This window comes from Sporosalibacterium faouarense (assembly GCF_016765695.1).
Classification (GTDB): Bacteria; Bacillota; Clostridia; order Tissierellales; family VENL01; genus Sporosalibacterium; species Sporosalibacterium faouarense.
Genome location: NZ_JAETGO010000089.1, coordinates 1 through 57,671 on the forward strand (window position 1 = coordinate 1; position 57,671 = coordinate 57,671).

51 protein-coding genes, 1 pseudogene, 1 riboswitch and 1 other annotated feature (1 of these 54 running past the window's edge) are annotated in these 57,671 nt (G+C 29.8%); of the genes and pseudogenes, 46 read left to right on the forward strand and 6 right to left on the reverse strand.

The genetic code is table 11. From position 1 onward, the window contains the following. Positions 1 to 98 precede the first annotated feature (98 nt). From JMO20_RS16520 to JMO20_RS16555, 9 genes and pseudogenes are all read left to right on the forward strand, one after another. The gene (locus JMO20_RS16520) at positions 99 to 860 is read left to right on the forward strand and encodes an MBL fold metallo-hydrolase (RefSeq protein ID WP_202710814.1); all 762 of its coding nucleotides are present in this window, start codon (positions 99 to 101) and stop codon (positions 858 to 860) included. After that, on the forward strand, positions 851 to 997 hold the full coding sequence (locus tag JMO20_RS16525; protein ID WP_202710815.1) for a hypothetical protein: 147 nt from the start codon (positions 851 to 853) through the stop codon (positions 995 to 997). Before JMO20_RS16520 ends, JMO20_RS16525 begins: the two co-directional genes overlap by 10 nt. A gap of 22 nt (positions 998 to 1,019) precedes the next feature. Further along, positions 1,020 to 1,469 carry a transposase gene (locus JMO20_RS16530; protein WP_202710816.1) on the forward strand — a complete coding sequence of 150 codons (450 nt, stop codon included), beginning with the start codon at positions 1,020 to 1,022 and terminating at the stop codon, positions 1,467 to 1,469. Between the two features lie 147 nt (positions 1,470 to 1,616). Then, positions 1,617 to 2,504 (forward strand): MerR family transcriptional regulator, encoded by an 888-nt coding sequence (locus JMO20_RS16535; RefSeq protein WP_202710817.1) that lies wholly within the window; start codon positions 1,617 to 1,619, stop codon positions 2,502 to 2,504. 224 nt (positions 2,505 to 2,728) lie between these two features. After that, positions 2,729 to 3,373 (forward strand): hypothetical protein, encoded by a 645-nt coding sequence (locus tag JMO20_RS16540; RefSeq protein ID WP_202710818.1) that lies wholly within the window; start codon positions 2,729 to 2,731, stop codon positions 3,371 to 3,373. 38 nt (positions 3,374 to 3,411) lie between these two features. Next, positions 3,412 to 3,867 carry a peptide deformylase gene (def, locus tag JMO20_RS16545; protein WP_202710819.1) on the forward strand — a complete coding sequence of 152 codons (456 nt, stop codon included), beginning with the start codon at positions 3,412 to 3,414 and terminating at the stop codon, positions 3,865 to 3,867. A 243-nt stretch (positions 3,868 to 4,110) separates the two neighbouring features. Beyond that, positions 4,111 to 4,260, forward strand: a pseudogene (locus tag JMO20_RS20815) (cation transporter); the annotation flags it as partial. A gap of 84 nt (positions 4,261 to 4,344) precedes the next feature. After that, positions 4,345 to 6,492 carry a heavy metal translocating P-type ATPase gene (locus JMO20_RS16550; RefSeq protein ID WP_481133363.1) on the forward strand — a complete coding sequence of 716 codons (2,148 nt, stop codon included), beginning with the start codon at positions 4,345 to 4,347 and terminating at the stop codon, positions 6,490 to 6,492. A gap of 517 nt (positions 6,493 to 7,009) precedes the next feature. Beyond that, complete coding sequence (locus tag JMO20_RS16555) at positions 7,010 to 8,572, forward strand: hypothetical protein (protein ID WP_202710821.1); 1,563 nt, start codon at positions 7,010 to 7,012, stop codon at positions 8,570 to 8,572. A 35-nt stretch (positions 8,573 to 8,607) separates the two neighbouring features. Here JMO20_RS16555 and JMO20_RS16560 read toward each other — a convergent pair whose 3' ends face one another. Further along, entirely contained in the window at positions 8,608 to 9,165 is a 558-nt protein-coding gene (locus JMO20_RS16560) for a CBO0543 family protein (protein WP_202710822.1), read from the reverse strand. 160 nt (positions 9,166 to 9,325) lie between these two features. Then, the gene (locus tag JMO20_RS16565; protein ID WP_202710823.1) at positions 9,326 to 10,915 is read right to left on the reverse strand and encodes an ATP-binding cassette domain-containing protein; all 1,590 of its coding nucleotides are present in this window, start codon (positions 10,913 to 10,915) and stop codon (positions 9,326 to 9,328) included. A gap of 239 nt (positions 10,916 to 11,154) precedes the next feature. Here JMO20_RS16565 and JMO20_RS16570 point away from each other — a divergent pair, with 239 nt between their 5' ends. The 10 genes from JMO20_RS16570 to JMO20_RS16615 all read left to right on the forward strand — a co-directional run bounded on the left by JMO20_RS16570 (position 11,155) and on the right by JMO20_RS16615 (position 21,752). Further along, a complete protein-coding gene (locus tag JMO20_RS16570; RefSeq protein WP_202710824.1) occupies positions 11,155 to 11,985 on the forward strand; it encodes a VanW family protein in 831 nt (276 codons plus the stop codon). Between the two features lie 244 nt (positions 11,986 to 12,229). Continuing rightward, positions 12,230 to 12,757, forward strand: a complete 528-nt coding sequence (locus JMO20_RS16575) for a sigma-70 family RNA polymerase sigma factor (RefSeq protein WP_202710825.1) — start codon at positions 12,230 to 12,232, stop codon at positions 12,755 to 12,757. Further along, positions 12,744 to 14,054: a DUF4179 domain-containing protein gene (locus JMO20_RS16580; RefSeq protein WP_202710826.1), complete on the forward strand. Its 1,311-nt coding sequence runs from the start codon at positions 12,744 to 12,746 to the stop codon at positions 14,052 to 14,054. The genes JMO20_RS16575 and JMO20_RS16580 overlap by 14 nt, the downstream gene beginning before the upstream one ends. Positions 14,055 to 14,214: 160 nt before the next feature. Then, a complete protein-coding gene (locus tag JMO20_RS16585; RefSeq protein WP_202710827.1) occupies positions 14,215 to 15,129 on the forward strand; it encodes an ABC transporter ATP-binding protein in 915 nt (304 codons plus the stop codon). Further along, the gene (locus tag JMO20_RS16590; RefSeq protein WP_202710828.1) at positions 15,130 to 15,873 is read left to right on the forward strand and encodes an ABC transporter permease; all 744 of its coding nucleotides are present in this window, start codon (positions 15,130 to 15,132) and stop codon (positions 15,871 to 15,873) included. A 284-nt stretch (positions 15,874 to 16,157) separates the two neighbouring features. Further along, entirely contained in the window at positions 16,158 to 16,601 is a 444-nt protein-coding gene (locus JMO20_RS16595) for a hypothetical protein (RefSeq protein WP_202710829.1), read from the forward strand. A 175-nt stretch (positions 16,602 to 16,776) separates the two neighbouring features. Next, positions 16,777 to 17,397, forward strand: a complete 621-nt coding sequence (locus tag JMO20_RS16600) for a cyclase family protein (RefSeq protein WP_202710830.1) — start codon at positions 16,777 to 16,779, stop codon at positions 17,395 to 17,397. A gap of 78 nt (positions 17,398 to 17,475) precedes the next feature. Further along, positions 17,476 to 17,696, forward strand: a binding site (T-box leader). Between the two features lie 188 nt (positions 17,697 to 17,884). Beyond that, complete coding sequence (gene aspS, locus JMO20_RS16605) at positions 17,885 to 19,174, forward strand: aspartate--tRNA(Asn) ligase (protein ID WP_202710831.1); 1,290 nt, start codon at positions 17,885 to 17,887, stop codon at positions 19,172 to 19,174. A gap of 228 nt (positions 19,175 to 19,402) precedes the next feature. Further along, positions 19,403 to 20,458 carry an ArsR/SmtB family transcription factor gene (locus JMO20_RS16610; RefSeq protein ID WP_202710832.1) on the forward strand — a complete coding sequence of 352 codons (1,056 nt, stop codon included), beginning with the start codon at positions 19,403 to 19,405 and terminating at the stop codon, positions 20,456 to 20,458. A 64-nt stretch (positions 20,459 to 20,522) separates the two neighbouring features. Further along, a complete protein-coding gene (locus JMO20_RS16615; RefSeq protein ID WP_202710833.1) occupies positions 20,523 to 21,752 on the forward strand; it encodes an MFS transporter in 1,230 nt (409 codons plus the stop codon). A gap of 73 nt (positions 21,753 to 21,825) precedes the next feature. Here the strand turns inward: JMO20_RS16615 and JMO20_RS16620 are convergent, their stop codons facing one another. From JMO20_RS16620 to pflB, 3 genes are all read right to left on the reverse strand, one after another. Continuing rightward, the gene (locus JMO20_RS16620) at positions 21,826 to 22,269 is read right to left on the reverse strand and encodes a hypothetical protein (protein WP_202710834.1); all 444 of its coding nucleotides are present in this window, start codon (positions 22,267 to 22,269) and stop codon (positions 21,826 to 21,828) included. A 116-nt stretch (positions 22,270 to 22,385) separates the two neighbouring features. After that, positions 22,386 to 23,117 carry a pyruvate formate-lyase-activating protein gene (gene pflA / locus JMO20_RS16625; protein ID WP_202710835.1) on the reverse strand — a complete coding sequence of 244 codons (732 nt, stop codon included), beginning with the start codon at positions 23,115 to 23,117 and terminating at the stop codon, positions 22,386 to 22,388. A 31-nt stretch (positions 23,118 to 23,148) separates the two neighbouring features. Beyond that, positions 23,149 to 25,380, reverse strand: a complete 2,232-nt coding sequence (gene pflB / locus JMO20_RS16630; protein ID WP_202710836.1) for a formate C-acetyltransferase — start codon at positions 25,378 to 25,380, stop codon at positions 23,149 to 23,151. Positions 25,381 to 25,778: 398 nt separating this feature from the next. Further along, positions 25,779 to 25,894: riboswitch (FMN riboswitch) on the forward strand. A gap of 152 nt (positions 25,895 to 26,046) precedes the next feature. Here pflB and ribD point away from each other — a divergent pair. From ribD to JMO20_RS16685, 11 genes are all read left to right on the forward strand, one after another. Next, complete coding sequence (ribD, locus tag JMO20_RS16635) at positions 26,047 to 27,165, forward strand: bifunctional diaminohydroxyphosphoribosylaminopyrimidine deaminase/5-amino-6-(5-phosphoribosylamino)uracil reductase RibD (protein WP_202710837.1); 1,119 nt, start codon at positions 26,047 to 26,049, stop codon at positions 27,163 to 27,165. Next, positions 27,150 to 27,800, forward strand: coding sequence for a riboflavin synthase (gene ribE / locus JMO20_RS16640; RefSeq protein WP_202710838.1), 651 nt, complete (start codon positions 27,150 to 27,152; stop codon positions 27,798 to 27,800). Before ribD ends, ribE begins: the two co-directional genes overlap by 16 nt. A gap of 16 nt (positions 27,801 to 27,816) precedes the next feature. After that, entirely contained in the window at positions 27,817 to 29,028 is a 1,212-nt protein-coding gene (locus tag JMO20_RS16645) for a bifunctional 3,4-dihydroxy-2-butanone-4-phosphate synthase/GTP cyclohydrolase II (RefSeq protein ID WP_481133362.1), read from the forward strand. Further along, positions 29,029 to 29,490, forward strand: coding sequence for a 6,7-dimethyl-8-ribityllumazine synthase (gene ribH / locus JMO20_RS16650; RefSeq protein ID WP_202710840.1), 462 nt, complete (start codon positions 29,029 to 29,031; stop codon positions 29,488 to 29,490). 397 nt (positions 29,491 to 29,887) lie between these two features. Continuing rightward, positions 29,888 to 31,714 (forward strand): PAS domain-containing sensor histidine kinase, encoded by a 1,827-nt coding sequence (locus tag JMO20_RS16655; RefSeq protein WP_202710841.1) that lies wholly within the window; start codon positions 29,888 to 29,890, stop codon positions 31,712 to 31,714. Positions 31,715 to 31,885: 171 nt separating this feature from the next. Beyond that, positions 31,886 to 32,902: a nucleoid-associated protein gene (locus JMO20_RS16660; RefSeq protein ID WP_202710842.1), complete on the forward strand. Its 1,017-nt coding sequence runs from the start codon at positions 31,886 to 31,888 to the stop codon at positions 32,900 to 32,902. Positions 32,903 to 33,170: 268 nt separating this feature from the next. Further along, entirely contained in the window at positions 33,171 to 35,156 is a 1,986-nt protein-coding gene (locus JMO20_RS16665; RefSeq protein WP_202710843.1) for a toprim domain-containing protein, read from the forward strand. A 33-nt stretch (positions 35,157 to 35,189) separates the two neighbouring features. Next, positions 35,190 to 37,379, forward strand: coding sequence for a DNA gyrase subunit A (locus tag JMO20_RS16670; protein ID WP_279380165.1), 2,190 nt, complete (start codon positions 35,190 to 35,192; stop codon positions 37,377 to 37,379). Between the two features lie 178 nt (positions 37,380 to 37,557). Further along, positions 37,558 to 38,871 (forward strand): hemolysin family protein, encoded by a 1,314-nt coding sequence (locus tag JMO20_RS16675; protein ID WP_279380166.1) that lies wholly within the window; start codon positions 37,558 to 37,560, stop codon positions 38,869 to 38,871. Between the two features lie 195 nt (positions 38,872 to 39,066). Beyond that, positions 39,067 to 40,347 (forward strand): FAD-dependent oxidoreductase, encoded by a 1,281-nt coding sequence (locus JMO20_RS16680; RefSeq protein ID WP_243414813.1) that lies wholly within the window; start codon positions 39,067 to 39,069, stop codon positions 40,345 to 40,347. A 77-nt stretch (positions 40,348 to 40,424) separates the two neighbouring features. Then, a complete protein-coding gene (locus tag JMO20_RS16685) occupies positions 40,425 to 40,844 on the forward strand; it encodes a hemerythrin domain-containing protein (protein WP_202710846.1) in 420 nt (139 codons plus the stop codon). Between the two features lie 99 nt (positions 40,845 to 40,943). On the opposite strand, the gene JMO20_RS16690 is transcribed toward JMO20_RS16685, so the two are convergent. Continuing rightward, positions 40,944 to 41,219, reverse strand: coding sequence for a hypothetical protein (locus JMO20_RS16690; RefSeq protein WP_202710847.1), 276 nt, complete (start codon positions 41,217 to 41,219; stop codon positions 40,944 to 40,946). 232 nt (positions 41,220 to 41,451) lie between these two features. Here JMO20_RS16690 and JMO20_RS16695 point away from each other — a divergent pair, with 232 nt between their 5' ends. From JMO20_RS16695 to JMO20_RS16770, 16 genes are all read left to right on the forward strand, one after another. After that, positions 41,452 to 41,964 carry a GNAT family N-acetyltransferase gene (locus tag JMO20_RS16695; protein ID WP_202710848.1) on the forward strand — a complete coding sequence of 171 codons (513 nt, stop codon included), beginning with the start codon at positions 41,452 to 41,454 and terminating at the stop codon, positions 41,962 to 41,964. 103 nt (positions 41,965 to 42,067) lie between these two features. Beyond that, positions 42,068 to 42,436, forward strand: a complete 369-nt coding sequence (locus JMO20_RS16700) for a MazG nucleotide pyrophosphohydrolase domain-containing protein (protein WP_243414814.1) — start codon at positions 42,068 to 42,070, stop codon at positions 42,434 to 42,436. A gap of 216 nt (positions 42,437 to 42,652) precedes the next feature. Next, positions 42,653 to 43,939, forward strand: coding sequence for a helix-turn-helix domain-containing protein (locus tag JMO20_RS16705; RefSeq protein ID WP_202710849.1), 1,287 nt, complete (start codon positions 42,653 to 42,655; stop codon positions 43,937 to 43,939). Positions 43,940 to 44,075: 136 nt separating this feature from the next. Continuing rightward, complete coding sequence (locus JMO20_RS16710) at positions 44,076 to 45,416, forward strand: CCA tRNA nucleotidyltransferase (protein ID WP_207753538.1); 1,341 nt, start codon at positions 44,076 to 44,078, stop codon at positions 45,414 to 45,416. A gap of 126 nt (positions 45,417 to 45,542) precedes the next feature. Next, positions 45,543 to 46,073: a YqeG family HAD IIIA-type phosphatase gene (locus JMO20_RS16715; RefSeq protein ID WP_341534053.1), complete on the forward strand. Its 531-nt coding sequence runs from the start codon at positions 45,543 to 45,545 to the stop codon at positions 46,071 to 46,073. 165 nt (positions 46,074 to 46,238) lie between these two features. Continuing rightward, positions 46,239 to 47,921, forward strand: a complete 1,683-nt coding sequence (gene gspE, locus JMO20_RS16720; protein ID WP_202710851.1) for a type II secretion system ATPase GspE — start codon at positions 46,239 to 46,241, stop codon at positions 47,919 to 47,921. 9 nt (positions 47,922 to 47,930) lie between these two features. Beyond that, complete coding sequence (locus JMO20_RS16725) at positions 47,931 to 48,989, forward strand: type IV pilus twitching motility protein PilT (protein WP_207753539.1); 1,059 nt, start codon at positions 47,931 to 47,933, stop codon at positions 48,987 to 48,989. A 33-nt stretch (positions 48,990 to 49,022) separates the two neighbouring features. After that, positions 49,023 to 50,234: a type II secretion system F family protein gene (locus JMO20_RS16730; RefSeq protein ID WP_202710852.1), complete on the forward strand. Its 1,212-nt coding sequence runs from the start codon at positions 49,023 to 49,025 to the stop codon at positions 50,232 to 50,234. Positions 50,235 to 50,352: 118 nt separating this feature from the next. After that, positions 50,353 to 50,739 (forward strand): type II secretion system protein, encoded by a 387-nt coding sequence (locus JMO20_RS20485; protein ID WP_207753540.1) that lies wholly within the window; start codon positions 50,353 to 50,355, stop codon positions 50,737 to 50,739. A 24-nt stretch (positions 50,740 to 50,763) separates the two neighbouring features. Then, positions 50,764 to 51,513, forward strand: a complete 750-nt coding sequence (locus JMO20_RS16740) for a prepilin peptidase (protein ID WP_243414816.1) — start codon at positions 50,764 to 50,766, stop codon at positions 51,511 to 51,513. A 19-nt stretch (positions 51,514 to 51,532) separates the two neighbouring features. Next, complete coding sequence (gene pilM, locus JMO20_RS16745) at positions 51,533 to 52,597, forward strand: type IV pilus assembly protein PilM (RefSeq protein WP_202710853.1); 1,065 nt, start codon at positions 51,533 to 51,535, stop codon at positions 52,595 to 52,597. 4 nt (positions 52,598 to 52,601) lie between these two features. Further along, positions 52,602 to 53,159 carry a PilN domain-containing protein gene (locus JMO20_RS16750; protein WP_202710854.1) on the forward strand — a complete coding sequence of 186 codons (558 nt, stop codon included), beginning with the start codon at positions 52,602 to 52,604 and terminating at the stop codon, positions 53,157 to 53,159. Next, a complete protein-coding gene (locus JMO20_RS16755; RefSeq protein WP_202710855.1) occupies positions 53,160 to 54,404 on the forward strand; it encodes a hypothetical protein in 1,245 nt (414 codons plus the stop codon). A gap of 14 nt (positions 54,405 to 54,418) precedes the next feature. After that, the gene (locus JMO20_RS16760) at positions 54,419 to 55,246 is read left to right on the forward strand and encodes a prepilin-type N-terminal cleavage/methylation domain-containing protein (protein ID WP_202710856.1); all 828 of its coding nucleotides are present in this window, start codon (positions 54,419 to 54,421) and stop codon (positions 55,244 to 55,246) included. Between the two features lie 11 nt (positions 55,247 to 55,257). Beyond that, a complete protein-coding gene (locus tag JMO20_RS16765; RefSeq protein WP_202710857.1) occupies positions 55,258 to 57,462 on the forward strand; it encodes a hypothetical protein in 2,205 nt (734 codons plus the stop codon). Between the two features lie 9 nt (positions 57,463 to 57,471). Continuing rightward, positions 57,472 to 57,671: the beginning of a PilW family protein gene (locus JMO20_RS16770; protein ID WP_202710858.1), read on the forward strand. 364 nt of this gene lie beyond the right edge of the window; 200 of the gene's 564 nt are visible here — the first part of the coding sequence; it begins with the start codon at positions 57,472 to 57,474; its stop codon lies off the right edge, out of view.

Below are 57,671 nucleotides of genomic sequence, written 5' to 3' on the forward strand. Positions count from 1 at the left end.
TTCTTAGATAAGACTAAGAAGCCACCGCTTCTAAGCCGATAGGTGAAAGTGGTGGAGGTTCACATATTTATATTAGGACAAATCAAGGAGGAAGACATATGAACGATTGGTTTACAATAGAACAAATTGACGAACAAACTTATATTATCAGCGAATATCGCCATTGGGAGGAGACACATTGTTATCTTTTAAATGGGAATAAATACAGTTTGCTGATTGATACCGGACTTGGAATCTGTAATATTCATGATGAAGTCATCAAGCTGACTGACAATCCTATTATCGCTGTAGCAACACACATTCATTGGGATCATATTGGAGGACATGAATTCTTTCCTGACTTTTACGCTCATCAGTATGAGTTGAATTGGCTTAATGGAGAATTCCCTCTAACAATGAAGCAGATTAAGGATATGGTGGTTGATCGTTGTGACCTTCCAAAGGGTTATGACGTAAATGAATACAAGTTTTTTCAGGGAAATCCAACAAGGATCCTGAAGGATAATGATATGATAGATATAGGTGGTCGCTGCATTAGAGTTCAGCATACACCTGGTCATTCACCAGGACATATGTGTTTCTGGGAAAAGGATTGTGGTTATCTTTTTACCGGAGATTTAGTTTATAAAGACACGTTATTTGCTTATTATCCATCCACCGATCCAGAAGCATACCTCAACTCTCTTGAACGGATATCGGCACTACCGGTGAAGCGTGTGTTTCCAGCACATCATTCTCTGGATATTGGCCCTGAGATTTTGAAGAGAATGCGTGATGCTTTTCGGCAGTTGCAAAGTGATGGTAAATTGCACCATGGTAGTGGAACATTTGACTATGGTGATTGGGCTGTTTGGTTATAATCGAAAATACTGAAGTAAAATACTCATTTTCGTTTAGACTTCATGAAAGAGTTATTATTGCACTTTGGTGGGAATCAGATGTCTTTGCTAACTTAGGAAATGAAACAACCTATTTGAGCAAGGATAAAGCAAGATAGACTTTCTAAGGAATGGTATATTTTGATTATCTACAAGACAGAAGAGATGGAAGAGAATAACCATCTTAATACAATGGCAATAGACTTAGGTTTAGATAATTTAGCTACCTTAACATTCAAAGATAACTCCGAAAGCTATATCATAAATGGTAAAACTCTTAAGTCTAAAAATGCTTATTTCAACAGAGAAATAGCTAGGTTATCAAGTGTCAGAATGAAACAAGTAGGTAGTGACAAATTCAAGAATACCAAGCAGATTAAGAGATTAAGACTAAAGAGAAGAAACTATATTAAAGATTATCTACATAAAGCCAGTAAAATAATAATTGACTTAGCAATAAAACATAAGGTATCTACTATCGTCATTGGTGATATAAAGATAGTCTTAATCAATGAAAGCTATACAAGTGGTTGCTCTGCCATAGACTTAGAAGAATTAAATAAATCTAACTTAGAAGGCATGGCGATATAGTGGATGTTCTTCATAAGTTATATTTAAGACAAAATATTATATATAATGGTTGTAGTACTGTAAGTAAGATTATTAAAGTTGAATATATAAAATAGGTATTGACTATCACCTTAGGTTATGGCTTATTATTATATTGAGGTGAAAAATATGTTAATTAAAGAAGTATGCGAGAGTTGTAAACTCACAAAAAAAGCAATTGAATACTATGAAAAGCAGGGATTAGTAAAACCCAAAATTCTTCCAAATGGATACAGGGATTACGATGAGAGAGATGTTGCCATATTGAAAGAAATATCTGTCTTAAGAAAGCTAGATATTAGCATACATGATATACAAAACATTTTAAATAATACAGATAAAACAGCGGCTTTATCAAAATGTATGTATCTTTTAGACTTAAAAATAGAAAAAGAAAAAGTTCAGAGAAGTTATATGAAGCATTTAATAAATGATTATGACATCGAAGGAGTATTTGATTCTCTACAAGAAAGCACAGATAAATTTTTTACAATAAGAGAAAAATTAGTTCAAGCATTTCCAGGAGCCTATGGAATATATCTAAGTATTCACTTTGGACAATTTTTAAATGGGAAAATAGATGATTCCAAAAAGGAAGATGCTTACAGAAAAATTATCGATTTTCTTGATGGAGTTAATAGCTTAAATTTTTCATCAGAGCTAGAAGAGTATCTTGAAAGTGTTTTTACTATGATGGAGAAAGCAGACATAGAAAAGATGAATACTACCCTTATAAATGCAATATCAGACGTAGATAACTATATGGATAATAATAAGGAAATTATAGAAGAATACTTGAAGTTTAGAACTTCAACAGAATACAAAGAAACACTAGCTTACAAAATTCAAAAGTTGCTCTTAGATTTTCAGGAGAGTAGTGGCTATTATGATGTGTTCTTAACTAACTTAAAAATTATAAGTCCATCATATCAAGAATACATCAAAAGATTTGAGAAAGCAAATCAGGCTTTTATTAAAAAATATCCGAATTCAGAAAACTTATATAAACATGATTAAGATTCAATAAACATGAGTTACACAGTAATATAAAAAACTAATGAAAATGAAGTGTAAACAATGATAAAAAAATTAATAAGCTTGAGGAAGCAATTGATTTTGCGTGGGAATTGAGTCAGAATGATTTGAATGCTAGTTATCATAGGAATGTATACTTTAGTTAATAATTATTAACTAAAGATTCTTATACTATATATAAATTTATCAGAGAGGGGGTAATTAATATGAGAGAGCGACTCAAAAGGCCTTCAGGTGGAAGACTTTATCAACGACCTGACAAAGTAGAGATATGTAGAAGTTGTGGAGCGCCTATTGGTAGAAATTATAAAGAATGTAAATCTTGTTATAATGCAATTGAAAACATATGGTTATCAGATTGGAATGAGTTAATTCAAAAAGAGAATATTAGTCAGGGGAGTGAAGAGGAAAAACTTCTTGCACATATAGTTTTTGAACAACAGGATAGATATTCTTGGACTCTTGTAGATATAGCAATGACGATGATACATTGTGATACTTGTGGAGGAGAAATTGGAGGTGGAGAATTAGAGTGTCTTGATTGCAAATTTGCTTTTGAAAACCTTTGGGGATATGATGTTGAAGCAATGAATCAAGGTATTATGACAGAAAATGAACATGCATTGAGAGTAGGACGTCGGGTGTTAAGACATTCTCACAGGCAAAAAAAGAATATTGTAAAGTCTTGGAAGTTTTCAATGCCTATTGTATTAGCTAACGAACTTCCTTCAAATAGACAAGCAGGGTTCTTTAAGAAAATAATTGATGAAAATAAATTTGATTTATCTTCTAAAGTTTATCAAAACTTTGAAGAAGCTTATATAGATGTTATAAATAATATAAAAGAATAAATTGATTTTTTGATATAATTTTGAACGGAGGTTTTCATATGGCATTAAGAAATATAAGATTTTTAGGTGATGATATTTTAAGGAAAAAAAGTAGAGAAATAGAAAAGTTTGATAATAGGATTTTGACTCTACTTAAAGATATGGCAGACACATTGCATAGTACAGATAATGGAGCAGCAATAGCAGCTCCACAAATTGGTATTTTAAAAAGAGCTGTTGTGATAGATATGGGTGAAGGAATAATATATCTAGTTAATCCAGAAATTATTGAAACTAAAGGTATACAGGAAGTTATAGAGGGATGTTTAAGCATACCTAACCGATACGGAAAGTTAGTAAGACCTTCATGGGTCAAAGTAAAGGCGCTAAATGAAAAAGGTGAAGAATTTGTAATAGAAGGTGAAGGTGATTTAGCAAAGTGTTTATGTCATGAGATAGATCATTTGGATGGTATACTATTTATAGACAAGGTAACAGAATTCTTAGAAGAATAGTAAAAAGAGATATTAATAAAATAATGAGATAAATCCAAACATCACTTATTTAAGTGGTGTTTTAATATTACTAAAAAACAAATGATTAAAAAGCGTTAATAATTAATATATTCATTGACAAAGATAGATAGGAAACGTATAATAATATTAAACATATGAATATATGTTCATACATAAAATCAAAATATATTTCATGACAAAGACTTGATTTAATTATAAAAAAGGCGTAAGGAGGTTCTAACTATGGAAGGAAATAGAAGAGAGCTAGTCTTAGAAGGATTAGATTGTGCCAATTGTGCAAATAAAATTGAAGATAGAGTCAATAAGTTAGATTATGTTAAGGAAGCATCTCTAAACTTTGTATCTAAAACTTTAAGTATAGAAATAAATGATATAGAGAATTCCGAAGATGTTATTTCAAGTGTAAGAGGCATTGTAAATAAACTAGAACCACATGTTCAAGTAATAGAAAAAACTATGAATAAAAATAGTGAAAAGTCCCTTATATTAATGGGATTAGTGTGTAGTAGTTGTGCCAACAAAATAGAAGAAAAGATTAAAAGTATGAAGGGCGTTAAAAATGCATTTATAAATTTTTCAACAGGGAAATTAACTTTAGAAGTATATGATAAAGGGGATCTTGATAAGATAATTAACCAAGCAAAGAAAATTGTTAAACAAATTGAACCTGATGTAGATGTTATAGAAGAAGATAATAAAGAAACTAAGGATAAAAGTAATACTAAAGTATCTAGAAAAGACAAGTTAGAATTAGTTAGGATTGGAATTGGTGCTATAATCTTTGCAATAGCAATAGCTTTTAATTTTCATGAGGTAGCAGAGTTTACTCTTTTCTTCATAAGTTATGTATTAATAGGTGGAGAGGTACTATTAAAAGCAATTAAAAATATATTAAGAGGAGAAGTATTTGATGAAAACTTCTTAATGAGTATTGCCACTATTGGAGCATTTTCCATTGGAGAATATCCTGAAGGTGTTGCTGTTATGTTATTCTATCAAATCGGAGAATTTTTCCAAAATTTAGCGGTAAATCGTTCTAGAAAGTCAATTAAAGATCTAATGGATATTAGACCAGACTATGCAAATATTAAGAAAGATAATGGTATAGTACAAGTAGCACCTGAAAGTGTATCGGCAGGAGATATAATAATAGTTAAACCAGGAGAAAAGGTGCCTTTAGACGGTAAAGTAATAGAAGGTAGCTCAATGCTAGATACCTCAGCATTAACTGGAGAATCGGTACCTAGAGATGTTAGTGTAGGAGATGAAATAATTGGTGGATTTATAAACAAAAATGGAGTTTTAACAGTAGAAGTAACTAAACCATTTAAGGAATCAACAGTATCTAAAATTCTTAATCTAGTGGAAAATGCAAGTAGCAGAAAAGCTCCAACTGAACAGTTTATAACCAAATTCTCTAAATACTATACACCTTTTGTAGTATTCTCAGCACTAGCTTTAGCCATAATCCCACCATTGGTAATACAAGGAGCATTGTTCTCTGATTGGGTTTATAGAGCGTTGATATTTCTTGTAGTATCTTGCCCTTGTGCTTTAGTAGTATCAATACCTTTAGGATTCTTTGGAGGGATAGGTGGAGCATCAAGAAAAGGTATCTTAATCAAAGGTGGAAACTATTTAGAGGCATTAAATAATGTTGATATAATAATCTTTGATAAAACAGGAACATTAACTAAAGGAGTCTTTGATGTAACTGATGTTATAAGTGCAAATGATAATATTACTAAAGATGAGATATTAGAATATGCTGCTATAGCTGAGAGTTATTCTAATCATCCAATTGCATTATCAATAAAAAAAGCTTACGGTAAACAGATTGATAATGATATTATAGAAAGTTATGACGAGATATCAGGTCATGGTTTGAAGGTTAAGCTAAAAGATAAAGAAATTCTAGCAGGAAATTTTAAATTGATGGATAAAGAAAATATTGAATTTGAAAGTATTGATACTCTAGGAACAATTATTTATTTAGCAATTAACAATGAGTATTCTGGATATATAGTTATATCTGATGAAATTAAAGAAGATTCAAGAGAGGCAGTCCAGAGTCTGAAAGATTTGGGTGTTAGCAGGACTGTTATGTTGACTGGTGACAATAAACAAGTTGGAGAAAAAATTGGTTATGAGCTTGGATTAGATGAGGTGCATGCAGAATTGCTACCAGATCAAAAAGTAGAAAAATTAGAGGAATTAGATAAAACTAAAAGCAATAAAGGGAAATTGATTTTTGTAGGTGATGGAATTAATGATGCTCCAGTATTAGCTAGAGCAGATATAGGAGTGGCAATGGGTGGACTTGGTTCAGATGCTGCAATAGAAGCTGCTGATGTAGTTTTAATGACAGATGAACCATCTAAATTGATTGACGCTATAAGAATATCCAAGAAAACTAGAAAAATAGTCTTACAAAATATCATTTTCGCTTTAGGTATTAAAGGAATTGTTTTAATTCTTGGGGCAATAGGTGTGGCGTCTATGTGGAGTGCAGTATTTGCTGATGTAGGTGTAGCGTTAATTGCAATTCTCAATGCATTAAGAGTATTGAATACTAAGAGGATTAGAAAAAGAAATAAAAAATAACAGTTCATTTGAAATAGAAAGTATTTTGATTTGCATAAAAGATGATAACTATCTATAATATTAGAATAAGTAAACATATTAAGGACCTGCTTAGAGTTAAAGCAGGTTCTTAATATTTAAGCTATGCTTATGCGAATTATGTTTATGATTTTACGTACTATAAAATTAATATCATTGTATTAATAATTAAATAAATATGGATAAATGTAGTAGCCAATGATACCCCATACTAATAAGAATAGTATAATCTCATCCTCTCGACATCTTTCATATCCGAAGCCCATGATTTCACCTCACTTTACTTTTGGTGGAACATTCCACTTATTTTAGTATATTCAAGATTTAAAAATGTGTGAATGAGTAAATTTATTATTGTTAACAGATGAGGTGCGTAAATTATTAAGAAGGATTATTAGAAAGAATGTCTAAATATTATAGTTAAAACAAGGTTAACTAATGAATTATATTTTAAAATTATATTATATTATGTTATATAAATTTATTCGGGGGAATGGCAATGAAATTGATAGATAATATTGAAGAGATACTATTAATTGGTGGTAATAATATTGATAAGAAAGAGTTTAGAAATATTCAAAAGAAAATTTGTAAGGATAAGGACATTAAAAAACTAATATCTAGAGGAAAAGAACCATTTATCATCAGTTTATTAGTGTTTATATTAGGATTTTACTTAGGAGTATTAGAACTATTAGATAATATTAAAGTAATATCAAATGTTGTACAGAACTTTTCGTTCAATCTATTTATAGCTATATCAACAATATACACAACTATACAAATCTCAGGATGGATTAAGACTGTTACTAAAAATACATTTAATCTTCCAAAGTATTTAAAGTATATATTTTCATCAAAGTCTCCAAAGAATCCATTGGAAATATGGAATCCTATAAATGCAAATCTATCTGATGCACAGATTATTATACCGGCAGAAAGAATGTTCAATGATAAGGTGTCCTTTATCTATACGGGAATCCCTTATTATCAGATAAAAATGATTGATAGTATAACAATTGGGTGGGACCATAACTTTATTAGTTTTGCTAAAGAAAAGTATAGATATTTTAAGTTTTTCACTAAATTTGCAGTACAAACCTTAGTAGGAAATGCAGATGAAAAATATTATGATAGAGGCAATAGGAAATTAAAGGTAAGTAGCTTCGTATTTGGAATACACTTTTTAAGTCGCTATTTGAAGGAATCTATAAACTGGAATGGATTTGGTAATAAGATAATGTTAAATATTGATAACAAAATAGAGAATAAAGAAAAGAAAGAATTCTCTAGACTATTTATTGAAATGTGTACTTCACCTGATATTTTTGAATGGAAAAATAATTCCTCTAAAAATCCAATGCTAACAATTTTTGATATTAATTTCGTAAGTGAAGATAATAAAAGGTATTATTTTAAAACTAGAATTACTAATTTACTTAAGAAAAGAATCAGAATTCCAGTAAAGAGATTTATTGCAGTTCCATTAAACAGTATAGGCATTTTGCCAGAAATGTATCAGGAAGGGTTGTCAAAAAAAATAAGTATACTTTTAGGTGGAGGAGAACAAAACCTAGCTCTCCTATATTTAATTAATAATTATCGTTGGACAAATAAATCTAATTTTAACATAGGAATTGCAGAAAATGTGTTCGATGATTATCACAATACAAAATTTCAATTGGGGACAGAAGAATTAGTGTATGGCATCACGAATGAAATTAAGGGAAGAGGATTAGAAGGTAAAAATCAGGGCAAAGCAGAAATATTTTCTTTTGTAACTGATGAACTTAGGGTAGTAAGTATATATGGGTATAGTGCAGCAATGACAAAAATATCAGCTTTAAAATTCTTGAAGTACATAAAGGAATGTCAGGAAGAAAACATACCTTGGAAACGGAAAGAGGTGTGTAATCATTTATTGTATGAAGTAGTAGCAGATGGAGATTTTTATGAATCAAAGGTTTTGAAAGAGTTTAATAAAGAGGATATGATGAATTCTAAAATGACTAACTTTGATAATATATCATCACTTAATATAAAAATTTCTAATAGCAATTAAATATTAAAGGGTAGAATGTAATGAAACACCTTTATTCATTTTCTATGTTTAAAGGTGTTTTCTTTTTTAATAAAAAATTCAGTAATCAATCTGCAAACAATGGCAATAGCTATATAGATTGGAAAAGAATAGATAAATCTCCACCCATGAAGTTCGTAAAAACCTATCCATATAAGTAAAGGTTCAGCTATAAAAGAAAAAATAGCTGATAGTAGAACATTAGCAAAGATAAAGCTAGACCACTTTGAGTATTTTTGATATATAAGCATATAAGCTACTGGTAAAATAGAGTAATCAGTGTCAATTAATATATAATCCATTGGAATTATCAAAAATGGATATTCCCATAAGACTAAGGTTTCTCCTATTATATCAAATAAAACTGCAAAACCGCTGGCAAAAAAACCATAAACCATAATATTTATTAATTTAGATTTATTTACTAACTTCCACCATAGAATTAAGGGAAGAATTAAAGTGCCTATGTTCACCCACCATTGCCAGGTATTGAATACGTAATCTTTCCAGTAATCAATGCTAGTTGCTACTAAAAGTCTTTGTAATTCTGACATTTTATCTAAAATGGCTTCCATGAATTTACTCACCTATTTTTACTAATTTTAACACAAATATATTATTAGTATAGCTCTTAAGTTAAGTTTCATACCTGATAAATATTTCTAAAACTAAGTTACTACTATAGTTCATAAAAAATAGCAAAAGAAAAAAAGCCCAATATTGAGCTTTTATACTTTATTGAATATTCATAGATTCAAGATATTCGTCATATGTCATGCGTTTATCTATGACTCCTGATGGAGTAATTTCTATAATTCTATTTGCAATAGTTTGGATAAATTGATGGTCATGGGAAGTGAATAAAACATTGCTTTTATAGTCCCTAAGTCCATTATTAACTGCTGTTATTGATTCAAGATCTAAATGGTTAGTAGGCTGGTCTAAAAGCAACACATTTGCACTACTTAACATCATTCTAGATAACATACATCTTACTCTTTCGCCACCAGAAAGAACCTTGGCCTTCTTAAATGGCTCATCCTCAGAGAAGAGCATCCTTCCTAAAAATCCACGTAGATAGCTCTCAGATTTTTCTTCAGAGAATTGACGCATCCAATCTAAAAGAGTTAGGTCCACATCATTAAAGAACTCAGAATTATCCTTAGGCATGTATGCTTTGGTTATAGTTACACCCCATTTAAAGTTACCACTGTCGGGTTCAATTTTTTCCATTAATATTTTAAATAAGGCCGTAATAGCCAGTTCATCGCCAACAAAGGCAATTTTGTCATTTTTGCCTACTGTAAAGCTAACATTATTTAATAGGAGTTCACCATCAATTGATTTAGATAAATCTTCAACTATTAATATATCATTTCCCACTTCTCTTTCTGGTTTAAATCCAACAAAAGGGTATTTTCTACTTGAAGGTTGAATATCATCAAGAGTAATTTTATCTAAGAGTTTTTTACGAGAAGTAGCTTGTTTTGATTTAGAAGCGTTAGCGCTAAATCTTGCAATAAAAGCTTGTAGTTCTTTAATTTTTTCTTCTTTTTTCTTATTCTGAGCCTGCATCATTTGTAAAGCTAATTGACTAGATTCATACCAGAAGTCATAGTTCCCAATAAAAAGCTTGATTTTACCAAAGTCAACATCACACATATGGGTACATACTTTATTTAAAAAATGTCTATCGTGGGATACGACAATCACAGCACCTTCAAATTCAATTAAAAATTCTTCAAGCCAGTTTATAGATTTAACATCTAAGTGGTTTGTAGGCTCATCCAGTATTAAAATATCTGGCTTACCAAATAAGGCTTGGGCAAGAATTACTTTGATTTTTTCTGCTCCTGTAAGGTCCTCCATTAATTTATCGTGAAGCCTTGTATTAATTCCTAATCCTTGAAGAAGTGAAGAGGCTTCTGCTTCGGCTTCCCAACCATTTAATTCAGCAAATTCAGCTTCCAACTCCGATGCTTTTATGCCGTCCTCATCACTAAAATTCTCTTTACTATATATTGCATCTTTTTCTTTCATAATTTCATAAAGTCTAGAATTACCCATAATAACAGTTTCAATAACGGGATGTTTGTCATATAAGTAATGGTCTTGTTTTAGTACTGACATACGAGAGCCTGGCTTTATACTTACTTCTCCTGTATTAGGTTCAATATCACCTGACAAGATTTTTAAAAAAGTACTTTTCCCTGCGCCATTTGCACCGATAACACCATAACAATTACCATGGGTAAACTTTAAATTAACATCATCAAAAAGCTTTTGATCTCCATATCTTAAGCCAACATTAGTTACTGTAATCACGTTAAAATCATCCTCTGCACAAAATTTACATACCACGCGCTATTATATCATAATATTACGTTAGTTGTATATCTTTTATGATGTTAAATACCAGTAATAAAATCGTTTTTTGCAATGTGATTTTTAATATAATATAGTAAAATTGCATGATATAATTAATAGAAAAGTAATGGCTAAACTGTTTGATATTGAAAAGAAGATTAATTTTACTATATTTTTTATAAGGGAGGAAGGGTTATATGGCTAGAAAACTATTCTGTGAAATAAATCCATTGACTTATAGAATATCTAGAATTAAAGGTATATTTCTTAGGAAATTAAAATGGATTATTGATAATAAAAGATATATAAATACATTTAACGCGCAAAAGCTATCTACTAAGATATATAAACATAAATCTTTGATAAGAAGACAACTGGGAGACGTAGATATGAGACTACAAGAGAATAAGGCAATAAACCTTAATCTGGCAGCTCCTCAAGTAAATAATATAATCATTAAGCCAGGCGAAATATTTTCATTCTGGAAATTGGTAGGTAATTGCACTGAAAAAAAGGGTTATAAAGAAGGTTTAGTAATTAAATCTGGAAGATCAAGCAAAGGAATAGGTGGAGGACTATGTCAATTTACAAATCTAATACATTGGATGGTGCTACACAGTCCTTTAGAAATAATTGAACATCATCACCATAATCAAATAGATATGTTCCCAGACTATGGAAGACAAGTTCCTTTTGGGACTGGAACCTCTATTCTGTATAATTATCTCGATTATCAATTTGTCAACAATACAGACCAAGAATTCCAACTTATTACTTATACAACTGAAAAATATCTATGTGGCGAATTAAGAAGTGAAAGAAGTTTAAAGTATTCATATCATATAGTGGAAGAGAATAATCACTTTGTTAAAGAAGGGGATACATATTACAGAAAAAATGAGATTTATAGAAAAATAATTGATAAGCGGACTGGCAAAATGGTCAAAAAAGAATTAATTAAGAAGAATTGTTCAAAAGTTCTCTATGATTCAAAGTATATACCTATTGAAATGATAAGCTCTAATTAATATTATCTCATTATTCTTGAAAATATGATAATGCAAACAACTAAGGTAAAAGATTCTATTAATGAGATAGAGTCTTTTTGTTTTTTGAAAAAGTGTATACTTAATATTGACAATTTAGTCTGGTAATATATAATTCACATGTACATAGGAAAACTAAGGTTAGCATATTTTCTTCAAAAATTCAAAATAAGAATGAACCTTTTAGGCATGTATATACTCTTATATATGAAAGTGAGGTGTTGGAGTGGATACAAAGCAGCTAATTAAAAGAGCAAAAAAGGGAAATAAAGAAGCTTTAGTCAAACTTATAATGGCTCAAGAAAAAGAATACTATAAGCTAGCTTATGTATATATGAAGAATAAAGATGATGCTTTGGATGCGCTGGAAGATATGATTTTAGTGCTGTATGAAAATATAGGGAAATTAAGAAATGAAGATAAATTTTATAGTTGGAGTAAAACCATTTTAGTGAATCGTTGTAAAAAGATGTTAAAGGACAGAAGCAAAGTAGTTTTGATAGATGGATTAAGTTCTGAAAGTTATGAAGGAAATCTTTATAGAAAAGAAGATCAAATTCTATTAGATAAGCATATGTCAAAGCTTAGTGAAAAACATCAAGAAGTACTTAAATTAAGATATTTTCTAGATTTGGAATACAACACTATTTCTGAGATGTTGAAAGTACCATTGGGAACAGTAAAATCTCGAATATCCATCGGCCTTAATAAACTAAAAGAGAGTCTTGGAGGTGAAGGTTATGAAAGAAGTTGAAAATATACTTAAGAATAGAAAAAAAGAAATGGATAATATTGAAGTTCCAAATGATTTAGAAGATAGATTATTAAGAGCTTTAAGACATAAGAAAGTTATTAAGAAGAAAAGAGCGAATTGGAAAGTAAGAGTTGCAGCCTTATTGATAATATTCCTATTAGTTGGATATAATTTTGATACTCTAGCCTATTATGGAAAAAAGCTCATAGGATATGATACTGTTATGAACGGAACATTGAGAGAGTTGAATGAGCTTGAAAAAGGGCAGATTATAGGGAAAAAATATACTTTTGATAATGGAATAATTTTAACCTTAGATGGAATTATGATAGATGAAAATCAAATGTTAGCATTTTACAGTTTAGAAGACCCCAGTGGAAAAATTGATGTAACGGACATGACAATGAGTCAAAATAATTTTAAAGGGTTAATAGAAACATATGATAATTCAGGGGGAAAAGGCAAATCTAGTGAAGATGGCACTGAAATAAAATGGATATCTAGCTTTGAACCACCAAGGTTTTTTGAAAGAAACTTAAGCTTTAGATTCAATCTTATTGGAGAAGATATAAGCGAATTAGGGGAAATAAGTTTTAAAATAGATAGAGATAAGGCCATGGGTTATAGTATCAAAAAAACTATTAATAAGAAGGTTGAAATAGAAGGGAAAAATATTCTTTTTAAATCAATAACAGCGTCTCCAACAACTACGGTTATTAAAGGTTCGATTGATGATATTATTTCACTTGCTATTGATGAAATAAAGGGAGAAAGATATAGAGCTAATCAACTGAACTTTGACTTAATTGCTAATGGAAAAGTGATAGATAATCAAGGTAGTGGAATGAGTACCAATTTGAAGGGAATCACTTTCCATAAAGAATTTGATACTTTGCCAACTGATTTAGAGTCCCTTAAAATTAAATTCAAATCCCTTTCAGTAGTTGAAGATGTCGGCAAAAAAGTAAGTCTTAAAAAAGGTAAAGATAATGGAAATATTGAAATTTTAGGTGAAACTATTAGTATTGATGATGTTTATGAAAAAAATGGAGAGACTTTTATATCATTAACAACTGAGGAAGATACTATTTTAACAATTGTATATTTATTAGCAGATGGTAAGAAAGTGAAGATTGAAGAAACTTTATCAGATGACTACGAGAAAAAGGATATGGGAAGTATTCTCCATAATCGAACTTTTCGATTTAAAGGAACAGGAAATGAGCTAAAATTATATATTGAGAAAATGACCTATACGAAAGAATCAGATAAGGAAATAAATATCCCAATAGATTGAATTTAAGAAGATACTACTGGTGAATCAGTAGTATCTTTAAATATAATTCAGAAAAGTATAAAATATATTGATTTTAACTAGTAGATTTTGATAGAGTTGTATGTAATGATTGGTAATTAGATATTGCAAAAAATATTTGAACTAAGCTTGGAGGGATTAAATGAAGGCAATTGAAGTTTATGGTCTTAAGAAAGAGTATAACTCTATTGTAGCAGTGGATGATATTTCATTTTCCGTTGAAGAGGGTAGCATATTTGGGATGTTGGGACCTAATGGAGCAGGTAAAAGCACAACAATTGAATGTATTATTGGATTAAGAAAAAAAGATAATGGAGATGTGAAAATCTTAGGGCTAGACCCTATTAAAGACAATAGTAAACTGTATAATTTAATAGGAGTTCAATTGCAAGAAACTTCATATCAAGATAAAATTAGAGTTTCTGAATTATGCGATTTGTTTATGTCGATGTATGATGAACCATTAGATTATATACCTTTATTAGAGCGTTTTGGTTTATTAGAAAAAAAGAAAAATTATATGTCTGAATTATCAGGAGGTCAAAGGCAAAAAATTGCAATAATATTAGCATTAATTGCAAATCCAAAGATTGTATTTTTAGACGAATTAACTACAGGTCTCGATCCTAAAGCTAGAAGGGAAATGTGGAAGTGTATAAGGGAACTGAGAGATGAAGGAAGAACTATATTTATGACTACCCATTATTTGGAGGAAGCAGAATATCTTTGTGATGAAATTTGTATAATTAATAATGGTGAAATAGTCGCTATAGATAATATTAGTGGAATTATTGATAGGGCAAATATTGATATAATTGTTTCTTTTGAGACTAAAGAAGAGGTTGCTTCTCTTATAAAGGAAAATATCACTGGAGTTAGCAAGATTGAAAGATTAAATAATATGGTTAAGGTCTATTCAAAAAGAGATGATATCATTTCGGACATTGTTATATTACTTAGGAATAAAAATATAGATTATAGCAGAATTGACGTAATAAGACCTACCTTAGAGGATGCTTATCTAAAGTTAACAGGTAAAGAATGGGAGGTTAAATAGATGAAAAGATTTATGAAAGTTGTCCTAGTTGAATGGAAATTAAATAACAGGAATTTTTTAAATCTATTCTTTGCTTTAGTTTTTCCAGTTATGATGTTAATGCTATTTGGAACAATGTATGGTAATGAGCCTACTGAATTTATGGGTGGCTTTGGAGGAGTAGATGCATCTGTACCAGGATATATTTGCATGATAATTGCCGTAACAGGACTTATGACTTTACCCTTAACATTATCTCAATATAGGGAAAGAAAAATTCTTAAACGCTTTATGATAACACCAGTAAAGCCTATTGAACTATTAGTGTCACAGTTAGTAGTAAATACGATAACAACAGTAATTGGAATGATCATACTTTTAATTGTTGGTAAGATAGTGTTTGACTTGCATTTCTTTGGTAATATTTTATCAGCCATAATTTCTTTCTTCATTATTTTATTGAGTATTTTCTCTATTGGATTATTGGTGGCTGGATTATCTAAGAATGTAAAAGTGGCAACAGCTATATCATATATTATTTATTTTCCAATGCTATTTCTATCAGGAGCAACTATGCCTCTCGAGGCTATGCCTGAAAGCATAGTCAACATTTCGAAAGCTTTACCACTTACATATGGGGTTAGATTGTTTAAAGGGGTTTGGTTAGGTAATGACTTTTTTGATTATACAGGTGAAATATTTATTTTGTTAGGTATAATAGTCATTTTTAGTTTACTTGCTACTAGATTCTTTAAATGGGAATAGGATATGAAACTTTAAAAGAGAAAGGTGGGCAATTGCCCACTTTTTCATATTTCTGAGTTATGGCTGGGAGATACATGTAAATGTGCTAGACAAAATATAAATTTCTAAATAGAGATATGTTCGACAAAATATAACAAAATGAGGAAACTTATAATGATATAATGATTAAGAATTTATTTATTAATTAAGACTCTGTAGGCATGAATTTATGTAGTCAAAAATAAGTATGATAGATTTCTAAGTAAGGAAATTTCTTTTTTAAATATAATAGGGGGTAGAGAAAAATGCATAGTCATGGTTCTAAAATAGTTATACTTCTTGTGTGTATTATTTTAGTAGTTGGGGGATGTAACGATAGTGAAGGCTTAAAGGTAACCGAGATAAAAATTGATAAAGCTAAAAGTAAAGTTAAGGAAGTTATTGAGAATAGTATAGATAAAAATGGCATTTACCTTCTTCAACAGGGTGATAATACCATATTTTTATATTTAAATGGTTCAATTGTAGAGACTGGTGAGAAGGCTCCTTATTATGAGAATATAGAAGTGGTGTCTAATGAAGATTCTTTGGAAATTTATTTTGAAGAAAAGTTCTCTTCTGACTATAGTGAATCGATACCCAATAGAGTATTATATGAAATCGTAAAAGACAAAGATTATGAGTACTTGAAAGTTTTTAAGAATGGAACCATGACTCATTTTGATACGATTTATTTGATTGGAAAGTAGACTTTGAAGGAAGTATCTATGAATAGAGTTATTCTAATTTTAATGGCTACATTAATTCTAATTTAGATTAAAATCAAGAAATATTAACATTGGTAAAAATGGACTTAAATATTTATTTATTGAATAGTATCATAAGGTTATAAAAGGGTTAACAAATTAAAGGAAGTGATAAAATATGGACAATTTTATAGATTTAAGTCATGATATAATTAACAATATGCCTGTTCATCCATATGATGATCCAGTGAAACTATACCAGGATAAATTCTTAGACAAGGATAAGTATAATAACTTTAAGTTAGAAATTGGAATGCATGCAGGGACTCATATAGATACACCTATGCATTTAACTAATAAAATAACATATATAAATGAAATACCGTTAGATAATTTCATGGGTAATGGATGCCTATTAGATGTTAGGGGACAAAATGTAATAACCTATAAAGAAAAATATGCTGATATGGTTTTAGAAAATGATGTAGTTATTCTATATACAGGCTGGTATGAGAAGTTTGGTGCTAAAGAGTATTTTAGTGAACATCCAGTAGTTAATAAAGAATTAGCAGAGTTTTTTATTCAGAGAAAGATAAAAATACTTGGTCTTGATTTACCTTCACCAGACCAATATCCATTTGATATACATAAGATGCTTTTTCATAATGATATACTAATTATAGAGAACTTAACAAATTTATCGAAGCTTATATCAGCTAAAAAATTCGAAATTATGTCATTTCCATTGAAAATTCGTTCAGAGGCCTCAATGGTTAGAGTTGTAGCTAGAGTTAAATAATAATATCAAATTGTAAAATCAAATAAAAAAAGTTGACAATTATAAAATTAGCATATATAATAATCAACAAATTAAAGATTAAATATTGAGATGGAAAAAGTAGGTATTAGTAATCCAATAGAGAGTCGGGATTGGTGGGAACCGATGGATGCATAATATTGAAAGACATTCCTGAATAGATTATCTGAAAGTGTTTATGCATTATTAGGATAATACGGTATTCCCCGTTATAGGAATCTGAGAAAACTATTTTTAATAGTTAATAAGAATGGCACCGTGGGAACTATCTCGCTTCTTTTACAGAAGGGAGATTTTTTTATTATACACCACAAATATAAGGTTGTGCACACTTTATATGCATTTTATTATTATATTAATTATAGTTAAAAAGAGTGGTACCGCGGTTAAATCGCCTCTTTAAGTAGAGGGGATTTTTTTATTTTAGGACGTCCTTGTAAAAAAAAGAAAAATATAAGGAGGTTTCACCATGAAAAGAGTATTAGTAAAGGAATTAAAGAATAGGATTGAGAATGAAGTTGTAATAAAAGGTTGGGTACACAGAATAAGGAAATTAGGAAAAATTGCATTCTTATTAATAAGAGATAGAAGTGGGATAGTACAATGTGTTGTTAATTGTAAGGAGATTGATATAAGTAGATTAAAGATTGAGAGTGTAGTCAGCATATCAGGTAAGGTCGTAGAGAATAAAACTGTTAATAATAATCTAGAGATACATCTAACTGAACTAGAGATAATCTCAAAAGTTACAGAAGACTTGCCTATGGAGATAAACAAAGAGAATATTGAGGCTAATTTGGACACGATTTTGGACAATAGAGTAATTAGCTTTAGAAATCCTAAAATTAATGCTATTTTTAAAGTTCAAGGAGCCATTGCTAGAGGTTTTTCACAATTCTTATTGGAAGAAGATTTCACAGAGATATTTACTCCTAAAATTGTTGCTGAAGGTACAGAGGGAGGTACAGAATTATTTAAGGTGAAGTACTTTGAAAGAGAAGCTTACCTTGCCCAAAGTCCTCAGTTTTATAAGCAGATGATGGTTGGAGCTGGTTATGAAAGAGTTTTCGAAATTGGTCATGTATATAGAGCTGAAAGTCATGATACTAAAAGGCATATTAACGAATATGTAAGCCTAGACCTAGAAATGGGATTTATTAAAGATGAATATGAAATAATGGAATTAGAGACTAGACTTCTTAAATATATCTTTAACTATGTGAATGAAAAATGCTCAGAGGAGTTAGAATTGCTCAATGTAAAAGTACCTGAGATTAGAAGTAATATTGTTACTATGAAGCTATCAGAAGCCATTGATATATTAAAAGAAAAATATAATAAAAGAAATCTTAATAAAGATATTGACCCAGAAGGTGAAAAGTTAATATCAAAGTATGTTAAGGAAACCTATGATTCAGACTTTGTATTTTTAACCCATTATCCTAAGGAGAAGAGGCCTATGTATACATTGTCAGAACCGAATGGCGAAACTCATAGCTTTGACTTGATTTTTAGAGGGCTAGAAATTACAACAGGTGGACTGAGAATTCATAACTATGAAGAATTAAAGAATGCCATGATTGATAAAGGATTAAACCCACAAAGCTATGAAGGATATTTATCAACTTTTAAATATGGTATGCCTCCCCATGGTGGCTTAGCAATAGGTCTAGAAAGATTAACAGCTATGCTATTGGGATTTGAAAATATAAGGGAGACAACTATGTTTACAAGGGATAAATTTAGATTAATACCATAAAATTATATTTCATAGATAGAAGCTCATATTAATTAAAAATTTAATTTGTTGAAAGAATAAGGGCACAGGAAAACTATATAAAAATAGTATTTTTCTGTGCTTTTAATATTTTGAATTTAATACAAGGGATATTGGAAATAGATAGAAATAGATAGTTGACATCAATCGAAAGTGATGATACTATATTAATAGAATAAGACATATCAAATATATAGAAGGAGGAATCAAATGTACAAAATTGTTGATAATATTTACGTAGAGAGCTCTGATGTATATGAACTTTTAAGCTCAATGTTAAGAGTAAATTGTCAAGAAGAGATGATATTAAATGATTCAAGGCATAAGAAAATTATTAGACAAGATATAATCCAATGGGTAGACTCCGTTAGAAATTCACTTTCAGAGAATATGAAAAAAGAACTATCGGTTTTTTTTAACACAGAAAGCTTTTTAGGGTTAGGATTAGTACCATTAATATGGGAAAAGGAAAAACATAGAAATATTGAAGATTTTATAGAATTTTTTAAGAAAGAAGTATTAGCAAAAGAAATAGTGAAGGGTTTTTTTAATAACGGATATAAGAAAGATACAGAAAATCATGAAGAATTAGATGATTTTCCTAGTCTAAAAGATGCTATAGACTTTATAGATGAATTAAATGTTCCTAAAGAAGATAAATGGAACCTGTTACATTTTTACCAGAATCCAGAGGAAGCTAAGGAAAGACTTTTTAATTTAATAGAAGAATTTTATAATTTGTATTTTATACATGAGTTAGACAAGATTAGAGAAAAACAAGTAGAAAATATCGAAAAGATAAGAAAAGAGCTATCGGAAAACTATTATGAAAAAATGAGAAAAATATTAACCTTTGATTTGAAGTTTATAGATGATTTAGATGAGTTTGTTTTTATCCCATCTTATTATCATGGTGTAGGCGTGACCTCTAGCCAAATGGATAAAGATACTTTTCTTGTCGTATTTGGAATTGGTAGACTAGATTTGTTTTTAAAAGAAGAAGAGATAGATATTATCGAAGCTCTAAAAAGTTTTTCCGATGAGAAGAGATTTAAAATGATCCAGCTCTTGAAAGAAAACTCATATTATGGATATGAACTAGGTCAAAAATTAAATTTATCTAATTCTACAGTTTCACATCATTTGGGTATACTTGCAAACCATGAAATAATTAACCCGATTAGGTTAGAAAATAAAATTTATTATGAAGTAAACAAAGATAAAATTAGAGAAATACTAAAACTTGTTGAAGAAACATTAATCTAAATTTTTTTAAAATGACATTCGATATAAATCGAATGACTGTTACGAAAACAAAGGGAGGTAAGATATGAAAAATAAATCATTATTTAGAAATTCAAATTTCATGTTACTTTGGATAGGTCAGTCAGTATCACAATTAGGAACTCGTCTCTACAGTTTGGCAATAATGTGGTATATATTGGAGAGGACAGGTTCTTCAGTGGCCATGGGTATTAGCGTATTATGCTTTACATTACCTACTGTTATTATAGGACCAATTGCAGGAGTTTTTGCAGATAAATATAGCAAGAAAAAAATTATAGTTGTAACTGATTTACTTAATGGAGTAATAATGTTAACTTTATCGTATATGGTTTTTCGTAATAATATATCTTTAAATGTGTTATATAGTATGATGGCATTAGCAGCCTGCGTCTCTGCAGTGTTTTCGCCAGCAATAAGTTCTAGTTATCCGCTTATAGTAGATGAAAAGAATCTAACCAAAGCTAATTCCTTATCCCAGTTTACTTCAAGAATTATTTCAATACTAGGACCAGCAGTAGCAGGAATATTAATAGCTATATTAAATATGTGGGTACTATTTTTCTTAAATGGAATTTCTTATATAATTTCATCCATATCAGAAAGTTTCATCACAATTCCTAAGATAAATGAAAAAAAACATATGATAAATCAAAAATTCATATTACGATTCAAGGAAGGTTTAGAAAGTGTGTGGAGTAATAAGTCTGTTCTTTATCTAGTAATATCCGGTGGAATCATCATCAATTTCTTTTTAGCACCTTTATCAGTATATTTTGCAATTATAAGTGAAAATTTAGGCAAAGGGTCTACTGGATTAGGAACAATTGAAGCATCATTATCTATAGGGGCTCTTATTGGAAGCTTAATAATATTGACTGGGATCGTTAAAAACAAATACAGAATGACTATATTTGGACTAACACTTGAAGGGGTAGCACTCGTAGTATTTGGAGGATTTGTTGAAAGTTATTATTTAATATTATTGTCTCAAGCTGCCCTAGGATTTGGAGTAGCATTTGCTAGTGTAGGTATATCTACCTTATATCAAACACTGATACCCAAGGAAAAGATGGGTAGGGTAATGAGTATTGTAGGAACTCTATGTAGTATATCTGTACCATTAGGAGCATTGTTTGGATCATGGGCAATTAGTTATTATTCAATACAAAGCGTACTAATTATTTCAGGAGTTATAGTTAGTTTTTCAGGGATATCCCTTATTAGTATATTAAGGATGGCTAAGAAAGAGAAAACTCAACTAAAATTAGTTTGATAAAGTTTAAAAATACTATATAGTTCAAACTATATAGTATTTTTAATGGTATTATAAGGCTTTAATTATATTTCTAGTAAGCTTCCTTTTTTAAAAAAGCAATTGTGAACCAAGTTAAAGAAGAAAAAGCGAGCAAATCTGCAGTAAGGCTTGCAAGAATATGCCATCTAACATATTCAGCAGTGCCTGTTCGAATAATTAAATTTTCTAAGCAAAGAAAAAGTATAGACTGAACTATTATATTTAGACCTTGTAGCTTTTTCTTTCTAGGGAGATATTGAGCAAAAAGAATTCCAATAACGAAAACTGGGCCAAACTTATAAAATGCAGAACATCCAAACCAAGGAATAATAAGGTCATGAAATTCATATAATCCAAGCTTTTGACCTCCCCAGTCTACAAATGAGGCTAATATTAATGCTACAATTCCACCCCAAATATTGGTTTTTAGTTGCTTAAAGTCTATTAAAAGGAAAAATAAAATCCAAGAGAGTATAAATGATACAATCCATGGCATAGTTTTTTGCTCCTCTTCTAATTTACTATTAGTATTATTAGAAAAATATAAAGATATTCTCTTTTTAAAAAAACAGATAATCAAAATTAATTGATTATCTGTTTTTTCTTAATCCACTATTGAATTTTTAATTTAAAATCACTAAAAATCTTTTTCACATTTTCAATTGTTTTATTTGAAGGAGTTTCTGTGTCCTTTAATTTGTATTCATATCCGAGCTCCTCCCATTTGTATTCACCCATTTTATGAAATGGAAGCAGTTCAACTTTTTCTATACTTTTAAGAGTAGATAAGAATCTTGCTAAGTCTCTAATATCTTCAGTTTTATCTGTTAAATTAGGAACTAATACGTATCTAATCCAAATAGGGATATTTGCTTCAGATAAATATTTAGCTAACTGAATAGTGGGTTCATTGGACACTCCAGTCAAGTCTTTATATAGTTTGCTATTAAAGGACTTTATATCTAGTAATACTAAATCAGTGTATTCAAGCACCTTTTTAGCAGTATTTAGATTTACAAATCCTGATGTATCTAGAGCAGTATGAATGCCTTCTTCTTTACATCTTTTGAATAATTCTTTTATAAAATCAGACTGGAGAAGGGGCTCACCACCACTGGCAGTGATTCCACCTCCAGAAAAATTCATATATGATTTGTATTTCTTTATATCTGCCATAAGCTCATCAACAGAAACCTCTTTCCCATCTTCAAGTTTCCAAGTATCTGGGTTATGACAGTACTGGCACCTAAGGGGACAACCTTGAGTAAAAACAACAACCCTAATACCTGGACCATCTACGGTTCCACAAGTTTCTATAGAGTGAATTCTTCCTTTAATACTCATAAAGTCCCATCCTTTCGTAATTTACTTTAAACTATACTCTTTCATGGAAAGTTCTATTTATTACATCTAACTGCTGCTCTCTAGTTAATTTAACAAAATTAACAGCATATCCAGAAACACGTATTGTTAATTGAGGATATTTTTCAGGATGATCCATAGCGTCCAATAACGTTTCTCTATCAAACACATTGACGTTTATATGATGTCCTTGATCATGGAAATATCCATCAAGCATTCCAGCGAGGTTAGAAGCTCTGTTATCTTCGTTTTTTCCTAATGCATTTGGAACAATTGAAAAAGTATATGAAATTCCATCTTCTGCATGCTCATAAGGAAGCTTAGCTACTGAAGCCATTGAGGCAATAGCTCCATTTGTATCACGGCTATGCATTGGATTTGCACCGGGGGCAAAAGGTTCTCCCGCTTTTCTGCCATCAGGAGTGCTACCTGTTTTCTTACCATAAACAACATTTGAAGTAATTGTTAAGATAGAAAGAGTAGGAACTGAATTTCTATATGTCTTATGTTTACGTAACTTATTCATAAAAGTTTTAACGATTTCGCTGGCAATACTATCTACTCGGTCATCATTATTACCAAAAGCAGGATATTCACCTTCAACTTCATAATCTATTGCTAGACCATTCTTGTCTCGAATAACTTTAACCTTACTATGCTTAATAGCAGATAAAGCATCAGCTACAACGGAAAAACCAGCAATACCGCAAGCAGAAGTTCTTAATACATCTTTATCATGTAATGCCATTTGAATTTTTTCGTAACAATATTTATCATGCATATAGTGAATAATATTTAGAGTGTTAATATATAGTTGAGATAACCAATCCATTACTAAGTCAAATTTTCTAACTACTTCATCATACTCTAAGTATTCAGATGTTATAGGAGCGAATTCTGGTCCAATTTGTTCACCAGACTTTTCATCTTTACCACCATTAATAGAGTATAATAATGCTTTGGCAAGATTTGCACGAGCTCCAAAGAATTGCATTTGCTTTCCTATCCTCATAGCTGAAACGCAGCAGGCTATACCATAATCATCACCATACCATCTTCTCATAAGATCATCATTTTCATATTGAATAGAACTTGTGTCGATTGATACTTTAGCACAATACTTTTTGAAATTTAAGGGTAATCTTTCTGACCATAATATTGTAAGATTTGGTTCAGGTGCTGCACCAAGATTATATAAAGTATGAAGAACACGATAACTGGATTTAGTAACTAAATGTCTACCATCTTCACCCATACCACCTATAACTTCTGTTACCCAAGTAGGATCTCCTGAGAAAAGATCATTATAATCTGGGGTTCTAAGGAAACGAACGATTCTTAATTTCATAACAAAATGGTCCATTATTTCTTGGACTTGTTTTTCAGTTAAATTACCTTCTTTTATATCTTTTTCAAAATAAATATCAAAGAAAGTTGAAACACGACCAAGTGACATAGCAGCACCATTTTGTTCCTTTACAGCACCTAGATAAGCAAAATATGTCCACTGAACTGCTTCCTTTGAATTCTTAGCTGGCTTACTAATGTCGTAACCATATGAAGAAGCCATCTCTTTTAATTCCTTTAAAGCATTTATTTGCTCGTTGATTTCTTCTCGAGCTTGAATTATTGATTCTTCCATATATTCCATTTTTAATAAGTCTAACTGTTCTAATTTATCTTCTATTAGTCTATCAACACCATATAAAGCGACTCTTCTATAGTCACCAATAATTCTACCACGACCATATGCATCAGGAAGACCAGTAATAATACCAGAATGTCTAGCTTTTCTCATTTCATCTGTATATGCATCAAAAACTCCATCATTATGAGTTTTTCTATATTTAAATATTTCTTCAGTTTCTGAATCTAGCTCATAACCATAAGATTTTAGGGCTTTTTTTACAACCCTAAGTCCACCAAAAGGCATAATAGCTCTTTTAAGGGGTTTTTCAGTTTGTAATCCAACTATTTGTTCTAAGTCCTTATCTATATAACCTGCATTGTGGGAAATAATAGTTGAAATTACCTTTGTATCTGTATCTAAGATTCCATTTTTCATTTCTTCTTTCATCAAATGACTTAATTTATCCCAAAGTTTAGTAGTCCTTTCTGTTGGTCCAACTAAAAAAGAGCTATTACCATCATATGGAGTATAATTTTTTTGAATAAAATCACGTACATTTATTTCTTTAGTCCATTTGCCTTGATTAAAATCCTTCCATTCATTAAACAATTTCATTCCTCCTTTTAAAATTATATATGGAAATACTTATATCAATTTAAAATAGTAACTATTGGTTGACTTTATTTTGTACAACTAGAATAGAAAAGTCAATAGAGATTTAATAAGTAAAAATCTTAAGAATATTTCAGAAATATAACTTAATTTTATAGGTCAATTAGAGTACTTATTCACATATAAATTGTTAAATATTTCTGATTATGTCTTGATTAAATGTCACAGGGAAAACCAAGTCTTTTACATATTTATATTAGTTTAAAAAGTATTAGTGGTATGTGATTGAAGTCACATAAATAAAGAGTTTAAAAAAACGTAATAGATTAGTTGTTGCAAAAAAATTGAAGAAGACTTATTGACAGTAGTTTATTTATATGATAAATTAGTAACAAATTTAATATGTTCTTCAGGGCAGGGTGAAATTCCCGACCGGCGGTATAGTCCGCGAACCTTAATTGGTTGACTTGGTGAGATTCCAAGACCGACAGTAAAGTCTGGATGGGAGAAGAAGAATATAATTACTGGATTTATATGTGTCATTTTTTTGGCATATATTATTTTGTAATTGTTATTTAGAATTTTAGCTCTGAAGATTATCTTCAGAGCTTTTTTATGCTTTTAAGTAGTTAATATAGTTAATAAAAATATTAAAACGGAGGTGAGATTATGAATATTAAATTTATGGAAAGGGCAATTGATCTTGCTACTAGGGGATCAGGATACACTAACCCAAATCCCTTAGTAGGCGCTGTGATAGTAAAGAACAATAAAGTTATTGGTGAAGGTTATCATAAGTATTATGGAGGGTCACATGCAGAAATAAATGCTTTTAATAATTCAACGGAGCAAGTGGAGGGCGCAACAATGTATGTAACTTTAGAACCCTGCTCTCACTATGGAAAAACTCCGCCATGTGTTAAGGCAATAGTTGATAAAGGAATTAGAAAAGTTGTTATTGGTATGGAAGATCCTAATCCTGTGGTTGCAGGAAGAGGAATTAAATTTTTAAAGGAAAATGATATAGAGGTTGTATCAGAAGTTATGGTGGATGAAGTAAAGAAACTTAATGAAATCTTCATTAAATATATTACAACTAGAAAGCCCTTCTGTATATTAAAAACAGCTATGACTTTAGATGGAAAAATTGCAACTATAACTGGAGACTCAAAGTGGATTACTAATAAGAATTCTAGGAAATATGTACATGAAATTAGACATAGAGTTTCTGGAATAATGGTAGGAATAGGTACTGTTCTTAAAGACGATCCAATGCTAACAACTAGGTTTATACAAACAGAAGCAAGAAATCCAATAAGAATAATAGTAGATTCTAAATGTAGAATACCATTAGATTCAAAGGTACTAAACATTAATTCGAATTCAAAAACAATAGTAGCAACTACAAAACAAGCTGATAATAAAAAGATCGAAAAAATCAAAGAAAGAGGAGCTGAAGTATTAGTAGTTCCTATGAAAGACAGAAGGGTAGATTTGAATAGTTTAATAGGCACACTTGGAGAAAAGGGTATTGATAGTGTTCTAATAGAAGGAGGATCTACTCTGAGCTCCAGTGCAATAAACGAAGACATAGTAGATAAGTATATGTCTTTTATAGCACCTAAAATTATTGGAGGTAAAAATGCTAAAACTCCTGTTGCTGGAAAAGGTTGTTCAGTAATGAAGGATGCAATTATATTAAAAGATCTAAATATAAAAAGATTTGGTGATGATTTAATGATAGAAGGCTATATAAGAAAGGACGATTATAAATGTTTACCGGATTGATTGAAGAAATAGGAATAATACAATCAATAAAAAGAGGTGTTAATTCAGCTCAAATTTCTATTAAAGCCAATGAAGTACTTAAAGATATTAGTGTGGGAGACAGTATAAGCACAAATGGTGTTTGTCTAACAGTAATTTATTTCAATAAGAATGAATTTGTAGTTGATGTCATGCCTGAAACTATGAGAAGAAGTAATCTTAAGCATCTAAAGAATGGGAATGAAGTTAACCTTGAAAGGGCATTAAAGGTTGGAGATAGATTTGGTGGACATATAGTTTCTGGTCATATCGACGGTATGGGTACTATATCTGAGTTTAAAGAAGAAGATAATGCAACATGGGTAACAATAAAAGCTTGTGAAAAAATCATGAAATATATCATTGAAAAGGGCTCAATAGCAATAGATGGTACAAGTTTAACAGTTGCATATGTAGATTTAGAAAAGTTTAAAGTTTCAATAATCCCATTAACTAAAAATGAAACAATATTATTAAGAAAAAAAATAGGAGAAGAAGTAAATATTGAATGTGATATGGTAGGTAAATATATCGAGAGAATTAGCAATTTTAATAATAAAGAAATGAATAAAAGTGCTTTAGATATTAATTTTTTAAAAGAAAATGGATTCGCATAATAGAGAGGTGATTATATTGGTAAATTTCAATAGTATAGAAGAAGCCATAGAGGATATCAAAGAAGGAAAGATGGTAGTGGTTGTAGACGATGAAGATAGGGAAAATGAAGGAGATTTGTTAATGGCTGCAGAGAAGTCTACTCCTGAAGCAATTAATTTTATGGCAAAGTATGGAAGAGGATTAATATGTACTCCAATGATGAAAGAAATGCTTGATAAACTAAGTATATTTCCAATGGTATCAAACAATACAGACCCTAAAGAAACAGCCTTCACAATTTCAGTTGATTCCATAGTTACTACCACTGGAATATCAGCGGAAGAAAGATCAATAACAATAAAGAAATTGATTGATGAAAATTCGAAGTCAAGGGATTTTACAAGACCAGGTCATGTATTTCCCCTTGCGGCTAAAGAAGGTGGGGTGTTGAAAAGAGCTGGACATACAGAAGCAGCTGTCGACCTTGCAAGGTTAGCTGGTCTTTATCCTGCAGGGGTTATATGTGAAATAATGAATGAAGATGGTACTATGGCAAGGGTTCCTCAATTAATGAAATATGTAAAAAAACATAATCTCAAAATTATAACTATTGCTGATTTAATTGCATATAGGAGTAAAAATGAAATCCTAGTTAAAAGAGTTGCAGAAGCAAAGATGCCAACTAAACATGGTGACTTTAGTATGGTAGGATATATTAATAAATTAAATGGAGAGCATCATGTAGCTCTTATAAAGGGAGAAATCACTGACGGATCATCTGTATTAGTGAGAGTTCATTCAGAATGTCTAACTGGAGATGCCTTTGGCTCATTAAGATGTGATTGTGGAGAGCAATATGTAGCTGCAATGAAAGAGATAGAAAAGGAAGGAAGAGGTATACTGCTTTATATGCGACAAGAAGGAAGGGGAATTGGCCTTATAAATAAAATTAAAGCATATTCTTTACAGGACCAAGGCATGGATACAGTTGAGGCAAATTTGGCATTAGGATTTCCAGAGGATATGAGAGACTATGGAATTGGCGCACAAATACTTGCAGATTTAGGTGTGAAAAATATTAGACTAATGACTAATAATCCTAAAAAGCTATCAGGTATTTCAGGATATGGAATAGATATAGTTGAACGAGTGCCGATTCAAATGAATCATAACGAGAAAAATGCCAATTATTTAAAAACTAAAAAAGAAAAAATGGGACATATTTTGAATTTTAAGGAGGATAAATAAGTGAAAATATATGAAGGAAAGTTAATTTCAAAAAATCAGAAGTTTGGTATTATAGTTGGGAGATTTAATGAATTTATTGGTAGTAAGCTATTATCTGGTGCCGTTGATGGATTGAAAAGGCATGGTGCTAATGAAGAAGATATAGAGATAGCATGGGTACCAGGTGCCTTTGAGATTCCTTTAGTAGCAAAAAAAATGGTTAAATCAGGAAAGTATGACAGTGTGATATGCTTAGGAGCAGTAATTAGAGGAGCTACGCCACATTTTGATTATGTATCTAATGAGGTAACTAAGGGGGTTGCAAATGTATCACTAGATGCTGAGATTCCTGTTATTTTTGGTGTTTTAACCACAGATACTATTGAACAAGCTATAGAAAGAGCGGGTACAAAATCAGGTAACAAAGGATATGAAGCAGCAGTTACAGCTATAGAAATGTCTAATTTATTAAAAGAATTCTAAACATCTTGAAGGCAATTAGATATAAAATTTTCACTGGTAAAAAAATAGAATATTTTTATATCTTCGATATGAAATATCCTAGGAAGCTTTCCTGGGATATTTTCATTGTAATAAAATCATAATAGAGCTTATCATAAATGATAAACAAAAAGATTAATAATATACTATTTTTAGAGGAATATAGAGGTGATTATTAAATAATGTGGAAATATATACATAATAATACATAAATTGAGCTATTAAGTTTCTTTAATTTTAAATTTTATTATATGTCAGGAAGATAGCTCTGTATTTTTATTTAAAAATTAAAAATGGGGAGGTGAATAAATATAAGATTTTATGATTCCTATAACTGGAAATTTGATTTGACAGCATTAAAAAATGGGGGAGTTTTTTTATGTTTATCACTTTTTTTAGAATAATTTCTACATATGTTATCTTTATTTATTTTTCAGTGAAAATTCAAAACTGTATATTTTATAGAACTAAAAACATAAGGCATCTAATAATAATGGTAACTATAACTCACACTATATTATCTTTAGTTTCAATGTACTTAATAATAGATTATAAGGGACTTATTATTAATTTAAGGAGTGTGCCAATATATGTATTGTCATATTCTCTAGGCTGGGGCTATGGTTCAATAGTTATAATTACTAATATTCTATTTGATATTTTAAGTGGAAATAGTATTTTTAATTTACTTTTTATTTGTTGTGTAGTTTTCCCATATATTATAGGATCAAGTTTTTACTATATAAATAATCGCCCTAATAACAAAATTCATGATTTAACACCAATGAATTTTAAAAAGGTATTTCAACCATTCCTTATCATTGTGGCTTGTAAAATTTTAAATATTAGGATCGTGGAGGATTTTTCAACCAAAACATGGTTGATTTCTAGCTTAATAGTAAGTGGTTTATCTATTATAGCTCTTGCAATTATAATTACAGTAATAAATGATTTAATATATAAAAATTTATATAAAAATAAAAGTATGTCTGTAGAAGAAAGATTTGATAAGCTAGTTGAAAACCTTACTGATTCTGTAATAATACATAGATATGGGATTATTAAATATGTTAATCCAGCAGGACTAAAGCTTTTAGGAGGTCATCAACCTGAGGATATAATAGGAAAATCAATACTAGATTTTGTTCCTAAAGAGAGAAAGGAAAAGGTCGTTAAAATTTATAAAACCTTTGAGATTAAAAAGTCAGATTTACGTAGAGAAACAGAATTTAAAAAATTAAGTGGCCAAACTATTCAGGTAGAGTTGTATGTAAATATAGTAACATATGATAATGAACTTGCTAGGTTGTTAATTGTACGGGATATAACAAAGCATAAAGAAAATGAAAATAAGCTAAGAGAGTTGCTTAGTGAGAATAGAAAATTACTAAGGCAGACAATAGAGTATGATAATTTAAAAACTGAATTTTTTGCTAATATATCCCATGAGTTAAAAACACCTCTAAATATAATCTTGGGAGGAATTCAGTTAGTTGGAAATAAAAATGACAGTAATACCAATTGTCGAAATTATAATAGCTATAAAAAGAACTTAAAAATGATGAGACAAAACTGTCTTAGATTATTGAGATTAATCAATAATCTTATAGATATAACTAAGTTAGATACTGGATATTTGAAATTAGAACGTAAAAATTACGATCTAATTCAGGTAGTAGAAAATATCACATTATCAGTAGTTGAGTATGCAAAAAATAATGGAATAACAATAATATTCGATACAAATATTGAAGAGAGAATAATGTCTTTTGATATAGATAAGATTGAACGAGTGATGTTAAATCTTCTTTCAAATTCAATTAAGTTTTCAAAGGATGAAGGAAACATTGAAGTAAATATACAAGATATTGATAACTATGTATTAATTACGGTTAAAGATGATGGTATAGGAATACCGCCAGATAAACTAGATTCTATCTTTGAAAGATTTAGAAGGGTTGATCCTCTTATGACTAGGAAAAATGAAGGTAGTGGCATAGGATTATCACTAGTTAAATCAATAGTTGAAGCTCATGAGGGGAGAATATATGTTAATAGTGAGTATGGAGAAGGTACAGAATTCACAATAAAGTTACCTATTAAGTTTGTTAAGTCTAATGAGGTATGTATGGAGAGTGCAATTGCATTAGACTCTAATAGCAAGATCGAAAAAATTTCAATTGAGTTTTCTGATATATATAAATAAGGAAACTGTATATTTGCAAATTAAGTATATTTTCACATGATTTCATCCTAGATAGAAATGACTTAGTAAACCACTTTTTCTATAGATTTAATAGACAAAGACCCTAGAAAATAATAATATATATAAGTGTGATAAAACACAAAGTATTTATTAGTAAAAGGGGGAACAAGGATGAGTGAATCAACTGAGATAAATATTAAGAAGTTAATAGTACATATTCTAGATAATAGTTTAGATATTCCTGTGCTTTCAGAGGATGAACATCCAAAGGATGATGATATTACTGACTTCGTTCAGAAACATATAATAAGACTCTTTAATGATGGAGCTTTAAAGCCTGCATTTTTTAATAATGATAATAGAATAAAATCTATTTGTGAAAGTTTAAGGCAAAGTTATGATGGATTTATTGACTATACTAAAGATATGAGTTCACTATTATTTCAGATTTTAAAGACGCAACCTGATATACCTTCAGGAGATATGATGTTCTCAATTTTTGACTACGAGAAAGCTAGATATTTAGGTATATTTAAATTGAACTATAAGGCATCATATATTCATTTTGTCAATCAGTTTGAGGACAAAACTGTAAACTCAATTATAAAGCAAAAGACTTCTTTACCAAATGAAAAACAAAAAATAGATGAATGTATTTTAATCAATCTTGATACCTTAAATATTCAATTAATGGAAAAAAAGTATGAAATAGATGGGGAAAAGAGATTTTATCTTTCTGAACTTTTTTTACACTGTGAAAGCAAAAAGTCTGAAAAAGAAAAAATAAAAATTTTAAAGAAGACAACTCAAGACTTTATCAAAACCTATTATGAAGATGACTTTGAAAAAATGGGAACAATGAAAAAAGCCGTATCGGAGTCTTTAAAGGCCGATGAAGTAGTGGACGTTGAAAGAGTTGCAGATAATTTATTTAAAACTAATCCAGAGTTAAAAAATGAGTATGTTAAATCAGTAGAGGAGAAAGGCTTAGAAGAGAAAGCTTTTCAAGTAAGTGAAAAAAATGAAAAAAGAAATTTTAGGAAGCAGAAACTTGTCACAGACACAGGAATAGAAATAAACTTACCAGTTGAGCTTTTTAATGATTCTGAGAAAGTTGAGTTTATAAATAATCCTGATGGAACAATTTCAATTATGTTGAAAAATATAGGTAGCGTAAAAGATAAATAAAGTCTTATTTTTTATATTTAAAAGGATTAAAAAGTATTTGGAAATCCTATTATCTTACTATAGGATTTCTATTACTTTTTTGATATTATAATTATTGGAGAATTTAGGATGCTTAACAATCTTTTGGATTAAGTTAAAGAGGCATTATTTTGCAACAGGAACATATGTTTGCAAAATTTAATAATGTATTGTAGAATTAATATATATTTTGCTGAAATTAAATAATGAAATTTTATAAAATAACAAATAGGAAGAAGGTGTTCAACTGGTGGCTAAGAAGAATAATAGCTATGGAAATGAGAGTCTTTCTACCCTTGAAGAAAAAGAAAAGGTTCGACTGAGACCAGGTGTTATTTTCGGTTCAGATGGAATAGAGGGATCTAAACATACAGTAAGGGAAATTGTAGGAAATAGTAGGGACGAAGCCTCAGAAGGATGGGGAGATTTAATTGAGGTTACTAGGTTTAAAGATAAATCTATAGAAGTAAAGGATAGAGGTAGAGGTATTCCCATAGAGTGGAATTCAAATGAAGAAAAGTATAATTGGGAGATAGTATTTACTATATTATATGGTGGCGGTAAATATGATAATAATGGGGATAGCAACTATCAGTTTAGTATTGGACTTAATGGTTTAGGTACAGCTGCAACTCAATTTGCCAGTGAATATATGGATGTTATAGTTTTTAGAGATGGTTTTAAATATGAGTTGAATTTTTATAAGGGAGATAATGTTACTGAAAGTGAAAAGGGATACATAAAAAACAAATGTAATTATGAGCATACAGGTAGTATTATTAAATGGAAGCCTGATTTAGAAGTTTTTAATGATATAGATATACCATTATCCTTTTATCAAGATATATTAAAAAGACAAGCTATAGTAAATAAAGGTATTACATTTAAGCTTTATGACGAAGAGTCAGATAATACTTTCACTTACTATTATGAGAATGGAATCGTTGACTATGTTAAAGAATTGAGTGGAGATAAAGGTTTTACTGATGTTCAATATTATGAGCTAGAGACTAAAGGTAGAGATAGAGAAGATAAACCTAAATATAAAGTAAAAGTTGAGGTGGCATTTTGTTTCAACAATGAAGTGAATCTTCTTGAGTACTATCATAATAGTAGCTTTTTAGAGCATGGTGGCAGTCCTGATGATGCAGTAAAAAATGCTTTTCGGTATGAGATTGATTCTAAACTAAAAAGTGATGGTAAGTATAATAAAAATGAGAAAGGAATTAGCTTTACCGATATAGAAGATAGCTTAATTTTAGTAGCAAATACCTATTCTACAGTTACTAGCTACGAAAATCAGACTAAGAAGGCAATTACAAATAAGTTTATTAAGGATGCCATGAATGAATTTCTTAAAGAAAAATTAGAAATATATTTTATTGAAAATCAAATGGAAACTGATAAGGTTATTAATCAGATATTGGCCAATAAAAGAAGTAGAGAAAAGGCTGAAAAGACCAGAGTTGATATTAGGAAGAAGCTTAGTAAAAATGTAGATAATATTTCAAATAAGGTTGAGAAATTTGTTGATTGTAGAACTAAGGATAAAGATAGAAGAGAGATATTCATAGTTGAGGGTGATAGTGCCTTAGGCAGTACAAAAATGGGAAGAGATGCAGAGTTTCAAGCCATAATGCCTGTTAGAGGTAAAATAAGAAATTGTTTAAAGTCTGACTATAATAAGATTTTTAGAGATGATTTGATAATAGATCTTTTGAAGGTTCTAGGCTGCGGTGTAGAAGTTAAAACTAAACATCAAAATCTTGGAAATTTTGACCTAGACAATCTTAGGTGGAATAAGGTTATTATATGTACTGATGCAGATTATGATGGTTATCAGATTAGATGTTTAATACTAACTATGCTCTATGTTTTAACACCTACTTTAATTGAAAAGGGATATGTCTATATAGCTGAGTCACCTTTATTTGAAATAACAGAAGGGGATAAGACTTATTTTGCTTATTCAGAAGGAGAAAAAGAAAAGATCATTAAAGGAATAAAGGGAAAATACCATATGCAAAGAAGTAAGGGACTTGGTGAAAATGAGCCTGAAATGATGTGGGAAACAACAATGAATCCTGAAACTAGAAGATTAATACAAGTAACTCCTACTGATGCAGAAGAAACTAAAATAGCATTTGATTTATTCCTTGGTAATGACCTGGACGGAAGAAAAAAGTTTATTGCAGAGCATGGTCATGAGTATATTGATCTCGCAGACGTAATGTAAATAAAGGCACTAAGAGTTGAGAGGAGAATTGATTTGAGTAATATACAAGTTAATAGAATAGATGTAATAAATACTTTGAAACAAAACTATATGCCTTACTCCATGAGTGTTATAATGTCCAGAGCGCTACCAGAAATAGATGGTCTTAAGCCTTCCCATAGGAAACTATTATATACGATGTATAAAATGGGGTTGCTAAAGGGAGGTAGAACCAAGTCTGCAAATATAGTTGGGACTACAATGCGACTTAATCCCCATGGAGATGGTGCTATATATGAAACTATGGTTAGGCTCACTAGGGGTAATGAGACCTTATTGTTGCCTTATATAGATAGTAAGGGTAACTTTGGAAAGGTATATTCTAGGGATATGAGCTATGCAGCTGCAAGGTATACCGAAGCAAAGCTAGAAAAAATTAGTGAAGAACTGTTCAAAGATATCAATAAAGAAACGGTTGACTTTATACCTAATTATGATAATACAACAACTGAGCCAACTTTATTACCAACTACATTTCCAAACATATTAATTAATCCCAATATTGGGATAGCTGTAGGTATGGCATGTTCAATTCCTTCCTTTAATCTTAAGGAGGTATGTGAGACTACCATTAAATTCCTAGAAAGCAAGACTGGTAACATAGACCTAATGAAATGGTTACCTGCACCTGATTTCTCAACGGGTGGAGAGTTAATATATAATAAAAAGAAAATGGAGAGAATATATAATACAGGTAAAGGTAGTTTCCACATTAGAGGTAAATACACATATGATGAAAAAAATAACTGTATTGATATTACAGAAATACCATATACAACTACAGCAGAAGCAATAATTGAAAAAATCACTAGTCTTGTTAAAAGTAATAATATTAAGGATATAACTGATATTAGAGATGAGACAGATAAAAATGGTTTAAAGATTACTATTGATTTAAAGAGAAATTCTGATCCTGATAAATTGATGAAAATATTGTTTAAAAAAACACCTTTAAAAGACAGTTTTTCATGTAATTTTAATGTCTTAATAAATGGCAACCCAAAAGTTTTAGGAATTAAAAGTATTTTAAAGGAATGGGTAGAATTTAGAATAGGATGTATTAAAAGACAGCTTAGATATGATATAGATAAGAAGTCGGAAAGATTACATTTATTAAGAGGCTTAGAGAAGATACTTTTAGATATTGATAAGGCTGTTCAAATTGTTAAGGATACGAAAAAAGATAAGGAAGTAATTCCAAACCTGATGAAGGGTTTTGCGATTGATGAATCACAGGCTGAGTTTATAGCTGATATAAAGCTTAGAAACTTTAATCAAGAGTACATTTTAAATAAAACTAAGGATATTAAAGATTTAGAAGAAGAGATTAAGGATTTAACAGAAACCTTAAATGAAGAAGAAAGAATAAAAAATATAATTAAAGAACAGTTAAAAGAAATAATAAAAAAATATGGTAAGGATAGGAAAACAAAGTTAGTTGATGAAGATGATATCGAAAAGTTAACTGAAGAGCAAATGATTGAAGATTACAATCTAAAAATTTTCCTTAGTAATGAGGGATATTTGAAAAAAGTACCATTAGTATCTTTAAGAGGAGCAACTAAGCAAAAGTTAAAAGATAGTGACTATGTAATTCAAGAAATTGAAGCTACTAATAAATCTGAGTTACTATTATTTTCAAATAAACACATAGTTTACAAACTAAAAGGATATGATTTGGAAGATACAAAGACAAGTAACTTAGGGGATTACTTACCCAATATATTAGGACTAGATGAAGACGAAAGAATAATTTATATTACTGGAACTACAGATTTTAAAGGTCATATGCTTTTCTTTTTTAAAAATGGTAAATGTGCTAAAATTGATATGTCTAGCTATGAAACTAAGACGAACAGAAGTAAACTAGCGAATGCATATTCTAACAAAGAACCACTTGTATATTTATCTTTTATAGAAGAAGATAAAGAATTTGTTGCAATTAGTAGTATTAGGAAGGTATTAATTTTTAATACAGATCAAATTAATCCTAAAGGTACTAGAAGCTCTCAAGGGGTTCAGGTTCTTAAATCTAAGAAAGGTAGTACCTTAAAGGAAATAAAAGAGATTGATGATGTTAAATATGGCGATCTTGAATACTATAGAGGTAATATTCCAGCTATAGGAACTTACTTAAAAAAAGAAGATGAACAAGATACTGGAGAACAAATAAAACTAGTTTAGTTAATTTAGACACTGTAAAATTACAGTGTCTTTTTTGTGCTAATTTTTATTTTGGTAAAATTTTGATTTTAATAGTTTTTGGGTATATCATTATACATAGTAGAAATATTGCAGGTTGTAAATTTAATGTAATTGTTAATAATATAAAGAAATTAAGTTATTATAAAGGAGGATGAATATGGAAGGTGAAGGTGGGCTATTAACTGATTTTTTGCTTATTGCTTTACTAATTTTAATTAATGCTTTTTTTGCAGCATCGGAGATAGCAATTGTATCAGTAAAAAGAAATAGGATTGATTATCTAGCTAACACAGGAAATAAAAAAGCAAAAATACTAATGACTCTAATTAAGGAACCAAGTAGGTTTTTAGCTACAATACAAGTTGGGATTACATTTGCAGGATTTCTAGCTAGTGCATCGGCAGCAGTGAGTATTTCTGAGGTTTTATCAAATTTATTAGATAAATTTAATATACCTATTATTCAAGCATATAGCAGTCAAATATCTATAGTAGTTGTGACTATTCTGTTATCCTTTATTACATTAGTAGTAGGGGAGCTATTACCTAAGAGATTAGCTTTAGATAATACAGAAAAAATAGCTCTTTTTACAGTTACTCCAATTCAAATGTTTTCAAAAGTTATGAAACCATTTATATTTATTTTGACATCATCAACAAACTTTTTAGCCAAGATATTGGGAAGTAAGACGGACAATGCAGAAGAAAAGGTCACTGAAGAAGAAATAAGAATGATGGTTCATGTTGGTGAAGAAACAGGTGTAATAAAGGAAACGGAAACAGAGATGATTGATAGTATCTTTAAGTTTGATGATACATTAGTTAGAGAGGTGATGACACCTAAAAAAGATGTATTTGCGTTAAATATAAATTTTTCCAAGGAAGTGTTTCTTAATAAGCTCATGGAGAATCATTATTCTAGAATACCAGTCTATGATGAAGATATAGATAATATTATTGGTATCTTATATTTAAAAGATTTATTCTATAAAACTGGCAACAGTGAATTTCAAAAAGAAGATATAGATGGTATCCTAAGACCTGCATATTTTGTTCCTGAATCTAAGAATATAGATGTGTTATTTAGAGAATTGCAACTTAAGCAACAACATATGGCTATTATTATAGATGAATATGGAAGTGTGGCAGGAATTGTAACTATAGAAGACCTTTTAGAGCAAATAGTAGGAGAAATAGATGACGAGTTTGATGAGCATATTTTGGATATTGAAGAAATTGAAAAAGATACTTATATGTTAAATGGAATGACTTCAATAAAGCATATAAACGAGGAGTTAGATATTAAACTACCTGCATCAAGGTTTGATACAATTAATGGATTAGTTTTAGACATATTAGGCACAATACCACAAGAGGGATCAAAGCCAATAGTTAGATACAAGAATATAGAATTTAAAGTTGAAAAAGTTAGTGATAAAAGGATTGAGTTAATAAGAATAACAATTAGATAATAAAATTTAAAAATCTCCTTTATAACTTTGAAAAAAAGATTAGTTAGTCTAGAGTGGTTTATACTCACTTTGTATTGATATATTTTTTTCTTAAGGTTTGATAGGAGATTTTTTTATTATTTTGTAATGGGACAAAGAAAAATTCAATATTCATTCTATAAAGATATTTTTCATGATTATGAAGGGGGAAGAAAATTGACTAAGGTAATTGTTATTGGAGGCGGATGGGCAGGTTGTGCAGCTGCAATTAGCGCTAGGAAAGCTGGTGCAGAGGTTATAGTTATAGAAAGAATGGACATTTTACTAGGTTTAGGAAATGTAGGTGGATTGACTAGGAATAATGGAAGATATACTGCCGCAGAAGAATGTATCTTATTGGGAGGGAAAGAATTATTTGATATTACTGATAGGTACTCCAGACATAAGAATGTAGATTTTCCAGGTCATAAACACGCTAGTATTTACGATGTAAACTTTGTAGAAAGTGCAGTGACTGAAAAAGTAAAGCAAATGGGTATTGAGCTTATGACAAATACAAGAGTTACTAATGTTGTCATTACAAATAATCACATTGAGGCCTTAAAATTAGAAAAAGGAGATATAATAAAGGGTGATTCCTTTATTGATACCACAGGGTCAACAGGTCCAGTAAATAATTGCTATAAATATGGCAATGGATGTGCAATGTGTATTTTAAGATGTCCTGCATATGGAGGAAGAGTAAGTATAAGCGAAAAATGTGGAGTGCCGGACATGATAGGGAAAAGAAAAGATGACACTTTTGGATCCTTTAGTGGTTCCATAAAGATAAAAAAAGAAACTTTAAGTAAAGATATTCAAGAAGAATTAAATAGCAATGGAGTGGTTGTAATTCCTTTACCTAAAGAAGAAGTTAATTCAAGAAAGCTTGATATAAAAATATGCAGACAATATGCTACAAAAGAATATGTTGAAAATATAGTGTTATTAGATACGGGCCATGCAAAATTGATGGCACCTTTTTATCCTATACATAAGCTAAGAAAAATAAAAGGGTTTGAAAAAGTTAGATTTGAAGACCCTTATGCTGCTGGAATTGGCAACTCAATAAGGCATATGTCGGCAGCACCTAGAGATGATTATATGAAGGTTGATAACGTAGATAATCTCTTTACAGCTGGAGAAAAAAGTGGCTTTTACATAGGTCATACAGAGGCTATCGTTACAGGTTATTTGGCTGGAAATAATGCTGTTAGGCATATTGTTGGTAGGGATAAGCTAAGAATACCAAGTTCTACTGTAATAGGTGACTTTGTTTCCCATTCAAATTCTGAAATGAGAAAAGATGGAGGAGATAAAAAGAAATTTACTTTTGCAGGTGCAGATTATTTTGAAAGAATGATGGAATTAGACTTATATACTATAAATGCAGATGCTTTGAGAAAAAGAATTAAGAGTGAAGATTTATTGAATATATACAACGAGAAATTAATATAATGTTTTGTGATTTTAATCAAATACATTATGAACTAATAGATATATTATAAAGATAAATTATATATGGAGGGATACGTATGATAAATTTACCGAATTTAAAAAGGCAACATAAAGAAGTGTTAGAGATAGTAAAGTACATAGAAGAAAAAGTAAAAAATAATAATATTACTGATAATGCCATGGAGTTAGCTAAAAATAATAACATATTAGCAGGCAAGTTAAAATTTCATTTAAAGGAAGAGGATAATAATCTTTATCCTAATTTAATATCAAGTGAGGATGAAAAATTGAGAGAGTATAGCATAGAATACTCTACTGAAATGGAAGGTATTTTTGATAACTTCATGTCATATAAGAATAAATATAATACAAAAACAAAGATTCTAAAGGATGAATCAAGATATATAAAAGACACCAATAAAATTATAGGTAATCTAAAAAAAAGAATATTAAAAGAAGATGTTCATCTTTATCCAATATTAGAAAAAATTCAATAAAAAAAGGTTATCTATTGAAAAAAGCAAACTTCTCAATAGATAACCTTTTTAGATTTATAATATTGCACTGAATTACTTATCTAGTTATCAAATATAAAATTATAGCTTATCATAAAGATCTTGTAGTGACTCTAAGTTTTCAGAAGAAACGGATAAAGCCTCCTTTAGGTCACTTAAATCATACTTAAGATGCATAACCTCATCACTATTTGTTTCTTTTTGTATTTTTTCTTGGAGAATAACAATCTCTTCCCTAAGACTAGATATTTCTTTTCTGATATTAGCAATATTTTCTTCAATATGTTCCTTTGCTTGAGAAATATTATTTTCTTGAATCAATTTCTCTATTTTAGTATTTAACTTGTCAATAGACATATGAACCTCCTTGTAAGACACTATATAATCGTGCCACTTTATGTATATATATCTTATAGGGTTAAGTATACCCATGATATCAGAAAAATCACTCTTGTGCAATATAAAAAAAGTATTGTTAAATAAATAGATTATAATGATAAAAAATAAAGAATATTTTATTTGTATATGATAGTAAATTATTCAAATAGATTGTATGGTATAATATTCTTAAAAAGAGGGGAGATTGCTGATGCCTATAAACAAAATCAAGCAGCCTAGTATTTTAAATGTGGACAAGAATATTAGGTTAAGAAAAACAGAGGAATCAGAGTGGATAACAGCTTTACCTTGGTATGAGAATCCCAGTGTACTATATTATTCAGAAGGTATAGAGGATCTTGAAAAAAAATATAATTTAGATACTATAAAACGGATGTATAAATATCTTTCAGAAAATGGAGAACTATACTTTATAGAGTTTTTAGAAAAAGATAAGTGGACTTCAATTGGTGATGTAACTCTTTCAGAAAATAATTTTCCAATAGTTATAGGAGACGAAACCTATTGGGGGAGAGGCATAGGTAAAAAAGTAATTGAAACTCTCTTATTAAGGGCTAAGAATATTGGAATAAGTAAAATATATATACCAACTATATATAAGTATAACGATAGATCTAGAAACCTATTTACTTCTTTAGGTTTTAAAAAAGTATCTGAAAGTGATAAAGAAGAGTCTTTCCAATTGGAATTAGACAACTACTAATAACTAAAATTTTTAAGATACAGGAAATTAAGTAAATTAGAGATTCTAAGAAAACTAAAAAAATGAAGATATTTAACAAAATATAGAAAGAAGATGAGAAATCTTGAAAAGAGAAGAGGATAAGTCTTTAAGTATAACTGAAATGATGGAAATGTCATATGAGCTTTGGAATAAAAATAAAGAAAAATGGTCCCCCATGGAGCCTGAATATGGAAAAAATTTCATTCTTTATATGATTGAAGAATTAGGTGAAGCGATAGCGATAATAAAGAAGAAAAAAGAAGAAGAGATAATGAACAATGAAAAAGTGAGGGAAAGATTTATAGAAGAGATGGGAGATGTACTCATGTATTTTATAGATACCCTCAATAGATATCACATTTCACCAGAAGAATTTTCTCGAGTATATAAAGAAAAATTTTATAAGAATATGAAAAGAGATTTTACTAAACAATATAAAGAGTACATATGAAAATATTACCATGGCAATAGTTAAATTTTGATAAAATGTACCATGTATTTCGGAAAATTCATAAAATCACTTGACTTTTTTAAGAATTTGTAATAATAATTAATTAAGTCGACTATATATAACAAATTTAGAAACAATATGACAAAAACCTCAAAATAACACATATGTTTATAGTCGAAAACTGTAGAATTATATTTTGGTTATAGGGGGATAAGTATGAAAATTTTATCATTAGGACAAAAGCTTAGGAGGCTAAGAAAAGAAAAAGGATTAACTCTAGAAGCTTTAGGCGGAAATCATGTTTCTAAAGCTCACCTAAGTATCATTGAGAACGGGAAGGCAAGTCCAAGTATTGAGTTACTAAAATATTTATGTAATAAACTAGATGTAGATTTAGAATTTTTATTAGAGACAGAAAAAGAACAAGCATTGCGATTTACTGGGATTCTATTAAAAGAAATGGAACTTAGTATAAAATTAAATAAATTGGAAGATGCAATGAAGGCATATGAAGAAATACAGCAAATTGCAGTGGAATATGATCTTTTGGATGTTTTAGGTGAAAGTAATATGTTGCTGGCTCAATGCTTTATTAATTTAAAGGATTATGAGCAAGCGTTGAGTTATACACAAAGAGGGATATATTACTCAACTAAGGGTAACAATGACTCAAGAATTATTACAGGTTTTACTCAAGAAGGAGATATCTATAAAATCCAAGAAAATCATAGAATAGCTATTCAAAAATATAAACAGGCACTTAGCTTTTATAATGATTTAAAGCACGAAGATCTTGAGTTAAAGGTTAGAATACTTCATAGTTTATCATCTTGTTATTATAAAATCAATAGTAAAGAAATGGCATTTAAGTACGTTGAAGAAGCACATAAAATAAATGAAATAATAAATAATCCTAAGGAATATATTGAAAATTTGATTACTTACTCCCACGATTATGTGTTAAACAGAGAATACAATAAGGCTAAAAAGACACTTATAAAGGCACAAAATTTATTAGAAAATGAAGAGCAAGATTATGAAAAAGGATATATTGAGTGCAATCTTGGAGCCATATATTTAGAAAGTGAAGAATATGATAAAGCTCTTAAACACTTACAAAAGTCAAAGGATATAATGGAAAAAAATAAAATGGAACAGTTGCCGGAAGTGCTATATCATCTTTATGACTATTACTTGAAAAAAGACCAATTAGAGAAGGCTTTTGAGCAATTAGGTCATGCTATTAGATTTAGTGATGAAATGTGTCTTATAAATTATAAGATTCAAGGATTGAAAATATACATAAATTATTATTTAAAACAAAATAGATATGAAGAGGCATCTGAAAAACTACTAGAATTATCAGATACTTTAAATAATATAAATAATAAAAATGATCTTATGAATACTTATCTAAAACTTGGTAATGTATTTAGTGTTATAGGAAAAAGAGATCAATCAATGATGTACTTTACAAAAGCACATGATATAAGTAATTTTTAAATCGGGGTCACCCCGATTTTTTATTGCAATTAATAGGTATGACTTTTGTCTTAATGAAATGGGCATAAATATAAGGTATAATAATATGGATATGTGAATTATATTATATGATCTAAAATGAATTAGGGGGAAAATGATGAATTTAAGATTACCTTTGGATGTAGATATATTAATTAATATGATATATAAGGAAGGTTATGAAGCTTATGCCGTTGGAGGATGTATAAGAGATAGTATTTTAGGAAGAACTCCTAATGATTGGGATATATGCACAAGCGTAAAACCTGATTTTTTGACTAAGCTTTTGGAATATAAGGGGATAAAAGTAATCCCAACTGGATTAAAGCACGGTACTATTACTATATTGTTAAATGAGGAAGAGTATGAAATTACTACTTATAGAATTGAAGGTGAGTATGAGAATAATAGAAGACCTAAGCATGTAAAATTCACACAAGATATAGTGCAAGATTTAAGTCGTAGAGACTTTACAATAAATTCTATGGCCTATAATGACAAGAATGGATTAGTAGATCCCTTTGGTGGAAGATTTGACTTAAAAGATAAATTAGTAAGAACAGTTGGAAATCCCAATAAAAGATTTGATGAAGATGCCCTAAGGATTTTGAGGGGTATTAGATTTGCTACTCAGCTAGAATTTGTTATTGAATCAAATACACTAAAATCTATGGAGCTTAATAGACATTTATTGTCAAGTATTAGTGCTGAAAGAATAAGGGAAGAGTTAAATAAGATAATATTGTCTAGAACTCCTTCAAAAGGATTTAGGCTTTTAAAGGATACTAAAATATTTAAATATATAATCCCTGAAATGCAAGAAACATTTGATTTTGATCAAAAAAATCCTCATCACCATAAGGATGTTTTTAATCATACAATGGATGTTTTAGATAATACTGAAGAAGATTTGATTCTTAGACTAGCAGCTCTATTACATGATATTGGAAAGCCTAGCACATTTAGTGTCGATACTGATGGGATTGGGCATTTTTATGGGCACCATATGGAAAGCATGAAAATAGCCCAAAACATATTGAAAAGACTTAAGTATGATAATGAAACGATAGAAAGAGTCTCTATTTTGATAAAGGAGCATATGACAAAACAAGACTTAGTGACGGATAAGGCCATTAAGAGATTTATAAATAGAGTAGGAGAAAAGGATTTAGGTAGACTATTTAAGCTTCAGAAAAGTGATATTACAGGTTCCAACCCTCCATATGATTTCACTTCTATAGACAATATAGAAAAAAAGTGCAAAGAGATATTAGATAGAGAAGATCCTTTAACTGTAAGGGATCTAAGGATAAATGGATATGATTTAATTGATTTAGGAATTAAACCAGGGGAAAAAATGGGGATTATACTTGACAGTCTGTTAGAAATTGTTTTAGAATACCCAGAAAAAAACAATAAAGAAACTCTATTAAGAATTGTAAAGGATGATTTAACTTAAATTATTAATTATCAAATTTCTAGAAAATTTATCATAACAAATGTTATCATAAATGATAACTAAATCATAATATGCAAAATTTAAATAATTTAGTGACATACTATAAAGTAGAGTAAAAATAATACTATAAGGAGTGTGACTATGAAGGAGTTATTTGTACCAGATTTCTATGCTGACTCAATATTTGATATTGATTTAAGTAAATTACAAAAACAAGGAATACAATCTCTTATAATTGATATAGATAATACCCTAGTAGCTTGGGATAAAAAAGAAGCTCCTGTATCTGTATTAGAGTGGTTTGGTAAACTAAAAGAGATGGGTTTCAAACTTTGTCTTGTGTCTAATAATACAGAGGACAGAGTAGTAAAGTTTACTGAGGATATTGATATAGATGCAATACATAAGGCTAAAAAGCCAATTAAGGCACCTTTTAGAAAGGCAATGAATAAAATGGGATCTGATTTAGACAATACTGCTGTAATTGGAGATCAAATCTTTACTGATGTTTTAGGTGGCAATAGGACTGGTTTATATACAGTATTGGTGGTTCCAATTGAAGGAAAAGAGTATTGGTGGACAAAATTCGTAAGAAATATAGAGAGACATATCGTGAGAGGGTTAAAAAAGGGTGAGAATAAAAGTAGGATTAACTAAATTGATGAAAAAAAACGAAAAAAATTATTAAAAAGAAGGACATTTTAATATGCTAGTAGAATTAATCTATTAGTGGGAAAAGTAAATGTAAATAGGACTTTAGTACTAAAAAATGCATAAAAAGACAATTTTCTTATAAATTGAGCTTTATTAGTGGGTGAATATATGGTTAATAACAAAAAGATGAGATTAGGAGACCTATTGGTTTCTGTTGGTAAGATAAGTGAAGAACAGTTGATGGAAGCTTTAAAAGAACAGAAATCTACAGGAAAAAAAATTGGAGAATTATTAGTTGAAAAGGGGTATGTTACTGAATTAGATATAATTCAAGTATTGGAATTCCAATTGGGAATTCCTCATATAAATTTGGACAAGTATTATATTGATCCTGAAATACCACGATTGATAAATGAGAATTTGGCAAGAAGAAGCGTTCTTATACCTATTAAAAAAATTGAAGATACCCTAACAGTAGCAATGGCAGATCCTCTTAATATATTTGCAATAGATGATGTTAAAATATCAACAGGGTTACAGGTAGAGCCAGTAATTTCAACTAAAGAGAATATTGTAAATGCCATTGATCAATATTATGGTAAACAAAGTGCTGAAAAAGCAATTGAGGATTTTAAGAAACAATATGATATGGATAATATTGAAGACTTGGATGATGATATATTAAATGAGATCAATAATGCACCGGTTGTTAGACTTGTTAATTCAATAATAAAGCAAGCAATTAAGTCAAAGGCTAGTGATGTGCACATAGAGCCATTTGAAGATAAAGTGAGAGTAAGGTTTAGAATAGATGGAGAACTTCAAGAAATAATGTCACCAGCTAAATCTACACACTCAGCCATTGTGACTAGAATAAAAATAATGGGTAAAATGAATATTGCTGAAAAAAGGGTTCCACAGGATGGTAGAGTAGAGACTAGTATAGATGGAAGAGAAGTTGATTTGCGTTTGTCAGTTTTACCAACAGTTTTCGGAGAAAAGATTGTTATAAGGTTGTTAGATAGAAGTAGCTTCTTATTATCAAAGAAGCAGCTTGGATTTACGGATACAAACTTAACTCGTTTTAATCAAATGTTAAGGAATCCTAATGGTATCATATTAGTAACAGGACCAACTGGTAGTGGTAAAACTACTACATTGTATACAGCCCTCAGGGAATTTAATAGTATTAATAGGAATATTATAACTGTTGAAGACCCAGTGGAGTATAGGTTAGATGGAGTTAACCAGGTACAGGTTAATGTAAAAAGTGGATTAACCTTTGCAACAGGTCTTAGAGCTATTTTAAGACAAGATCCAGATATAGTTATGATTGGTGAAATTAGAGATAGAGAGACTGCTCAAATTGCTGTAAGAGCAGCTATAACTGGACACTTAGTGATTAGTACAATGCATACTAATGATGCACCTTCAACTACAGCAAGATTATTGGATATGGGAATAGAACCATATTTGATTACTTCTTCAGTTGCAGGAGTAGTTGCTCAAAGACTAGTAAGGAAAATATGTGATAATTGTAAGATTGAATATAAGCCTACAGAATCAGAAAGAAATCTACTAGATATAGATGAAAATATTTTGCTTTATAAAGGAAAAGGATGTAGTAAATGCTATAATACTGGGTATAAAGGAAGAATGGCTATACATGAAATTTTACATATGACCAATGAAATTAAAGATTCGATAAGTATAGGAGCTAGCGTGAATTCAATTAAAGATAGTGCTATAAAACAAGGAATGATTACCCTTGAGGATAATTGTAAAGAACTAGTAGCTCAAGGAATTACAACCGTAGAAGAATTATTAAAAGTGACTTATACACTAGAGTAGGTGATTAACATGATAACTATGAAAGAACTATTGACAAAGACAGTTGAATTAAATGCATCAGATCTTCATATTTCCGTTGGCACACCGCCAATTATTAGAATTAATGGTCAGTTAAATAGATATGGAGAAGAAATCCTAATGCCAGATGATAACTTAAGATTAGTAAAAGAGATTGCCAATGAAGAACAGTTTAGTTCTTTGGAAGAGAAAGGCGAAATAGATATGTCAATTTCTCAAACGGGCTTAGGTAGATTTAGAGTTAATATTTTTAAACAACGGGGAACCTATGGTATGGCAATAAGGTCCGTTGCCTTGAGTATACCAACTATTGAGGAATTAGGGCTTCCTCCAATAATAAAAGAGTTTTCTAGAAAACAAAGAGGGCTAATTCTTGTAACTGGTCCAACTGGAAGCGGTAAGTCAACTACTTTAGCTTCGATGATAAATAATATTAATAGAGAAAGAAACTGCCATATATTAACTTTAGAAGACCCTATAGAGTATCTTCATAAACACAAGAAGAGCATAGTAAATCAAAGAGAAATTGGGAGTGATTCTAAGTCTTTTGCAAATGCTTTAAGATCAGCATTAAGACAAGATCCAGATGTAATTTTAGTTGGAGAAATGAGAGACTTAGAGACCATGGGAATAGCTATAACTGCAGCTGAAACGGGACACCTTGTATTATCTACATTGCATACAATTGGAGCTGCACAGACGGTAGATAGAATCATAGATGTTTTTCCAGCCCATCAAAGACAACAAATTGTGATGCAGTTATCTACTGTTTTAATAGGTGTAGTATCTCAACAATTACTTCCTAGAAAAGATGGAAGTGGAAGAGAATTGGCAATGGAGAGAATGGTAGCTACTACAGCTATAAGAAACTTAATCCGTGAAGGGAAAACTCATCAAATACAAACTGCTATTCAAACTGGAACTAAATTTGGTATGAAGACCATGGATAATTCTATTATCGATTTATATAGAAAAGGGCTGATTTCAATGGATACAGCACTAACATATGCAGTAGATAGAGATTTAGTAAAGAGATATATAGGATTATAATACTATAGATGGAAAATGAGAAAGGGTGAAAATATGCCCAATTATAAATATACTGCTTTAGATAAATTAGGCAAAAAAGTGGACAAAACTTATTCTGCAAATAGCAGGGAAGAAGTATTAAACATGCTTCGTCAAAATGGATATTATCCTGTTAATATTGAGATAGATAGTAAGGCTAAAGATATTAAGAAATTCAGTTTACCTTCTAAGGTTAAAACTAAGGATATAGCTATATTTTGTCGACAGTTTTATGCTATGTTAAATGCAGGAGTTCCTATAATAAATTGTCTAGAGATTCTTAGAAATCAAACTGAAAATAAAAAGTTAAAGAAAACAGTTGGAGAAGTATATGAGGATGTTCAAAAAGGTATGACATTTTCTGAATCTCTAAAAAATCACAGAAATGTTTTTCCAGATTTGTTAATACACATGGTTGAAGCTGGAGAGGTAAGTGGTAATCTAGACATTATTATGGATAGAATGGCTTCACATTTTGAAAAGGAAAACAAAATAAATAATAAAATCAAAAGTGCTATGACATACCCCATAATTTTAGGAATCGTTGCAGTTATAGTTGTTATTTTCTTACTAACGGTAGTAATGCCTACCTTTATTGGTATGTTTGAAGGCTCTGGAGTTCCTTTGCCATTACCTACAAGAATCTTACTATCAATAAGTGATTTTCTTAAAGGGTATTGGTATTTGGTTCTAATAATTACCATAGGACTTTTCTATATACTTACTAAATATATGCAAACTGATAAGGGTAAGTATGCTATGGACAGATTTAAGTTTAGGATTCCTGTTTTAAGTAGTACTACAAAGAAAGTAGTAACTTCTAGATTTACTAGAACAATGTCAACCTTACTTGCCAGTGGCGTTTCGTTAATAGAAGCATTGGATATTGTGTCTAGAGTTGTAGGAAATAAGATAGTATCCGATGGTCTGCAGCAATCAAAAGAGGATGTTAGAAAGGGAATAAACCTAGCCGAGCCAATCGGTAATATAGGAATATTTCCACCAATGGTAGTATCTATGATAAAGATAGGTGAAGAATCAGGAGCCCTTGATGATATTTTGGACAAGACTGCAAATTTTTATGACGAAGAAGTAGAAACAGCAATGCAAAGATTGACAACTTTATTAGAGCCAATAATGATAGTTTTTATGGCTGTGATTATTGGATTTATAGTAATAGCTATGATGCTACCCATGTTTGATATGGTGAATACTATAGATTATTAGTGTAATTATTAGTAAATAACAGATAATTGATATAATTATGTATCTTAATTGTATGTAAAGATTATGTTATTTTAAAAGCAAAGATTTATCTAGTACATTTTGAAAGGAGGTGAAAGATATGATAAATGCCATTAATAAGAAAATTAGAAATAGAAAGGGTTTTACATTAATAGAGCTTATAGTTGTAATAGCTATATTAGGAATTTTAGCTGCAATAGCGGTACCAAGGTTAAGTGGATCAACTAAAAAAGCTGAAGAAAGTGCAGACCAGGCCTCTATAAGAACAATGGATTCAATGATATCTATTGCAATAGCAGAAGGAAACTTAGATATTGAGTCCGACACAGAGGCAAGTGACGTAAAAGATGCTTTAGTTCCAAAATATCTAAAAGATATCCCTAAATCAAAAACTGGAGATGGATGGAGTATATCTATAGATACCACGAATGATGTGGTTACTGTTACAGTTCATTCTGGAACTGGTACAGCAGATTGGCCAAATTAGAAATATAAAGATAATAATAAGTGAATGGAAGATTTTATGATCATAATAATTTTTACTTTAGCACTACTAATAGGTTCATTCCTAAACGTATGCATTTATCGCATACCTAATAAACAATCAATTGCATATCCGCCATCACACTGCCCAAAGTGTGATACCAGCTTGAAACCGGTAGATTTAATACCGGTTATCAGCTATTTTTTGAACAAAGGTAAATGCAGATACTGCGGGGAGCCCATATCCCCTCAGTATCCAATTGTTGAGATTATGAATGGACTGCTTTATTTAATTTTATACTTAAAGTTTGGTTTGTCTTTAATATTTGTTAAATATGCCATATTGACAAGTCTCCTTATAGTCGTTAGCTTTATAGACTATAAATTTGAAATAATTCCTAATGGATTGATGATTTTTGGGATTATCATTGGACTTATATTTAATATAATGAACTTTAACACAAGTTTTGTAAATGGTATTATAGGACTATTTTTAGGTGGAGGTATTTTTTTAATCATTGCTTTTATTGGACCAATGGGTGGTGGAGACATTAAGCTTATGGGAGTCTTAGGACTTATTTTTGGAGGGAAAGGTATACTTTTAATAGCATTGCTATCCTTCATAATTGGGGCAATATCCTCAATAATTTTAATATTAATAGGTGTAAAAGGTAGAAAAGATACAATTCCTTTTGGCCCTTTTATATCAATAGCTACAGTTGTTACGATGCTATACGGTAATGAGATTTTAAGAATGTATTTAGAAATAATTCTATAGAAGTACTTGAGGTGATATATTGTTTTGGAATAAATTATTAGCTATAGATTTAGGAAATAAAAATATAAAAATCGTTGAAGGAAAGCAACAGGGTAATCAAGTGATTATAGAAAAAGCTACATCTGTGGCAACTCCTTTGCATTCATATAATGATGGACAGATATTAGATAAAGAAAGCTTAAAAAGTATCATTCATGGAACATTAGAGGCTTCTAATATTAAAGCCAAAAAGACCATATGTTCAATTGAAAGCACGTCTATAATTACCAGAGAGATAACACTTCCTAATGTTAAGGAGGGAGAAATGGACTCTATGGTTAAATATGAGGTTGAACAGTATTTACCAATAATGCTTGATGATTATGTTGTGGAATATAAGGTATTAAATGAGTTTGAAGAAGAAGGAGTTAGTAAATCTAGGATTCTTGTTGCTGCCATACCTAAGCTCATAGTAGAGAACTTTTTGGAGTTATTCAAAGAGATCAACTTAAAACCTTATGTATTAGATGTAAATTCAAATGCAATATCAAAAGTATTTTTTAAAAAGCTAAAGGTTAATCAAGATGAATCTAACTTGGAAAAGACCATAGGTGTTATAGATATAGGACATAATTTTATTAATGTAGATATTATTTCAAAGGGTATAGTTCAATTTAGTCGACTTATTAACTCAGGCGGGAAAGACATAGATATCAATATAGCTAATCACTTTAATCTTTCTTTGGAAGAAGCTGAAAAAAAGAAGATTAATGACTCAAATATTGAAAAAAATATAGGTCTTGCCCCATCTACAGAGATATTAAATGATGCGGTTAAATCAAGTATAGATAATTGGATAGCTGAAATAAATAGAGTTTTTCAATATTATACAACACGAAGTACAGGAAATAAAATAGACAAGCTATATTTACATGGTGGCAGTTCCAGTTTGAAGGGAATAGCACCCTATATGCATAGTCTTCTAAATATGCCTGTAGAGCAAATTAAAGACATCGACAAAATAAAGCTTTCAAAGACCAGTGAAAACATAAAAATAGCAAACTATTTAAATGCAATAGGAGCTATTATAAGGTTAGGCAGGTGATATCATGAAGGATTTAAACTTTTTTTCTCCCTATATTAAAGTAAACAAAAGCTCCAAGATTAAGAAGACCTATGTTTTTATAACAGTAATTTCTTTAGCATTAATTTTTGGTGGAGCTCATTTTTGGACTATTTACAGGATGAATAATATTGAAAAGAACATAACTGAAATGGAAGATTTTCTTAAATCTAATGATGTAGTTGATGATATTAAAAATCTCAATGAGAAAAAAAGAGAAGTAGATATAATGAACAAATACTATGATTTAGCTTTAATAATAAATGAAGACATGGAGAGTGTGGATAGATTAGGAACAGGGATATTATCTAAAATAACAAATGCTCTTCCAGAAGATATAACCTTTGACATGATATCTATGGACATCAATAATATACAAATCCAAGGAATATCTAGGAGTAGAGTTTCAATAGCTGAACTTCAGCATAATTTAAAGAATTCTAATATTTTTAGTAAGGTATATGTTATAGATATTTCCAAAACTTCAAAGGAAATTGATAGATTTGTATTTGCTTTGAAGTGTACATTGAAGGATGTGAATTAGATGACGCTGAGTAAACGAGAAAAAGTTATGATTGCCTTTTTAGTAATATTAATAATCCTTGCTGGATTTTATATAATTTATTTTAAACCTCAGTTAGAAGAGATAGCCACATTAGATAAAGAAGCCGAAGCATTAAAGCAAAGAGTTGACATTACTAAGACAAACATATCTTTAACAAATCAAGTTGACGAAAAATATAAGAAGCTTAATGAAAAAGTGAATGCTATAGTTTCAGACTTTTTTCCATCAATAAATCAGGAAAAATTGATTGTTATATTAGATGAATTTATAAATTCATCTGATGTTGAAGCTAAATCAATGAACTTTACTGAGACTGAGTTAACATCTATAAAAGAATCAGTAGGAAATAATAATTCATCTGATTATGAGAATCAAATAAATGATATAGTTGGAGAATTTAAAGGGGATGTTAAGATAGTTGATAGCAATAACATCTCTAAAAGTAGTTCAAGTAATAATAATGAACAAGAACAAAAAGAAATTACTTTAAGAAATATGACCACTACTATTTTTTTTCAAGGAAATTATAATGATGTTGTGGAATTTTTAAGTAGAATTGAAGAATATAATAAAAAAATAATTATTAAAAATTTAAATTTAGTTAAAGAAGAAGAGAACAATCAAATAACTGGAAGTGTCATTTTAAAATTCTATGCTGTTCCAAAGTTAGAGTTACAGGATATAGAATATTATCAATGGGATTATGATAATAAATATGGAAAGGATAATCCATTTTATGATAATGGATTAAGCAAATCTAATGGTAGTGAAAGCAATGGTAATAATGTAATTACTGTAACGGATGGCTATGACTTTGGTATGTGGGTCAAACCCATAACTTCAGATAATACTACTGTTGGTGTTGGTTACTATGACGATAAAACAAGAGAGACATATGTATATGCTGATAATATAGGAGTAGAACCTGTAAAGATAACTTTTAAGAAAGAAAACAATAAATATTTATATAGATATAGTACAAGTGCCGAGGCTTATCCAAAGGATGAAGAAGACTTCCAAGAGTTTGACCCTAAAGGGAATTTTATAAGCATGAAAATCTTTACAAATAAAAGAAATAGTAGTAATGATATATCAGGGGCAAAAGTTACTATCGATAATATAACTGATTTAAAGCTAGTGGTAGATATACCAGATGATGATGAGGAAAGACCTAGAGTTAACATCGTATCTGGTGAAGGAGATATTCTAATTAATAGAAATTAACTAAGGTGAGATTTATGAAAAAAATTCTTATGAATAATAAAGGAATTACATTAATTGAAATTATTGTTACAATAGCCATACTATCTATTATTATTATACCTGTGTTTTCCATGTTTCTTACCACAGCTAAGGCCAATAGATATTCAGATGATAAAATGAAATCTACTATTATTGGTCAGAAGGTTATGGAGGATATTAAAAGTTCTATGGTCATAGAAGAAGGTACTAATAATAGAAATATAGATGATTATTCCGTTGAAATTAATATAGAAGCAGTCTCAGATTATATGTTCCCAGAGGCTAGTTTATCAGGAGAAGCAGATATTAATGACTATGACATTAGGATTGTAATTAGTGAAGAGGATGATAGTGGAAGTATGAATTTTAACTATGATATCTATAGAAATTACCCTGTAGACGAAAACCTTAATAACGATAGCTCTTTTACTAATATAATTCCTAGTGATGAAGCTACTATTAATCTAAAGTACGATGGCAATATTATTATTTACGATCGTCCTAATAAGGAAAATAGTGTATCATTTAGTATAACCGATGATCCGAAAATCAGGTTAGAAGTCTATAGAGACACAGATATTACTGTAAATGCTGAAAACACTGTTAGTAGTGATGAATTAGTAATATATATGATGAAATCATCGGACTCAAATGCAGAATATAACTTAAAGAATCGTGGTGGAAATATAAAAACTATAAATAATATTAACATAAGTGATGGAAATAACAATGAAGCTAGAGTCTATAAGATAAATATTAAGGTATTTAGTAAACAAGGAGAAAAAATTGAAGAGATTACAGGATATAAGACATTCCTTAAGTAGGATGTGATTTTATGATTAAAAGAAAAATTAATAATAACAAAGGCTCAACCCTTGTAATGTTATTAATAATACTTACTATATTAATAATGCTAGGTACAGTTATTATGTCTTTGGCTGTAACTAATTATAAGATGAAGATTGTAAACAGTAATTCAAAACGTAATTTTTATTTTGCTGAGGCGGGAATAGACGAGGCATATGGAATAATAGGAGAAGCTGTTGACGAAGGGATTTCTATGGGGAATGAAGCCGTAGTAACTTTCATGAATGAAGACTTATCAAAACAAAATATCGAGGAAGCTATTGATAGTATGGAGAATGGTGACTTTTCAAATCCCTATATAGTATATTTGAATGAAGATGGTTCTTTAAATATGGATGAAATAAATAAGAAGCAAAATCAGATATTTAAAGCAACTTTTAAGAGCTATATAACTAGTGAAAGTAACGTGTTTGATGGGATATCTGAACATTCAAACTATAAAATAAAATCTACTAAGAATAATAAACCTATAGTTTATTGTACTCCTGCTAATCCAAGTTTTAATGAAGATGTGTTGGAATTTACAATTAATTCAAATTTTACTGAAGAAAATATTGAAAGAAGATTATCTGCAAAGTTTAATTTGATTGTTCCAGACTATAATTCACCATATTATTCCCAAACAACTGTTGCAACAGTAAATAGGAATGTAGGATGGTCTAAAGCAATAGCAGCAGAGGGTGATTTACAAGCTAATGGTGGAAACATTACAATAAATGGTTCGGTATATGTTAAAGGAAAATCAAGGGAATTTGGTGGAATTTCTACTATTGGACAGAATACTAATTTAGTGATAAATGGGAATGTTGCAACACAAAATAATATTCAAACTGCATCTTCTAATTCTCAAATAGATATTAATGGAAATGCTTATGCAGGAAATTTTAGAACTAAGGCAAAGGATCAAAATGGAAATAAGATAATAGATTCAAGTTTATTTATAAGAAAAGGTGCAGACGAAAAAGGCGGGTCTTTATATACCCTTGATGATCTCTCTTTGAATGCAGAAAGTTCTTTAATAGATATTGAAGACAGTTATTATGGTGTATCCGATGGTTCTCACTCTTCTACCCATGATAGCTCCAGTAGTATTATTATTAACTCAAATGATATTGGTTTAGAAGGTGGTTCACAGTTAACAATTGAAGGAAAGGCCTTTATACCTGGGACATCATATATAACTTTGTTAAATCCTAATAAAAAGTATCAAACAGGTGAGTCAGTTTCCGTAAAGGGAAATTATAGAGCTTATTCATATCCACTTACTGAAAATGATCCCAATACGGGTGAACCTCCTCAAACTCAGGATGGTCATAGCTTAAAACAAGACAATGTAGAATTTGAATATTATAATCCACTATTTTTAGTTAGTCAATATTATGATTCACATAGTCAAGCTCAAGACATGAAGGTAATAGATAAGAGTAAATATTTTATGGCATATGAAAAGGAATATGAGGATAATCAGCTTAATTTAGGCGGAATAAATGGAATAAACATTATTCACCCAGAGGTAACGCAAAACCTAGGAGTATTAATTCATAATAATCAGGTTAAGGATGCAACCTCTGCAATTCGAATATTAAGTGGACTGGAAGATGTAAAACCAAAATACATTATAGAAGCTAATTATATGGGAGTAGATGAAAGTAAAATTTCTGATGGGGATTTAGAATTTGATAAAGAGAAAACCGTTTCTTACTGGGTAAAATTTGATGATTTACCTTCACCAACAATGACTCCAACAATTGGAACTGATAGAGAATTAGTATTATTAGATAGGAATATCTATACTGATTACGCAATTATAGGTCCTAACGCAAATAGTATACCTGAAGGAACCGTGAAGATTCAATTAGGAAGTAATGATTTTTTAAAGGGACTTATAATTACTAAAGGAAATGTTTATTTCTGTGGAGACATAAATTTTAGAGGAACTGTTATTTCTAATAAAGACATAATCTTCTTTGATTCTAATAATAAACATTTTACCTATGATGAGAATTATGTAGCAGGTCTAATTATAAATGAAAATCTATCGGACTATTTTAATGATAGCTACGATGATTATATAGAAATTACTACTAATGCCGATATAAAAGAAATCGGAGTAGCATCTAATATTGTTAGAGATAAAGCAATAAGACTTATTAATTGGAGCATTGAGAAGTAGGAGGTGACCATGAAAAAAATAAAATCAAATCTGATGTTAAGTGATCAAGGGATAACTTTGATTGAGCTTTTAGTAACGTTAGCTATTGTAGGAATAGTATTAACTATGGTCACATCATTTTTTATAGCAAATCTCAATAATTTCAATAGAGCAGAGGACGAGCTGGATTTACAATATGAAGCCCAAGCTACCATGAATTACATTACTGA

Excerpts from the sequence above, each read along its gene's own strand:
- JMO20_RS16600 (WP_202710830.1), top strand. The coding sequence starts at position 16,777 with ATGGACAATTTTATAGATTTAAGTCATGATATAATTAACAATATGCCT.
- JMO20_RS16765 (WP_202710857.1), top strand. The coding sequence starts at position 55,258 with ATGATTAAAAGAAAAATTAATAATAACAAAGGCTCAACCCTTGTAATG.
- ribE (WP_202710838.1), top strand. The coding sequence starts at position 27,150 with ATGTTTACCGGATTGATTGAAGAAATAGGAATAATACAATCAATAAAA.
- JMO20_RS16675 (WP_279380166.1), top strand. The coding sequence starts at position 37,558 with ATGGAAGGTGAAGGTGGGCTATTAACTGATTTTTTGCTTATTGCTTTA.
- JMO20_RS16590 (WP_202710828.1), top strand. The coding sequence starts at position 15,130 with ATGAAAAGATTTATGAAAGTTGTCCTAGTTGAATGGAAATTAAATAAC.
- JMO20_RS16760 (WP_202710856.1), top strand. The coding sequence starts at position 54,419 with ATGAAAAAAATTCTTATGAATAATAAAGGAATTACATTAATTGAAATT.
- aspS (WP_202710831.1), top strand. The coding sequence starts at position 17,885 with ATGAAAAGAGTATTAGTAAAGGAATTAAAGAATAGGATTGAGAATGAA.
- JMO20_RS16660 (WP_202710842.1), top strand. The coding sequence starts at position 31,886 with ATGAGTGAATCAACTGAGATAAATATTAAGAAGTTAATAGTACATATT.
- JMO20_RS16710 (WP_207753538.1), top strand. The coding sequence starts at position 44,076 with ATGAATTTAAGATTACCTTTGGATGTAGATATATTAATTAATATGATA.
- JMO20_RS16725 (WP_207753539.1), top strand. The coding sequence starts at position 47,931 with ATGATAACTATGAAAGAACTATTGACAAAGACAGTTGAATTAAATGCA.
- gspE (WP_202710851.1), top strand. The coding sequence starts at position 46,239 with ATGGTTAATAACAAAAAGATGAGATTAGGAGACCTATTGGTTTCTGTT.
- pflB (WP_202710836.1), bottom strand. The coding sequence starts at position 25,380 with ATGAAATTGTTTAATGAATGGAAGGATTTTAATCAAGGCAAATGGACT.
- JMO20_RS16550 (WP_481133363.1), top strand. The coding sequence starts at position 4,345 with ATGAATAAAAATAGTGAAAAGTCCCTTATATTAATGGGATTAGTGTGT.
- JMO20_RS16580 (WP_202710826.1), top strand. The coding sequence starts at position 12,744 with ATGAAAGAAGTTGAAAATATACTTAAGAATAGAAAAAAAGAAATGGAT.
- JMO20_RS16595 (WP_202710829.1), top strand. The coding sequence starts at position 16,158 with ATGCATAGTCATGGTTCTAAAATAGTTATACTTCTTGTGTGTATTATT.
- JMO20_RS16750 (WP_202710854.1), top strand. The coding sequence starts at position 52,602 with ATGAAGGATTTAAACTTTTTTTCTCCCTATATTAAAGTAAACAAAAGC.
- JMO20_RS16740 (WP_243414816.1), top strand. The coding sequence starts at position 50,764 with ATGGAAGATTTTATGATCATAATAATTTTTACTTTAGCACTACTAATA.
- JMO20_RS16655 (WP_202710841.1), top strand. The coding sequence starts at position 29,888 with ATGTTTATCACTTTTTTTAGAATAATTTCTACATATGTTATCTTTATT.
- JMO20_RS16705 (WP_202710849.1), top strand. The coding sequence starts at position 42,653 with ATGAAAATTTTATCATTAGGACAAAAGCTTAGGAGGCTAAGAAAAGAA.
- JMO20_RS16755 (WP_202710855.1), top strand. The coding sequence starts at position 53,160 with ATGACGCTGAGTAAACGAGAAAAAGTTATGATTGCCTTTTTAGTAATA.
- JMO20_RS16620 (WP_202710834.1), bottom strand. The coding sequence starts at position 22,269 with ATGCCATGGATTGTATCATTTATACTCTCTTGGATTTTATTTTTCCTT.
- JMO20_RS16615 (WP_202710833.1), top strand. The coding sequence starts at position 20,523 with ATGAAAAATAAATCATTATTTAGAAATTCAAATTTCATGTTACTTTGG.
- pflA (WP_202710835.1), bottom strand. The coding sequence starts at position 23,117 with ATGAGTATTAAAGGAAGAATTCACTCTATAGAAACTTGTGGAACCGTA.
- JMO20_RS16685 (WP_202710846.1), top strand. The coding sequence starts at position 40,425 with ATGATAAATTTACCGAATTTAAAAAGGCAACATAAAGAAGTGTTAGAG.
- JMO20_RS16555 (WP_202710821.1), top strand. The coding sequence starts at position 7,010 with ATGAAATTGATAGATAATATTGAAGAGATACTATTAATTGGTGGTAAT.
- JMO20_RS16730 (WP_202710852.1), top strand. The coding sequence starts at position 49,023 with ATGCCCAATTATAAATATACTGCTTTAGATAAATTAGGCAAAAAAGTG.
- ribD (WP_202710837.1), top strand. The coding sequence starts at position 26,047 with ATGAATATTAAATTTATGGAAAGGGCAATTGATCTTGCTACTAGGGGA.
- JMO20_RS16570 (WP_202710824.1), top strand. The coding sequence starts at position 11,155 with ATGGCTAGAAAACTATTCTGTGAAATAAATCCATTGACTTATAGAATA.
- JMO20_RS16560 (WP_202710822.1), bottom strand. The coding sequence starts at position 9,165 with ATGGAAGCCATTTTAGATAAAATGTCAGAATTACAAAGACTTTTAGTA.
- JMO20_RS16520 (WP_202710814.1), top strand. The coding sequence starts at position 99 with ATGAACGATTGGTTTACAATAGAACAAATTGACGAACAAACTTATATT.
- def (WP_202710819.1), top strand. The coding sequence starts at position 3,412 with ATGGCATTAAGAAATATAAGATTTTTAGGTGATGATATTTTAAGGAAA.
- JMO20_RS16690 (WP_202710847.1), bottom strand. The coding sequence starts at position 41,219 with ATGTCTATTGACAAGTTAAATACTAAAATAGAGAAATTGATTCAAGAA.
- JMO20_RS20485 (WP_207753540.1), top strand. The coding sequence starts at position 50,353 with ATGATAAATGCCATTAATAAGAAAATTAGAAATAGAAAGGGTTTTACA.
- JMO20_RS16535 (WP_202710817.1), top strand. The coding sequence starts at position 1,617 with ATGTTAATTAAAGAAGTATGCGAGAGTTGTAAACTCACAAAAAAAGCA.
- JMO20_RS16610 (WP_202710832.1), top strand. The coding sequence starts at position 19,403 with ATGTACAAAATTGTTGATAATATTTACGTAGAGAGCTCTGATGTATAT.
- JMO20_RS16540 (WP_202710818.1), top strand. The coding sequence starts at position 2,729 with ATGAGAGAGCGACTCAAAAGGCCTTCAGGTGGAAGACTTTATCAACGA.
- JMO20_RS16585 (WP_202710827.1), top strand. The coding sequence starts at position 14,215 with ATGAAGGCAATTGAAGTTTATGGTCTTAAGAAAGAGTATAACTCTATT.
- JMO20_RS16695 (WP_202710848.1), top strand. The coding sequence starts at position 41,452 with ATGCCTATAAACAAAATCAAGCAGCCTAGTATTTTAAATGTGGACAAG.